The 48844-nt window shown below is 59.8% G+C and carries 46 protein-coding genes (1 of these 46 running past the window's edge); 25 read left to right on the forward strand and 21 right to left on the reverse strand.

Translation table 11 applies throughout. The annotated features are described in order from the left end of the window. From FGD77_RS02945 to FGD77_RS02980, 8 genes are all read left to right on the forward strand, one after another. On the forward strand, window positions 1–220 hold the 3' portion of the coding sequence (locus FGD77_RS02945; RefSeq protein ID WP_255006221.1) for a type II toxin-antitoxin system YhaV family toxin. Its footprint begins 299 nt before the window's first position; 220 of the gene's 519 nt are visible here — the last part of the coding sequence; its start codon lies beyond the left edge, outside the window; the stop codon is at window positions 218–220. Between the two features lie 94 nt (window positions 221–314). Continuing rightward, window positions 315–479 (forward strand): hypothetical protein, encoded by a 165-nt coding sequence (locus FGD77_RS02950; RefSeq protein WP_255006224.1) that lies wholly within the window; start codon window positions 315–317, stop codon window positions 477–479. Continuing rightward, the gene (locus FGD77_RS02955) at window positions 469–621 is read left to right on the forward strand and encodes a StaA (RefSeq protein WP_255006226.1); all 153 of its coding nucleotides are present in this window, start codon (window positions 469–471) and stop codon (window positions 619–621) included. Before FGD77_RS02950 ends, FGD77_RS02955 begins: the two co-directional genes overlap by 11 nt. A gap of 102 nt (window positions 622–723) precedes the next feature. Next, complete coding sequence (locus FGD77_RS02960) at window positions 724–4977, forward strand: strawberry notch-like NTP hydrolase domain-containing protein (protein ID WP_255006228.1); 4254 nt, start codon at window positions 724–726, stop codon at window positions 4975–4977. 121 nt (window positions 4978–5098) lie between these two features. Then, on the forward strand, window positions 5099–5485 hold the full coding sequence (locus FGD77_RS02965; protein ID WP_255006230.1) for a DUF6878 family protein: 387 nt from the start codon (window positions 5099–5101) through the stop codon (window positions 5483–5485). A gap of 1 nt (window position 5486) precedes the next feature. Beyond that, window positions 5487–5948 carry a hypothetical protein gene (locus FGD77_RS02970; RefSeq protein WP_255006232.1) on the forward strand — a complete coding sequence of 154 codons (462 nt, stop codon included), beginning with the start codon at window positions 5487–5489 and terminating at the stop codon, window positions 5946–5948. 100 nt (window positions 5949–6048) lie between these two features. Continuing rightward, window positions 6049–6351, forward strand: a complete 303-nt coding sequence (locus tag FGD77_RS02975) for a hypothetical protein (RefSeq protein ID WP_255006235.1) — start codon at window positions 6049–6051, stop codon at window positions 6349–6351. Window positions 6352–6475: 124 nt separating this feature from the next. After that, window positions 6476–7204, forward strand: coding sequence for a DUF736 family protein (locus tag FGD77_RS02980; protein WP_255006237.1), 729 nt, complete (start codon window positions 6476–6478; stop codon window positions 7202–7204). Between the two features lie 332 nt (window positions 7205–7536). Here FGD77_RS02980 and FGD77_RS02985 read toward each other — a convergent pair whose 3' ends face one another. Together FGD77_RS02985 and FGD77_RS02990 are read right to left on the reverse strand one after the other, a co-directional pair. Beyond that, a complete protein-coding gene (locus FGD77_RS02985) occupies window positions 7537–8100 on the reverse strand; it encodes an ImmA/IrrE family metallo-endopeptidase (protein WP_255006238.1) in 564 nt (187 codons plus the stop codon). A gap of 2 nt (window positions 8101–8102) precedes the next feature. Continuing rightward, window positions 8103–8408, reverse strand: coding sequence for a helix-turn-helix domain-containing protein (locus tag FGD77_RS02990; RefSeq protein ID WP_255006239.1), 306 nt, complete (start codon window positions 8406–8408; stop codon window positions 8103–8105). 217 nt (window positions 8409–8625) lie between these two features. On the opposite strand from FGD77_RS02990, the gene FGD77_RS02995 reads away from it, so the two are divergent. The 9 genes from FGD77_RS02995 (at window position 8626) to tnpA (ending at window position 19520) form a co-directional block, all read left to right on the forward strand. After that, window positions 8626–9303 carry a multiubiquitin domain-containing protein gene (locus FGD77_RS02995; RefSeq protein WP_255006240.1) on the forward strand — a complete coding sequence of 226 codons (678 nt, stop codon included), beginning with the start codon at window positions 8626–8628 and terminating at the stop codon, window positions 9301–9303. Continuing rightward, window positions 9278–10465 (forward strand): ThiF family adenylyltransferase, encoded by a 1188-nt coding sequence (locus FGD77_RS03000; RefSeq protein WP_255006241.1) that lies wholly within the window; start codon window positions 9278–9280, stop codon window positions 10463–10465. Before FGD77_RS02995 ends, FGD77_RS03000 begins: the two co-directional genes overlap by 26 nt. After that, window positions 10462–10908 (forward strand): DUF6527 family protein, encoded by a 447-nt coding sequence (locus tag FGD77_RS03005; RefSeq protein ID WP_255006242.1) that lies wholly within the window; start codon window positions 10462–10464, stop codon window positions 10906–10908. The genes FGD77_RS03000 and FGD77_RS03005 overlap by 4 nt, the downstream gene beginning before the upstream one ends. A gap of 1100 nt (window positions 10909–12008) precedes the next feature. Beyond that, window positions 12009–12938 carry a DUF2493 domain-containing protein gene (locus FGD77_RS03010; protein ID WP_255006244.1) on the forward strand — a complete coding sequence of 310 codons (930 nt, stop codon included), beginning with the start codon at window positions 12009–12011 and terminating at the stop codon, window positions 12936–12938. A gap of 539 nt (window positions 12939–13477) precedes the next feature. Next, complete coding sequence (locus tag FGD77_RS03015) at window positions 13478–13684, forward strand: hypothetical protein (protein ID WP_007120662.1); 207 nt, start codon at window positions 13478–13480, stop codon at window positions 13682–13684. 553 nt (window positions 13685–14237) lie between these two features. Beyond that, complete coding sequence (locus tag FGD77_RS03020; RefSeq protein ID WP_369682680.1) at window positions 14238–14819, forward strand: helix-turn-helix domain-containing protein; 582 nt, start codon at window positions 14238–14240, stop codon at window positions 14817–14819. Beyond that, a complete protein-coding gene (locus tag FGD77_RS03025; protein WP_255006250.1) occupies window positions 14806–17139 on the forward strand; it encodes a relaxase/mobilization nuclease domain-containing protein in 2334 nt (777 codons plus the stop codon). The genes FGD77_RS03020 and FGD77_RS03025 overlap by 14 nt, the downstream gene beginning before the upstream one ends. Before the next feature lie 8 nt (window positions 17140–17147). Further along, on the forward strand, window positions 17148–19148 hold the full coding sequence (locus FGD77_RS03030; protein ID WP_255006301.1) for a type IV secretory system conjugative DNA transfer family protein: 2001 nt from the start codon (window positions 17148–17150) through the stop codon (window positions 19146–19148). A 30-nt stretch (window positions 19149–19178) separates the two neighbouring features. Further along, window positions 19179–19520 (forward strand): IS200/IS605 family transposase, encoded by a 342-nt coding sequence (tnpA, locus tag FGD77_RS03035; RefSeq protein ID WP_255006252.1) that lies wholly within the window; start codon window positions 19179–19181, stop codon window positions 19518–19520. Between the two features lie 49 nt (window positions 19521–19569). Here tnpA and FGD77_RS03040 read toward each other — a convergent pair whose 3' ends face one another. Together FGD77_RS03040 and FGD77_RS03045 are read right to left on the reverse strand one after the other, a co-directional pair. Further along, window positions 19570–20478, reverse strand: a complete 909-nt coding sequence (locus FGD77_RS03040) for a hypothetical protein (protein ID WP_255006254.1) — start codon at window positions 20476–20478, stop codon at window positions 19570–19572. Between the two features lie 12 nt (window positions 20479–20490). Beyond that, a complete protein-coding gene (locus FGD77_RS03045; protein ID WP_255006256.1) occupies window positions 20491–21573 on the reverse strand; it encodes a hypothetical protein in 1083 nt (360 codons plus the stop codon). Between the two features lie 273 nt (window positions 21574–21846). Between FGD77_RS03045 and FGD77_RS03050 the strand changes: the two genes are divergently transcribed. Next, entirely contained in the window at window positions 21847–22776 is a 930-nt protein-coding gene (locus tag FGD77_RS03050) for a NotI family restriction endonuclease (protein WP_255006258.1), read from the forward strand. Window positions 22777–22795: 19 nt separating this feature from the next. On the opposite strand, the gene FGD77_RS03055 is transcribed toward FGD77_RS03050, so the two are convergent. The 16 genes from FGD77_RS03055 to FGD77_RS03130 all read right to left on the reverse strand — a co-directional run bounded on the left by FGD77_RS03055 (window position 22796) and on the right by FGD77_RS03130 (window position 35793). Beyond that, window positions 22796–23935 (reverse strand): DNA cytosine methyltransferase, encoded by a 1140-nt coding sequence (locus FGD77_RS03055; protein WP_255006260.1) that lies wholly within the window; start codon window positions 23933–23935, stop codon window positions 22796–22798. Between the two features lie 362 nt (window positions 23936–24297). Then, window positions 24298–25371, reverse strand: a complete 1074-nt coding sequence (locus tag FGD77_RS03060; protein ID WP_255006262.1) for a type IV secretion system protein — start codon at window positions 25369–25371, stop codon at window positions 24298–24300. A gap of 12 nt (window positions 25372–25383) precedes the next feature. Beyond that, window positions 25384–25794: a hypothetical protein gene (locus FGD77_RS03065; RefSeq protein WP_255006264.1), complete on the reverse strand. Its 411-nt coding sequence runs from the start codon at window positions 25792–25794 to the stop codon at window positions 25384–25386. After that, window positions 25791–25985 (reverse strand): DUF4177 domain-containing protein, encoded by a 195-nt coding sequence (locus tag FGD77_RS03070; RefSeq protein ID WP_255006265.1) that lies wholly within the window; start codon window positions 25983–25985, stop codon window positions 25791–25793. The genes FGD77_RS03065 and FGD77_RS03070 overlap by 4 nt, the downstream gene beginning before the upstream one ends. Beyond that, a complete protein-coding gene (locus FGD77_RS03075; RefSeq protein WP_255006268.1) occupies window positions 25982–26968 on the reverse strand; it encodes an ATPase, T2SS/T4P/T4SS family in 987 nt (328 codons plus the stop codon). The genes FGD77_RS03070 and FGD77_RS03075 overlap by 4 nt, the downstream gene beginning before the upstream one ends. A 4-nt stretch (window positions 26969–26972) precedes the next feature. Further along, window positions 26973–28352: a TrbI/VirB10 family protein gene (locus FGD77_RS03080; protein ID WP_255006270.1), complete on the reverse strand. Its 1380-nt coding sequence runs from the start codon at window positions 28350–28352 to the stop codon at window positions 26973–26975. Beyond that, window positions 28349–29044 (reverse strand): TrbG/VirB9 family P-type conjugative transfer protein, encoded by a 696-nt coding sequence (locus FGD77_RS03085; RefSeq protein WP_255006271.1) that lies wholly within the window; start codon window positions 29042–29044, stop codon window positions 28349–28351. Before FGD77_RS03085 ends, FGD77_RS03080 begins: the two co-directional genes overlap by 4 nt. Before the next feature lie 2 nt (window positions 29045–29046). Continuing rightward, complete coding sequence (locus FGD77_RS03090; RefSeq protein ID WP_255006272.1) at window positions 29047–29703, reverse strand: virB8 family protein; 657 nt, start codon at window positions 29701–29703, stop codon at window positions 29047–29049. A 14-nt stretch (window positions 29704–29717) separates the two neighbouring features. Then, entirely contained in the window at window positions 29718–30527 is an 810-nt protein-coding gene (locus tag FGD77_RS03095; protein WP_113913444.1) for a type IV secretion system protein, read from the reverse strand. After that, window positions 30527–31681 carry a lytic transglycosylase domain-containing protein gene (locus tag FGD77_RS03100; protein ID WP_255006273.1) on the reverse strand — a complete coding sequence of 385 codons (1155 nt, stop codon included), beginning with the start codon at window positions 31679–31681 and terminating at the stop codon, window positions 30527–30529. Before FGD77_RS03100 ends, FGD77_RS03095 begins: the two co-directional genes overlap by 1 nt. Then, a complete protein-coding gene (locus FGD77_RS03105; RefSeq protein ID WP_255006275.1) occupies window positions 31671–31838 on the reverse strand; it encodes a hypothetical protein in 168 nt (55 codons plus the stop codon). Before FGD77_RS03105 ends, FGD77_RS03100 begins: the two co-directional genes overlap by 11 nt. Beyond that, window positions 31835–34210, reverse strand: a complete 2376-nt coding sequence (locus FGD77_RS03110) for a type IV secretion system DNA-binding domain-containing protein (protein WP_255006276.1) — start codon at window positions 34208–34210, stop codon at window positions 31835–31837. The genes FGD77_RS03105 and FGD77_RS03110 overlap by 4 nt, the downstream gene beginning before the upstream one ends. Further along, window positions 34200–34478, reverse strand: a complete 279-nt coding sequence (locus FGD77_RS03115; RefSeq protein WP_255006277.1) for a VirB3 family type IV secretion system protein — start codon at window positions 34476–34478, stop codon at window positions 34200–34202. Before FGD77_RS03115 ends, FGD77_RS03110 begins: the two co-directional genes overlap by 11 nt. After that, a complete protein-coding gene (locus tag FGD77_RS03120) occupies window positions 34471–34764 on the reverse strand; it encodes a TrbC/VirB2 family protein (protein ID WP_105236508.1) in 294 nt (97 codons plus the stop codon). The genes FGD77_RS03115 and FGD77_RS03120 overlap by 8 nt, the downstream gene beginning before the upstream one ends. Then, entirely contained in the window at window positions 34761–35381 is a 621-nt protein-coding gene (locus FGD77_RS03125; protein ID WP_113913437.1) for a lytic transglycosylase domain-containing protein, read from the reverse strand. Before FGD77_RS03125 ends, FGD77_RS03120 begins: the two co-directional genes overlap by 4 nt. Window positions 35382–35424: 43 nt before the next feature. Further along, window positions 35425–35793: a hypothetical protein gene (locus FGD77_RS03130; protein WP_108693745.1), complete on the reverse strand. Its 369-nt coding sequence runs from the start codon at window positions 35791–35793 to the stop codon at window positions 35425–35427. A gap of 211 nt (window positions 35794–36004) precedes the next feature. On the opposite strand from FGD77_RS03130, the gene FGD77_RS03135 reads away from it, so the two are divergent. From FGD77_RS03135 to FGD77_RS22265, 3 genes are all read left to right on the forward strand, one after another. Further along, window positions 36005–36256, forward strand: a complete 252-nt coding sequence (locus tag FGD77_RS03135) for a hypothetical protein (RefSeq protein WP_036562850.1) — start codon at window positions 36005–36007, stop codon at window positions 36254–36256. A gap of 124 nt (window positions 36257–36380) precedes the next feature. Then, entirely contained in the window at window positions 36381–36638 is a 258-nt protein-coding gene (locus FGD77_RS03140) for a helix-turn-helix transcriptional regulator (protein WP_017470289.1), read from the forward strand. A gap of 169 nt (window positions 36639–36807) precedes the next feature. Then, window positions 36808–37035 carry a hypothetical protein gene (locus tag FGD77_RS22265; protein WP_369682681.1) on the forward strand — a complete coding sequence of 76 codons (228 nt, stop codon included), beginning with the start codon at window positions 36808–36810 and terminating at the stop codon, window positions 37033–37035. Window positions 37036–37155: 120 nt separating this feature from the next. On the opposite strand, the gene FGD77_RS03145 is transcribed toward FGD77_RS22265, so the two are convergent. Beyond that, complete coding sequence (locus FGD77_RS03145; protein ID WP_255006285.1) at window positions 37156–37851, reverse strand: hypothetical protein; 696 nt, start codon at window positions 37849–37851, stop codon at window positions 37156–37158. 392 nt (window positions 37852–38243) lie between these two features. Between FGD77_RS03145 and FGD77_RS03150 the strand changes: the two genes are divergently transcribed. The 4 genes from FGD77_RS03150 to FGD77_RS03165 all read left to right on the forward strand — a co-directional run. Continuing rightward, on the forward strand, window positions 38244–39290 hold the full coding sequence (locus tag FGD77_RS03150) for a TauD/TfdA family dioxygenase (RefSeq protein WP_255006288.1): 1047 nt from the start codon (window positions 38244–38246) through the stop codon (window positions 39288–39290). 8 nt (window positions 39291–39298) lie between these two features. Continuing rightward, a complete protein-coding gene (locus FGD77_RS03155; protein WP_255006290.1) occupies window positions 39299–42304 on the forward strand; it encodes a non-ribosomal peptide synthetase in 3006 nt (1001 codons plus the stop codon). Further along, complete coding sequence (locus tag FGD77_RS03160) at window positions 42304–46389, forward strand: condensation domain-containing protein (RefSeq protein WP_255006297.1); 4086 nt, start codon at window positions 42304–42306, stop codon at window positions 46387–46389. The genes FGD77_RS03155 and FGD77_RS03160 overlap by 1 nt, the downstream gene beginning before the upstream one ends. Then, the coding region (locus FGD77_RS03165; RefSeq protein WP_255006299.1) for an AMP-binding protein at window positions 46379–48844 on the forward strand (2466 nt) is incomplete at its 3' end. The genes FGD77_RS03160 and FGD77_RS03165, both read left to right, overlap by 11 nt.

Genomic DNA, 48844 nt, shown 5'->3' on the forward strand with positions numbered 1-48844 from the left:
GTTCTATCGGTTCAACAGCGATGCGAAGATCATCGTGGTGGCCTGGGTGAACGACGACAAGACCCTGCGCGCCTATGGCAGCAAGACGGATGCTTATGCGACGTTCAAAGGGATGCTGGAAGATGGCAACCCACCTGACAATTTTGACGCGCTCTTGAAAGAAGCAGCGGCGGCGGACAAGCGGTTCGAGAAGTCCCTTGAAGCGGCGTCCGATCGGTAAGTGGGCCAGCTTGCTGTGACCCTATGGCATTATCGTTTACGACGCCACGCTGGAAGATGTAGCATAGGCTGATAATACGGTCGGAGAAAGCACAATGGACGAAACGGAAAAGGATGGGCAGCACCTCGGTCTAGAGGAGCAATGCGCGCCTGACCTGACGGGGCACCGTTTCCCAATTGCTGTGCGCGTTGCAGACATGCCCGATGACCTCGGCAAGCTGCTGGATATGGGTCTCGAGGAGCATTTCCGTGGCCGCTGATACGAATTCGTATGACGCGTGGTTTCGCATGAAGGTAAAGGCCGCGCTGGAGGATGCACGCTCGGGAACATCTCAGGTTCAGGTGATGCAGGCCGCACAGGCATTGATTGATGCGAAGCGGCAGGTCGAACCCAAGTCCTGACCAAGCCTTGGAGGTCAGCGCGGTCTGACCCCGTCACCCTGAAAAGCGAAAGCGGGCTTTTTGTCCTTTGGAAATCAGACCCTGATCCAAAGGAAAATTCCCATGACCAAGCCCAATCCGGCTCTCTCAGTCTCTCACGCTAACCTCACGTCTGCCCTCGCGCAAATCGGCGCGGAGATCGACCACCAACCCCTGCGCAGATCAGCGCTCGCGCGCATCATGCGCGAGACGTTTCATGGCAGCGATGCCGGCGGTGCCTGGGATTGGCGCATCGCATATGACCTGATGCAGGCCGCGGCTGTTCAGGTGCTGCTGCGCGGGGACGGCGCGGTAGGTGACATCGCCACCGCAAAGCAGATTGCCTCACGGCTGCTGACGGAAACGCGCCGGTCAGAGCAGCAGATCCGGCTGCAGCAGTTTTCCACGCCGCCGCCATTTGCGGCGCTGGTCTTGCGGGCGGCGGCGATCCGCAAGGGCGAGACCGTGCTGGAGCCCTCGGCTGGAACCGGTGCCCTAGCTGCTTTCGCCGCCCGGGCCGGTGCCACGCTTTTGCTCAATGAAATCGACCCCTTTCGCCAGCGCCTCCTGCGGGCCCTCTTCGGCGACGAGGTGACGGGCCACGACGGTGAGCATATCGATGATCTGCTGCAGACGCCGGTTCTGCCCGACGTGGTGGTGATGAACCCGCCTTTCGCCTCCTCGGTCGATCGCTCCCGAGACAAGCACATCGCCGCCAAACATCTTATCGCGGCTGCCAAGCGTCTCGCGCCCGGTGGGCGGCTGGTGGCGATCATGCCGCCGGGATTCACGCCCGAACGCGATGCCGCGCATTGGTCCCGCGCCTGCGGTCTCCTCAGGCCGCGCTTGGCGCTGACGATGCCGGGGCAAGTCTACCGCAAGCTCGGCACCTCGGTGGAAACCCAGCTGATGGTCTTCGACAAGGTGCAGGAGGGCGGCGAGATGATCCGAGCCAATGTCCGGGATCTGGATGAAGCCTTGGCATATGTCGACGCCGTGGCCGCAACCCGGCCCGAGATGCGCCCCGCCCAACGGGCTGAGGCGATCCCTCATGCTCGGCCGACCGTTCCATCATCTGCCCCGCGCAAGACCGCCGCTTCGCCTGTCGCCGCCTCCAAACCCCGGGCCAATGCCGTTGTCCCGCTAACTTTCACGAGCCTCTCCAACCCGCGCGAAAACACGCCCGTCTCCGACATCTATGCCCGCTATCGTCCGCAGCGGATCGAGATCGCGGGTGCCCAGGAACATCCCACGCCTCTGGTCGAGAGCATTGCCATGGCCTCGGTCGCGCCGCCTTTGCCACAGGCAGAGGCCGCCGACGGCCTGCGTCTGCCCGGCCGCCTGATCGAGGAGGGTCACCTCTCTGAGGCGCAGCTCGAGACCATCATCATGGCGCATGATGCCCATGAGCGGGACCTGCCGGGCCGGTTCACCATCGATGACGACAAGACCAAGCTTACGCGCGCCGATGGTGACCCGGATGCGCACGCCTATCGGCTCGGCTATTTCCTCGGCGACGGCACCGGTTGTGGCAAGGGGCGGGAATGCGCAGGGCTCATCCTGGTGAACTGGCTTGCGGGACGCCGCAAGGCGATCTGGGTCTCCAAATCCGCCACCCTCATCGAGGACGCGATCCGCGACTGGAGCGATCTCGGCGGCTCGCCCGCCGATATCCAGTCGCTCTCCAAATGGAAACCCGACCAGCAGATCCCCATGGGCGATGGCATCCTTTTTGTCACCTACGCCACGCTGCGTTCCGCGGGCAAATGCGGCACCACGCGTCTCAACCAGATCCTCGACTGGATGGGCGCGGGGTTCGACGGCGTGCTGGCTTTTGATGAGGCCCATGCCATGCAGAACGCCGCCGGATCGTCAGAGGGCAGGGGGGTCAAACCGTCCCAACAGGGTCTCGCCGGGCTGCGGCTGCAGCTCGCAGCACCGCGTGCCCGGGTCTTCTATGTCTCCGCCACCGGTGCCACCAGCGTTCACAATCTCGCCTATGCCTCCCGCCTCGGCCTCTGGGGCCAGGGGCCCGAATATCCGTTCCCGAGCCGCGAGAGCTTCGTTGCTGCGATGGAGGCCGGCGGGGTGGCGGCGATGGAGGTGGTGGCGCGCGATCTGAAGACGCTTGGGCATTACACGGCGCGGGCACTCAGCTTCGACGGTGTCGAATATGACGTGCTGGAACATGCGCTGACACCGGCGCAGATCGAGATTTACGACGCCTATGCGGGTGCGTTCCGCACGATCCACCACAATCTCGAGGCGGCGCTGACCGCGACGGGCGTCAATGATGCCTCCGGTCAGACCAACGCCTCCGCCGCCAAGGCCTCGGCCAAGTCCCGTTTCGAGAGCACCAAGCAGCGCTTCTTTAACCATCTCCTGATGGGCATGAAGGCTCCAAGCATCATCCACGCCATCAAGGACGATCTGGCGGCGGGCAAGGCTTGCGTCATCCAGGTTGTCTCGACAGGTGAGAGCCTTCTCAAACGCCGACTTGAGGCGATGGACCCGGAGGATGAACTCGTCGAGGGCGCGCTAACGCCGCGCGATTACGTACTGGGCTACCTCGAACAGGCTTTCCCGATCCATGCCCAAAAGCTCGTGGAGATCGACGGCAACATGGTGGCGGAAGCTTTGCGGGATGAGACCGGCGCGCTCGTCGTTTCGCGCGAGGCGCTGGCCTTGCGCGACGCGGCAATGATGGAGCTGATGACGCTGGCGCCAATCCCCGCGGCGCTCGACCAGATCCTCTGGGTCTTTGGCGACGAGGCGGTGGCCGAAGTGACGGGCCGATCGATCCGTCCGCTGAAATCGCGGGATGGCGCGCTCTTCACTGAGAAACGCAGCGCCAGCAGCAATTTCTCGGAAACCCGGGCCTTCATGGACGGGGAGAAGGACATCCTGATCTTCTCCGATGCCGGCGGGACGGGCCGATCCTATCATGCCGCCCGCACGGCGAAGAACCAGAAGCGGCGGCGGCATTACCTGTTGGAGCCAGGCTGGCGGGCGGATGCCGCGATCCAGGGGCTTGGCCGCACGCATCGCTCGGCGCAGGTTTGCGCGCCGTTTTTCCGTGTCTGTACCTCGGATGTGCACGGCGAGAAGCGCTTCACCTCGACGATCGCCAAGCGCCTCGACCAGCTGGGGGCCCTGACCAAGGGCCAGCGCGAGACCGGCTCGCAGGGCATGTTCCGCGAGGAGGACAATCTCGAAAGCCCGATCGCGCGGGCGGCGCTGCGTGGGTATTTCGCCGATCTTGCCACCGGGCGCGCTGAGGCGATGAGCTACGAGAGCTTCACCGACTGGACAGCCCTGCGGCTGATCGACAAGGACGGGGTGCTCCTTGAGGAACTTCCCCCGATCCAGCGGTTTCTGAACCGGGTACTGGCCCTTCCCATCCACATGCAGAACGCGCTCTTTGCCGAGTTCATGCGCCGGATTGCCGATCAGACTGAACGGGCGCGCGCGGCGGGCACGCTCGATCTCGGCGTGGAAACCCTGCGTGGCGAAAAGACCGAGCAGGTCTCCACAGAGGATCTCTGGACCTGCCCGAAATCTGGCGCCGTGACGCGGATCATTGGGCTGGAGGTGACCGACCCGGTCCACGTGCTGTCGGCGGATGACGCCCTGTCGCGCAACCCCGACAAGCTGCCGATGGTCAATCGCGCCTCCGGTCGCGCGGCGCTCATCTCGGCGCGGCCCATGCAGATGTATGACGAGGACATTGTCACGCTGATGCGCAAGGCGGTGCGGCCAAACGGGTCGAGCTATCTCGAAGAGGCACGGTTCGAGTCCTCGGCCTGGGAAGAGATCGGCAAGCCTGAGTTCGTACGGCTTTGGGATGAAGAGGCTGCGTCCCTGCCGAAAACCACCACGACCAAGCTCTACCTGCTGACGGGGCTGCTGTTGCCGATCTGGAAGGACATCCCGACCACCAATGAGCGTATCTACCGCGTCACGCCGGACGGGGCGACCGCCATGATCGGGCGCACGCTGAGTGAGGAAGGGGCGGCCGCGCTGCGCGCCCGCTTCCTCGTCTCCAATCCGCAAACACCGCAGGAGATGCTGAGCGCCGCCCTCGGCACCACCGCACCTGTCGATCTGGGCCGGGGTCTCACCCTGACCCGCCGCCGCGTCGCAGGCGAGATGCGTCTCGAGCTGGGCGGTGCGGATCGGGGCATGATCGACGGCCTCAAGGCCCTCGGCTGCTTCACGGAGATCATCGCCTTCCAGTTGCGGGTGTTCCTGCCGCATGGGAATGGGATCGACACGAGGGGAATTCTGGCCCGGATCGTTGGGCAGGGAACCACCAAAGCGGCAGAACAAGCCGCCTGAAAAGTCAAAGAGGGCTTTGGGCCGGGCGTCGCGGATCTGGGTTTCACCGGTCTGCGCTTTCCGGCCGCGCGCTGACCAATGCCACGCCCGGCCCCCCAATTACAGACAAGAGGACAGACCCATGACCAATCCCCAGATCGATTATGCCGCAATGGCGGCTCAGTGGCGGGCGGAGCGCGAAACCACCCTGAAGGCGACCCGAGCGGAGCTGCTCGCGCAACTACGTGCGCTTGGCATCAGCGAGGTCACTGCCGAATACGAAGGCTATGGCGACTCCGGCAATGTCGAGGATGTGACGGTGCAGCCTGCAGAGGTCCAGCTGCCGGAGGCGCTTGCCGCAGAGGTTGGCGACTTCGCCTGGTCGCTGGCCTATCACCATCACCCGGGGTTCGAAAACAATGAGGGCGGCTATGGCACGCTGACTTGGGACATTGCAGCAGACAGCATCACGCTCGATCACGCGGACCGCTATGTCGAATGCTCGCACAGCTATGACGAGGGTCTTTGAGATGGCCCAACCGCTTCATCATGCCGAAAGCTCCGCCCGGAAATTCGGCGGGGTGCCGTCTGACTATCAGTCCATACATGACTGGTTCGACGCCTCGAAAGAGCACCTCGCGCTCTTTACGCACCGAGCCATGCGTCACCATGCCCAAGGCCTATTTGAGGCCGAACGTGTCTTCGGCGTGTCCCTGACCAATAGCGCAGGTCGGGACATTCCCGTGCGCTGGATCGGCGAGCAGCATATCCGTGAAGACTGCCAGGGCCGCATTCCGAGCATGGCGGACTGGCTGCGACGGATCCAGCCCGAGCCATGGATGGCCAATGGTCATATCGACCGCCATGTCGGCGATGAGCCCTGCGGCGACCCAGGGGTCGCTTGGGCCTCCGAGGTCGCCGCCGGACGAACCGTTCTTGGCCTGAAAGATTGGATGGCGGCGCGCGCGATGCAAGCCACGCAAAGCGCCTGACAGGTCTCGGTCGTTTGCCAAACGAATGCCGCACGGAAGCCCGGTTGGAAGATCGGGCTTCTTGCGTCGTTTCCCCACCAATCTTCTTAAGGAGGTTCGCATGACACTCGAAGACATCAAGGCGGCCGTCGATGCCGGGCAGACCGTGCATTGGGCCAATACCGGCTACATTGTCCACAAGGACGGGCTCGGTCAGTACCTGATCACCTATGTGCCGAATGGTAGCTGCATCGGCCTGACAGACCGGAGCGGGCACCGGTTGAACGGAAAAGAGGCGGAGTTCTTCATAGCGCGATCCGAGGACGGCGCGGAAAATCCGGGCAGCCAATCAAGACCAGACGGGCAGGGGAGGGGCGTAACACCAGGAGGCGCGGGGGCATTCCCACTCGGACGGCAGCTCTGACCTGTGGGCGGGGCTGAAAGGAAAGCGAGCTTTCTGATTTGTGATCCCTCAAGGGGTCGAGAAAGCAATCCCGGATGCGTTGGCAAAAACGTCAGGCACCGGCCAATCCAAAAGGAACCATCCCATGTTCGCAGGAACCCTCACCCGCAATGTCGAAACGGCAGCCGCCGAGTACGCCGGCATGATCCACTCGTCACGCTTTGACATCGCCATCCAGCTCGAGGCACGGGCCAAGATGTCCGCGCGCAGTCCGGATTACGACGTGACGGCGATCAACAAGTCGGGTCGCAAGGTACGCATCGGCACGGCCTGGAACGAGACCGGCAATACCAGCGGCAACCCCTACATCTCGATGCAGCTCGATGTCGGCCTTGGCCCCTTCCGGGTCAACGCGGTGCAGACGAAAGAGGCGCGCGCCGCCCAAAGCGGCGAATTCGAGATCATCCCGCTGGTCGCGAACGGCCTGATGAAATCCGGCTCGATCTCAGGCGAGCTCACCGCCATGGACGCTGACAACGCCTTCACCGGCTACATCGCCAACATGATGTTCGATCTGGAGTTCATGCTGATCGAGAACAGCTACAAATCCGAGGAGACCCACCCCGATTACCGCATCGAGGTCAGCTCGCCCCGTGGCACACCGATCCGCGTCGGCTCGGCCTGGATGGCCAAAAGCAGCCGCACGGGCAATGACTACTTGTCACTGCTGATCAACACGCCTGATGGCGACCTGCGCGTCAACGCCGTGCAGAACGAAGAACAGCGCGGCGGGCAGACCTTCTCGATCATCCCGTTCATCGACAGCGGTGACCAGCCGCAGGACGCAGGCGCGGGGCTCTCGCTGGTCGCCTAATCGGCGCGCGAGGGGGAGACGATCTGAACCCAAAGGGGAACCGTGGGATCACGGTTCCCCTTTTTCCATGTCCGTTTGGACTAAAACGTGGTCCGCAGATGAGTCTCTCGGCGCAGTCAGGTTGCTACCGGCCCTTTGCTGCCATTGGCCGAAGGTTTACTACCCTGCGGCGCTGCCCGCCAACATCGCCATTCGCTGCTTATGCATGACCTAACGAAGTGCGTAAGTCGGGCTCCGAAATGAAAAAGGTCTCCTTGGGTATAGCTGTCAGTTGGACGGCATGACCACGTCGACTACCGCGTCAAGGACGCAAAACCTCGGCTCGCTGGATCCTAGTACTGGCGGGCTGCGAGTTGTCTCTTTACTCCCGTCTTACCGATCCTCCATGTGGCCAGCTGTCGGCTCACGCCGTAATGATCAGCTACACCTTGTGCATCCAAGCCAGCGCCACAGTGATATAACAAGCCGTCGCGGGGTAGGAGCATACATCCCGCGAGCCAGTCGGCCTCTTCTTCAAATTCCTTCGGGTAGTCACTCAAGAGAAGCAGTCCACCGTCAGAGCGATCTGCGCGGTTGGGCTTATGCCTTAACTCGATGTGTGACCATTCGTGCATCAAGGTGTTTGCCTGCCTCCCAACCGGGTGGCTAGAGTTGACGATAATCAGCGTCTTCTCTTCGACTTTAATAGTGACGCCAGACCAGCTGTCAGGATCCACGAAGGTAAGCTGGTGAAGATGTCCCAAGTCGATGTCCGGGACATCGGCAGGTTCCCAGACCAGGATCCCAATCCTCTGCAAAAAAGTTCTTGGGTCCAGGCGGTCACGCGGCTCGAGGCCAGCCGCTTCCCTATGTTTCAGCGCGAGTTTTTCGGCCTGAGACTTGAACCCGCGCCGCATCCTTAGAGGTTCTCTCTGTCGCGAAGGGCTTCCTGCGCTTTGAGGATCATTCCGCCAAGCGCGGTCGCCGTATCGATGGTTGTGGCATCTTTCTTGCGGAGATGCACCGATGCCTTCTCTGCCGGCTTTCGTGTGGGTTGCATCCCAAGGAACCGATTGGGTTCCTCACCTAGCCATTCACAGATCTTCGCGAAGGTGGCTAGGTCGGGAACGTTCCCGTTCTCGACACGGGAGAGGGTCGCGGGGCTTATCCCGATCTCTTTGGCCGCTGCTCGTACTCCAAGTGTTCCGCGGCGTTCGATGATCATTTTCCCAAGATTCTCGATGCTTAGAGTCATAGTGCTTGTATCGCACAAGATTCCTCTTGACGGGTCATGTTTGCGCTCCTAAGTGTTTCGTTAGTAAGACGGTAAACGTCTCTTATGTGCAACGCGTCTCTTTCATGAGACACTTGAATCACTGAATATGCTTGCCGTCAAGCTTTTTGAAACGCGGCGTAAGGGCAGTAAAATAAGGAGCTACGGCATGTCAGAAGCCGCTCAAAAAGTCGAATACGAGCTGACAATCGATGATCAGAGTTTTCGTACGTACGACCCTGTGATCACCGGTCGCGACATTCTCTCGATCGCGTCTCGCAGTCCGGCATCGGGATGCACTGTAGTCTCGATCATTAACCGAGGAACACGGTCGATCGGCCTCGATGAACAGGTCGATTTGCGCGAAGCCGCTTCGCAGCGATTCCGATTGTTTGAAGGCGACAGGCTATTCCGCGCCATGCTGAACGAACGGGAAATCGTTTGGGGAGAAGGGCAGATTTCCGCGCTGGAACTCCGCTTGATCGGTGAAATCCCAGATGATGAGGATCTGTATTTTGACTCCAAAGGTGACCGCGTCGTTGAGGATGACGAGCTCCTGTCGTTGAAGCCGAAGGATGTTGAGAGGTTCCGGTCGGGCGACCCGAAGGATCAGACCGTCGATGTGGTCCTGAATGGCGAAGTCTTCACTGTTGAAAAGGGGCGCCTTTCCTTTTCGGATCTGGCAAGCCTCGCATTTCCGAAACTCTTCGGAGGGGCTCTGATCTGCTTCACGGTCTCTTTTTCGAGGGGGCCGAAGCGACGTCGCGAAGGCGTCCTCCTCGAAGGAGGCAAAATTCGCGTCGTCGAAGGGATGGTATTCAATGTCTCAGCAACTGATAAATCGTAGCCCCGATCTTCAGCGCCTCGTCTCGGAGGGATATGCGGTCAGCGTTTCCGACGGCCACCTGTTGGTCGAGGAAATCCCCTATCTCGATCGACATGGGGCCGTTCGCCGTGGCGTATTCGGTTGCGCGCTTGATGCTACCTCGGAGCGTACGGTAGCTCCCAGGGATCACGTGATGTCGTTCTCGGGCGGCGAACCGCACGATAGAAACGGAAACCTGCTTTCCGGGCTCGGGAGGACGAGTCCGAGATGCAACACGGTCGGATCGATCACGTTCCAGCACGGCTTTTCGAACAAGCTTCGTGATACCAGCGGAGGACACAGGAACTACGCCGACTTCTACGAAAAAGTGCGGACTTACGAGGACATAATCCTCAGCGAGGTCCACGCACTGGATCCGACGGCGACAGCAAGGGTTGGGGCGATGCCGCCAACTGCCTCGGAAGATGACCCCTTTGTCTTCCCAGACAGCGCATCAGCCCGAGCGGGGACTACGAAGTTGGCGAGCGTTTTCAGGAGAGAGGTCATTGCCCACATCGGCTTGGGCGGAACTGGTGCATACATCCTGGACCACGCGACAAAGACACCTGTGCTCAGGAACCATCTGATCGATGGAGACCGCCAGTATCCGCACAACGCATATCGTTCCCCCGGCACCCCCTCACTTGAAGAGATGCAGCCGCCGCCGTTCAAAGTGGAATATCACGCCGCACGTTACGGACGGATGAAGCGAAATATTGTGCCACATCCCACCAAGCTTTCCGCTCTAAATATGGAACTTCTCGATGGGGTCACGTTCGCTTTCCTAGCAATCGACGCCTGTCCGGAGAAAGCCGTCATCGTTTCTGAACTTGAGCGCAGAGACCTGCCTTTCGTCGATGTGGGAATGGGTCTGCACATGAGCAGTAATGGTATTGGAGGAACCCTCCGGGCCGTCTTGAGCACGAGGGAAAACAGGGCTTCGGTGAGGCCCCATATTCCTCTCGATCCCGGTGGCCCGGAAAACATCTACGCGAACAACATCCAGATCTCGGATTTGAACTCTCTGAATGCTGATATGGCGGTTCAGCTTTGGAAGGGTTTTCGAGGCTTCTACGCCAACTTCGCCGAACCGATTTGGCACTATCAGATCGAAACGCGTCAAATGATAAGAAGTGCGGCATGACTTCAGTCGAGATGGATATCAAGCCGAGGTTTGTCGAGTTCATCCCAAAGGACTTGGAGGACGGCGTACTCTACATCTCAGGCGAATACGCGACGACCGCGCATCGCTGCGCCTGCGGATGCGGCGAGAAGGTCGTGCTTCCGCTCCATCCGACAGATTGGAGGCTGCGGTTCGATGGAAAAACCATCACAATACGGCCGTCCGTGGGGAACTGGGGTTTCCCATGTCGATCTCATTATTTGATCACCGACAACCGCATCGAATGGGCGGGTAACTGGACTGACGATCAGATCACAGCAGGTCGACGGCGCGATGCGCGCCGGAAGTCCTCGTGGCATGAGGAGGCGCTTCCATCGCGGCCGGAACTCACGACGCGGTCCGTCCCTCAAAGTAATTGGCTGCTGCGCCTATATAACCGGATGAAGAATTGGTCCCGAAAATAGATGATTCAACATCGGAATGGACCAACAAAGGATCTCCCGCTCACCAGCAATCACGAGGAACTCGAGCAATGCCCAAAAGAACGCAATCAGAATCCACCGGCAAACGCGCCGCATCTGCGGCAAGTAAGACGCTGAGGAGCCGTACCGCTAGCAAAGCCGCGAAATCGGCGGCGGGATCTGCTCTAACACAGGTGCGAAGCAAGGAGGTGACCAGTAAGAAGGCTGCCAGCGCGGCCTCAAAAACACTCCGGAACCCAAGGGCATTTAAAGCAGCCAAGTCAGCGGCAGGGTCTGCCTTGACGCAGCGTCCGGGGCGAAAAAGGTAGAGTGCCCATTGAACGAAAGTGCTTCGGCCATCCAAAGCCGCCCTAGAAAACAGCGAAGCCTCTGAGATCTGGGTGACGAAGGTCCGCTTTCGCGGCCTGTTCAGATTCCTGCCGCATTGCAGCGAATTCACACTTTCCGCAAATCCTGCGGAGGATTGTAGGTGCGATTGCAGCCCTCGACGAACGGCCACGTTACAATTGCACGTGCACCTCGCCATTGACCTGAGCCTCCACATTCCAGCCTCCCCAGCTCGGCTGCGCGTGTCGCAGGGGAGAACGGCCCTTCGGTCCGTCGCGCATTCGGCCATGCGGCCTCACCGCGGTGTCGCACCCAGCATCCCGGTTTGCCCGCCTCGCGAGCACGTCCCTCCCCGCCCGCTCCGCCGGATTGCGCTCTGGTCTGTTTTGGCCCGAGGCCAAAACGATCCCGCCGCTCCATCCGTCTCACGCGTCCGGTCGGGCCGTTTGCCTGCTCGGGTCGGGCAAACCTACCGTCAAAACACACACACATGAGCGCGGAAGCATATCCTCCGGATGGCCCCCAAATCAGCCCGCGTCAAGGATCGCAAAACTTTTCGGCGAGGGCGGAGCCTTTGGCGCGGGATGGTCCCGAGCGTGAAGGCGCGCATGTGTCGGGTGTTGCGCGCGGAAAACTTTTGCGCCCGGCAAGCCGGCGGCTGCGCCGTCCCTGACCCGGGCAGATTCGGAAACCAGGCATTCGGCCATGCCCCACACTCACGTGGTGGCCTTGGAACCGAACACTGGAGACCAGACATGGCTTACGACACCGCGAACACCTACGAGACCATCGAGCTTTTCGGGCTGACCGAGAAGGACGCGCAGCTGCCGATCCCCGAGGATCACATCCTGACCGACCACATCATCCGCGAAAGCTTCGAGGCTCTGCTCGGTCAATTGCGCAATACCGGGCTTGAAGCAGAGATCGAACCGCTGGCCCATGGGCTCGCGACGATCCTGCAGCGCCGGAAGGTGGCACTCGGCAAGGAGGTCGACCGCACCGCCGACAAGATCGGCGCGCTGGCAAAATCCCACGATGGATCGGAGATCGCCGAGACCGCGCTCGAAGAGGCGCAGGCGCGCTTCCTGCAGCTGCGCGAGATTGTCAGCGCCATCGAGGTGATGAGCGAGGCAGCGGCGGAATGCTACGAGATCGAGACGGGCCACGCCTTCATCCCGGCAGCCGGCTCGCGCGCAAGCGTCCGGGCGCAAGAGACCGGGGCGGTCTTCGAGGCGCGGCAGCTCCTCGAGCAGCACGACCGCGAAACCGCCGAGAAGTCGAAAGTCGAGGGGGTGCCCCTGATCGTCTCGGGCGCCACCGACTGGACCGATGTCGATGTGATCTTCAACACGCTCGACAAGGTTCGCGAACGGATCAAACAGAACCGCAATCAGGAGATCTTCCTCTGCCACAAGGGTGGCAAGCACGGGGCGGAGATGATCGCGGCGCGGTGGGCCCGGGCACGCGGGATAGCACAGGCGCGCTTTGATCCTCGATGGTCCGCGCACGGGCGGGCGGCACCGTTCAAGTGCAACGACGAAATGCTGGACGACAAGTTCGCGGCGACGGGGGTTGTACTCTTCGGCGGCAACGGGGTCGCGCTGAACCTCGGGCAGAAGGCGGAAGCGAAAGGTCTGACGGTCATGCGGGTTGCTGACCCGGCGAAGAAGACTGCGCAGGATTGAAGAGAGGGGGTCGCGCTTGGCGCGGCCCTTTCGTCATGTCTCATGGCGCGTGCGATCGGTCATGCGCGATCGGCAGTCTGCGGCGGCCAGCACCGTTATCCCTCTACCCAGTCCGTCAGAGTGCGGCCCATCCGCATCGGTACGGGATGGGGATGGTGCGCACCTCACGCACATCGTCAGCAGCGCAAGACGCGAGGGGTCGAGACGTCGCACTTGAGGCTGAAGACCTGCATGTCCCTCGGGGCGTGTTTCGGAACATCGCATCCACGCAGGCGGGCTCCGTCAGCACCCCTGCCAAGCTCAGCGGGACGCGGACGCGGATGGTGGCGGCTGCGTGATGGCAAGAGTCATCCGGGTCTCTCCTTTTTGCTGATAGATGTGGATCGCACGGGGTCGGCCCAATCGTGCCCTGCGCTTGCGCTTCTGCAAGCACAAATACGGCTTCCACGGCGGGGCCGCGGACCCTCCGCATTTGCGCTTGCGACCGGGCCTCTTGCCCCCGTGCTGGGTGATCCCCATCGCAACAAGGAGTAACCCAAATGACCAACCACTACGTCGCCACCGTCCCCGTCAAGTTCACCGATACCGATGGCCAGGAGCGCACCCGTTTTCAGCGCGTGGGCGCGATGTTCCGCAACACCCGCAACGGGGATGGATCGGAGTTCTTCAGCCTCAAGCTCGACTTCCCCGTCGCGGTCTCGGAGCTGGTGATGTTCCCACCGAGCGCGAAAGATCCCCAGGACTAAATCCTCTCACGAGGATGGACCGCCCCCCGGGGCGGCCCGATCCCTGTTCCAGGGATGCCGGGTCCGGCGGTCAGATCGCCCGAGGCGACTTCACGAAGCCGCCGGTCGCTGCGCATTCATCGGACGCACTCCGCCCGGACTGATCAGGCCGCGACAGACCGGCCAGTCAGCCTCAAGGGGGCCATCCACAAAAACCTATCGGCCAGGGCCTCCCGGTTTTTGCGGCAGAGATTTGGCAAGCCAAATCTGGCCCTCCTTGACCCTGCCTGTCCGCCCTGTCGGTGGGGTTTGCGCCCGCCCGCGGGTCCGTCCGAACACATGCGTGTTCGGCCAGACCCTCGGGCGGGGCTGGTGGACGGGACCCCTAGGACAGGTGGGTCGCCCAGTGGTGAAGGCGGCAGAGCCGCGTCCCTGCGGGCCGCGGCGTGAAGCGGACACCAAGGCTGCATGAGCCTGAATGCGACGTCAATATATTATTGACAGATTAGTATAGTTTCGTATGGTAAGGGCAGCCTTGGTGGAAGGTGGCAGGAAATAGGGGGTCTTTCTTCGCATGTCTCGATCAAAACGTCTCACAGATGCGGACCGCATGGAGATCGTTCGCGAGGCTGCGGAAGGTGTGACCACATCGGCCCTGGCGGAGCGGTTCGGCGTGTCAGTGCGGGCGATTCAGTACACGCTCAAAGCCGATGCCGAGCGCCAGACGGATGCCGCAATTCCGGTCTCAGCGGTCAGTGTGAAGGTCACGGCTGCGGAGTTGGCGGCGCTCGACGAGGTGCTGGCGAAGGCGGGGATCGAGAGCCGGGCCGAGGGGCTGCGGCGGCTCATTCAGGCGGCAGGCGGGGTGTTCGTTCCGGACGCGCAGTTGGCAGCAGAGATGGCGCGTTACCGCGCCTCTCTGCACGAGGTCGGCAATGGGGTCGCGCAGATCACCAAGCAGATGACGCAGGCCAACCGGCAGGGGCAGGGGGCTGGTTCGGAGTTCACCGAATTGCGCCTTGCCCAGATGCGCGGGTTGGCGCGGTTCATTCTGGATTCCGCTGACGAGATCGATCTGCTCCTGCGCCGCCGTCGCGATGGGATGCAGCTGCAGGCCACAGCCGCGCTGAGGGAGTTTGCCCATGCGGCTGAATGATGCCGTCCATGCCGTCACGGGCGAGGTCTTCCGGGATGGCTGGAGCCGCGTTCGGGGCTCGATGCAAGGGCTGCACGTGGCCAAGCAGACCCAGCTGACGCGCGCGGCAGCAGGGCATCGGCCAGCGGTCTTCAAGGCGATCCGGGGCGGGGGCACGCATACCAAATCGCAGCTCGCAAACCAGCTCGATTACCTCACCACCAAGTCCACGCATATCGTGGACAGTAGCGGGTTCCTGGATGGCAAGACGAAGCTCGAGGCGGGCGACATCAAGGACCTCACCGAGCGCTTTGCCAAGCGATGGGATGCGGGGTTCAAGCCGAAGCTTGGCCAGACCACCCATATGCTCATGTCCTTCCCCATCGGCACGCGTGGGGAGGATGTGCGCGACATCGCGACGGCTGTGGCCGAGCGGTTCTTCCAGACCGACGCGGGGCATTTCGACTACATCATCGCGGTGCATGAGGACCGCGATCACCCGCATGCGCATCTGGTGCTGAACCGCCGCTCCCAGGAAGGGGAGTTCTTCTTCCTCGGGCGCAACCACCGCTTCAACTATGACGACTTCCGCCTCGCCATGGTCGAGGAGGCGGAAAAGTATGGCGTGCGCCTGGAGGCCACGCGCCGGGTGGATCGCGGGGTTGTGCATTACCCAGCCCGCACCAGCGAGGTCTATGCCGCGAAGGAAGAGGGTCGCGCGCCCCGCGAGCGCGAACGCGTGGGGACCGACCTGACTCGGACGCTGGCGGAGATCGCCAACACCAGAACCGTCTACCATTCGCTTGCCGCGGAGGCTTCGAGGGAGGCCCGCGAGGATATTGCCGCAGCACTCTTCCGCGCGGGCGAGGTGCTGGCGCATGGCGGGCAGGTGGACCGAACAGGAGATGTGTATATGGCCGAGGATCAAAGTTTCGAGGATCTGAGAAGCCTCTATGCGGAGAAGCTCGCGCGGGTGCAGGGCATGATTGCCGAGAAGTCTGACGCGGAACGTCCCGTGCTGGAAAAACGCCTCATCGAGATCCAGACGCAGGTCCAGCACATGCAGCCCTTGGGGCTGCGCTCGGGTTCGCTCTCAGACGCGCCCTCGGAGGGCGGGATCTATTCCGAGGCCAATATTGACGCCAGCCAGCGCGAGCGACTGGCCGAGCCCGATCTGAGATCGCGCATTGACGCGGCACTACGGGGCACCGGGATCAGCACATCGGAAGTGGTGGCCCGGATCGAGACGGGCGCCTCAAATGCAGCGCTCGAGCATCAATGGATCGCCAATGATCTCTCCAAAGTAGCTGAGGCGCGCGATCTGAACCTTGAACGCCGCGCCGATCTGGAACAGGCGCGCGACATTCTCAACGATATGCATGTGGAACTTGGCACGCTGTTGGAGCGCGAGAACGTGCTGCGCCGGGATGGCGTCATGGAAGCGGAACCGATCAGCGAGCGGTTCCATTATCACCGGGACGCAGTCCGGGCGATGGAAGGGACAATCCGTCAGGAGATGCGCGCAGACGGCCTGACCGCGCAGCAGATCGAAAACCGGGACTGGGAGGTAGTCTCACGGGCGGAGCGCCGGATCGAGACGGAGCAGCGTGCATATCTCGAGGCACACCCGGATCTGCTCGCACGCCCTGGCGATGTGATTGACCGGTCTGAACCCTACAGGGAAACCATCACCGATACGGCCCGCGCCAGCGAGATCACCCGCGACGTCGACCGGATCATGGAGGGACGCGACCTCCGCACGCCTGTTGCAGATGCTGTCACGGATGACGTCTCGGAGCGCTATCCGGACATGCCGTCCCATCTCGCCCGTGGGCTCGGTGCGACCTATGCAGCCGTCGTCGAGATACGCGACACGGAGGTCATCAATCAGGTCCGCCGCGAAAACGAGATGCGCGACGGGCTTGGGTCTGGCACGCGTGACGAACGTCTAGCCACCCGCGATGAAACTACGCCGCAGTCTGCCCGTGCCGACCGCCTCGCAGACGAGATTGCGCGTGTCCTGGACCATGAGCGGGCGGGGGAGTTGTCCGCGCCCTTCGAGACCGAGGCGGAGCGGGACGCTTTCCGAACCGAGATTGCGCGGGTGCTGGATGACCGCCAACTTGACCGGCTTACATCCGGCGATGCCGATGCGCTGGAGAAGGTTCTCGAGGACCGCCTCGACCGGCTCTATGTCGCCAAGGTCTACCTGCAATCGGATGCAGCGACGGCCAACACGGAGGCCTTGCGCCAGGTGGTCGATGATCTTGCCGACACCGAATACGAAAAACACCGCGCAGCGGACGTGGATGGCGAGACCGAGCGGGGACAGGTCCATTGAGCGCCGCCATGGGAAAAGCGCGGATCGCCACAGGGGTCTTGTTGGTAACGCTGGTGACCGGGGCCATGGGCTACACCATCGCCTCGGCGGTGCTGACCTACCAGGATCTCGGCTTCGGGGCCGAGATCGACTTTGCCTATATCGCGCAGAACTATCTGGCGATCCTGGACCGCCGCCCGGAGGATGCCCAACTTATTCACCTGATCATCGGCAGCTTTGCCGCCGCCGGTCTGATGCTGAGCCTCGCCCTCTCAGGGTCCGCCCTGACACGCTTTGGCCAGACCCATTGGCAGAGTGCGCGAGAGATGAAGGCCAATGGGTTCTTCGGGGCGCCGGGCACCGGGTTCATCCTCGGCAAGCTGGGGCCGCCGGGCTCCCGCGCCAATTACATATGCTCGAAGGTTTTTCCGCATGCGCTGATCGTGGCGCCCACCGGGCGCGGCAAGACCACGGGCTTTGTCATTCCGAACCTGCTGACCTGGCAAGGCTCCGCCGTGACGCTCGATGTGAAGGGCGAATGTTTCGAGGCCACGGCCCGCCACCGCGCAGCCCAAGGCGACAAGGTCTATCGCTTTGCCCCCACCGATTGGGAGGGCAAGCGCACGCATCGCTACAACCCGCTCCTGCGCATTTATCAACTGAAAGATCCCGCGCGCCAGCAGATGGAATTGCAGCTTCTTGCGACGCTCTTCCTGCAAAGCGACAATGACCGGGTGCAGGGGCTGCTCAAGGGCGGGATCGATCTCTTCGTGGCGGCAGGCCTGCTGGCCTTCCAGCGCAAGCGCCCCACCTTGGGCGAGATCTACCGCATCGCCGCCTCGGGCGGGAACAAGCAGAAGGAGTATTTCGCGCGGGGCCACGAGGTGGATAACCGGGCCGCCAAGCTGATTTTTACTCGGCTGGCCTCGACCAACAACGACACGCTGACCTCTTACGTCTCGCTTCTGATGACCTCGGGGCTCGATCAATGGCAGAACCCGGCTATCGATGAGGCGACGGCGGTGTCGGACTTTGACTTCCGCACGATCCGCAAGAAGCCCTTCTCGGTCTATCTCGTGGTCCAGCCGCTGATGGTGAAGCCGCTCGCGCCGCTGATCCGGCTGTTCTTTTCCGATCTCCTCTCCGCCATGCAGGAAAAGGACCCCGGGCCGGATGAGCCGTGGCCCGTAATGATCATGCTCGACGAGTTCAACCGCCTCGGCAAGATGCCCATCGTGGTCGAGAGCATCGAGACGCTGCGGACCTATCGTGGTCACCTCGCTGTGGTCACCCAAACCATCCCCGCCCTCGATGAAATCTACGGCGAGAACACCCGCCGCGCCCTGCAAGGCAATGCCGGTGTGAAGCTCTACCTGACGCCTTCGGATGAAAAAACCGTCGAAGAGCTGAGCAAGGCGGTTGGCAAGACCACGAAGACCGTCATCACGCGCTCTCAGTCCATCGGCAAGAACCCCTTCGAGGGCCGCAGCCAATCCACACGGACCGAAGAAAGCTCGTTATTGCCTGAAGATGAAGCGCGCCGCCTGCCGCTCGATGAAATTGTCATGGTGATCGATGCCCAGATGCCGGTCCGGGCAAAGCGGATCCAGTATTTTGACGACCGGCTCTTCAAGGCGATCCACGCGGCGCAATCAGGCGAGTTGCCGTTTCCGAAGCCGGGGGGAGGGGGATCGCAGGGCAATCTCCCGTTGAGCGTGCGCGCCATGCCGATGACTCCGCCTTCGAACGGACCAGGTGGGTCTGACGCCGTTGTGGAGACTGCACACCAAGATGCTGGCAGCCAAACGTCAAAGCAAACCGACGCCGCTCCAAAAAAGACCGCGCCTGTCGTTCAAGCTGTGGTCGCGGAGGAGCAACGGCAAATGGAGATGGATTTTGTGGGGGAGTTGCCAACAATCAATCCGACCAAAGAGGCAGATGTTGACCAAGTGCGGGCCGCAGTGGATGGTCTGGATGAGTTAGAGACAGCATTGAAATCGGAGCCCAGATACGGGATGGCAGTTCGCTAGTGTGCGCGGTACAAGGTGCTGACTGGGGCATTGCCACTGCGGGTGCGCGACATTTGTCGACAGGTGTGCCGCGAGAACGAGGTCGACATCTTGCGCGGGGTGCTGTCGAGCGACCACGTCCACATGTTCGTTTCGGTGCCGCCGAAGCTCGCGATCTCGGATCTGGTGCGCAAGATGAAGGGCCGTTCGTCCCATAAGGTGCAACGGGAATTTCCCGCCATCCGCAAGCGCTACTGGGGCTGCCGGTTTTGGGGAGGGGATATTTTTCAACCACAAACGGTGCCATCACCGAAGACATCGTACTTCAGTACCTGGAAAATCACATCACTGATCCTACCGGCGCCAGCCGGTAGTGGTTCAGTCGTCGGTTAGGATCCAACGCAGGAAATTTACCTTAACTGAGGCATGTTCGCGCTTTGGGCTAAACGACGTCAAGTCTAAAGCCTAACAATGTATCGACTAAATCCGGCAAAGCTGGAGCATTCTCTGTTCCCCCTCGAACTAGCGAGAGGACCAAACGAAGGCGGTCCACCAACGTTACGCCGGGAACAAGTCCGGGGACTGCCCAGCCACCAGAATTTGCCCTAAAAGATACCGGTGTGAATAGCATTTCAATCCAGAGCGCTGTTGGTGGGAGTAGCGTTCGCAATCTAGTATGGGTAATCTCACTATGTTTTGGAGCCCAATCGGTGCGTGAGCACGCACATTGGGCTAGCGCGGACAAAGCGTTTTGGTGTTCAAATCGGTCCAAAGTGACATATGCCGCTAGGTCGATCCCTCCGTCGCCGCGATCACCTTCACGGAAGTCTGTGTCTTTGATATGAGGGTTTGCTCCAATTATTTTTCCAAGTGCATTCAGCCGGTTAGCCTTGGAACCTGTAAGTGCCGTTGTATTCTTTCCTACAGTCATTGTTACACCAGAACTCGGCCAAAGCTCACGCAACACGAACTCAGACATACGTTCAAAAAAATCTGTTAAAACTTGGCGCCCTGTTTGTGCAAAGAAGGATAGATTGCCACAAATTAACAAACTCACATACCGCTTTTGATTATCTGTCAAATCGTCAGGCGCTTCGACGACTCTACCATGATTGGTCAACTGAAAGGGGTACCAGTCGTGAAAGGCTTCAATTCGCCATCTAATTTGCCCCAAGACATCCTCAAGCTGATCGTCAGAGAGCTGAAATCCATGATCCCCTCGATTGTCTTCTATATGGTCTCTGAGCGAGTCCGTACTAACTTGACGATCAAGGTTAACCAAGCAAAGCAGCTCCAGAAAATCAGCAACTGTATGGTCGTCGTGGTCACGGGGGCGATCCAGAGAAATCATTTGTTCAAGCGCTCAGTCATTTTCTATTTCAAGGTTGGACCTGATCGAGCCTTCCAGAGCTGCCGCCAATTTTCTCAGCCGAGTGGAAGCCGCTAAATCGTCGCCGGTTAGGCCATCAGCCAGCGCGATAGAAGTCTGTGAATGCTCTATCGCAGAAATTGCCTTCCCTATATTGATCCGAATTGCCTGTAGCGGACCTTCGGCAAGAATATCCGCTTCTTCAAGTGAGGCACCTTTTCTGAGAGCTTCGATAGCGGCAGGGAACTCAACTACTCGGGCAAAGACCTTAAAGTTCCTAGAGTCACCGATCCTAGTTTTATATCCATCAACCTTGTGGAAGGCCCATAGGAAAAAATCGCGTGTCTCGGCTTTCTTAACTGTCGAAAGATCAACGTCGCCAGTTCCGTCTAGGCCGATAAATTCTGCAATACTCGACCAGCCGATAGCAGTGGTTAGAAGTGAGAACGGGACGTCTTCAGCCTCCAGTTTGAGCTCTCGAAGAATACCTTCATCTTTTGCATAATTTAGAAGATTATAACCCGTCAGAATCTTGGCTACAGCATTCGATTTGCTACCAATCTCCTTCGCTAGAATGCGGTGTGCTTCAGCATGATCAGCTGCGACAACTTTTGTTCGCAATTGTGCCAGATAGCGCGCTTTTGCGAGAGCGTCCCATTCTTTAATGCCGGTAATATGCCGATACCCTAAGTATTTCAGCACTTCTTCCCGGGCGTTGAAGATCAGACAAGGTACGTCTGTGGGTTTTTCTTTGGCTTCTACCAAAATCTTGGCTACGGCCTTCTCCATTGAGTGTGGGGAAATTTCTTCCGTAAGAAGTTTTAATGACGCGAGTCTGCGATTTCCTTCGACAACGGTATGGGTGCCACCGTTGGCGTCTGGCACGACCAGGAGAGGCTCCCCGTGAAAATACCCCTGCTCCGCAATGGACATCATGAGTTCGATCAGGTTGCACTCAAGTAAGAAGAAATCTGTAACAGCAGCGGCGTCCTCTCCATCAACCCGTTCAGGTAAACGAGGGTTCTCGGGGTCGAAGTTCAAATGGGACACCGGTAGTGTCTTCAGTGCTGGTGCCATTCTCTGTCCTAATCCATTGGTATCTGTTCGATTATGCCGCAGTTTGGCAAATTTGCCTAGGGCCTGCATCCCTGTCGAATGTGTTTAGAAACCTGTTTGCTGACAGCCTTGATGCGTCATTGTGGCACTCTCTGGTAGGGTCACAAATCCAAGCAGGAAAACGTTGAGTTTTAGCCACGGTGTCTTGTTTTGCTATCGGCGGTAGTGGATAGCCGCGAATCGGTTGAAAAAACTTGAGAAAGGAGGTTTGGTGCAGCAAAGAGGAAGCTACCTGTGCCAACAAAAGTTATTGAATTTCATGGGTTTCAGCCTCTCTCTGGTGAAAGTAGAGCATTTGCTTCCCGGAGATGGTGCCCATTCGTTGACGACAAGTGTAAGAAGTCGCAGAGCGGGGGAGCTTGCGCACTGCAAGCTCCCAATGCAAAGCCAGTAATAATTTGTCCAAACCGGTTGTACGGAAATCAGTTCGAGGTGATTTGGCGCATTGCCAGACAAACGTTTGGTGATGACTGTGATTTGCTCACCGATCTGGAAGCTGAAACTAGGCGGCGAAATGGCGCCTTGAACGGGCGTGAAGTGGTTGTTTTTGGGCAAGGTTACAGCGGTGAAGTCGGCATCAAAGCACCATCGGCAGAAGGGGAATCTGGGTCGTTCAAAGTCGATTTCCTACTGACTTCAATCGGCCCAGATCTGGAACCTTTGGCGATAGTAGCTGTCGAAGTTCAGACGATCGACACGACAAATAGCTATAAAAAGGCATCAGTAGATTACTATGCCGAAAAGCCCCATCCGAGCAAATGGGGTGAGGGTGGGACAAACGCTGGTTTTAATTGGGAAAATGTTACTAAACGCATCCTGCCTCAAATCATATACAAAGGACATGCCCTTCGCCGAGAAAAACTGGCTCTTCATGGTCTGTTTTTTGTTTTGCCTGACCCTGTCTTGCAAAAAATCCGCACGCGCATTGGCAGTTCGTTATTGGAATACCCAAAAGGCCCCGGCACTGTTACTTTTCATTCTTATCAACTAGCTGAAACCTGGCCGAGCGGAGAACGCCCGATAGAGCTTGTTACGGAGTTCACTACGACTGTTGAGCAAATCGCGTTCGCATTTGTTTCGCCTCAAAACTTGCCGCCTTTAGGTATCTATGAAGATACCATCGCAGCGAAGCTGGCGGCTTTAAGTCGAAAAACCGCGCTGTAGCGTCAATAATGCATTCTGGTTAGGCCATTGCGACCTGAAGTGCGGGTTGGACTTCCGAACTTGCCTCAGCCGCCAAGATAGCTTTCCCGATGCATTTGCCCAACAACGGAGGCACCGCATTGCCTACTTGGACAAACTGTTCTGTTCTAGGTCCTGTAAAGTGAAACCAATCTGGGAACGATTGTAAACGTGCCGCCTCCCGAACGGTGATGCTTCGATCCTGTTCTGGATGAATGTACGCCCCCCAATGTATGTCACATTTGGTTAGAACGGTGCAGGATTGACCCTCCCACTTCATTCGCCCATATCGCTTCGTGTGATCGCTCCGCTTCGCTCTTTTCATACCTGCGGGTAGAAGGTCATATGGTACGTCGCGCCAGCTGCCACCTTGAGGTATGTGTTTCATTCGCTCAAGGTTGATCGCACCCAATTTGGAAGCTGAGTGATTATGGACCGCGTTAGAACCTTGTCTTAATTCAATTTGATACTCAGATATTGCCGGCGTCCGATAGTCGACGATGCCTTTGTCCTCCCCGTTCGCCAAAACTGGCAAGTCGGAGAGAGCGTCCTTAATAGTCGTGAGAGCCTTTAGGTTCTCTCCATGGGTTTTATCGGGCCATACGATTGGCGCGCCGACTCGATTGCCGATGAAAACCACCCGCCGACGTTCTTGCGGAATGCCGTATTCTTCCGCACGCAAAATTTCGGCTTCGACATTGTACCCTAAGCTACGAATCCCGGCTAAGACAGCTTGGAAAGCTTCTCCCTCACCAGCTGACATGATGCCTGTAACGTTTTCCATAACCAACCATTTGGGCATTAGGCCTTCAACAATCCGAAGGTACTCCTTGAACAAGTGGCTCCGCTCATCATGCATACCGCGTTGATGATTGTAGACAGAGTAACCTTGGCAAGGCGGGCCGCCGGCAAGGACATCTAGTTCGAATTTCCGAAGACCAGTCACTTCCAGAAAATCATGAGCTGAAAGGTCAAAGATCGAGCCGGGCAGGAACTTTGCTTCCGGATGTGTTGAGGCGAAAGTTGCACCTGCGTGCACATCAATATCGTTCCCAGCCAAAACTCTGAAACCAGCTTGACGCATCCCTTCAGACAAGCCGCCTGCACCACAAAAGAGATCGATCACCGTCGGTCTGGTCATTGCACACCCGCCGTCTGGCCGCCCTGAACAGATTTCTGGGGTAGTGTCTGCATCTTGTCCGCCCTTTTTTTCTTCATACAATCAGTTGTATCGCCACAAATCAATATCAACAGTAGCATTGTCTCCCTGTTCCTAATTTGTTCTTACCCTCTCTGCATTTCTTCGGCAATGCCGTAAGGAGTCCTCTACGGCCATTTTTCACCTGGTTATCAATGTGTCAGCCCTTGGCTCATTTCGACCTCCCGTGCTTCTAGTCTGTCCCAGAATCTCTTCGCTGTCCCTCGCGCAGCTGATCCACAACGAGCTTGCGCTTTGTCCACAACGCAGCAAACTAGTGCGCAGCCAAGGCCCTCAAGGGGCCGTTACCGCCGCCCCAACCTCCCCAACCTCGCCAACTGCGCAAGCATCTGCGACCCTGTCCCCGGCGAAGCTGCTCCTGCGGAACCCGTCTGCCCCATGCCTTGCCTTGCAGGCATTTGCTGCACGCCAAAGAACTGCCGCGCCCTGAGGGCTGCGTATTCTGCGCCACTGGCCCCGCCGATGAGGTAGCGATTGTAGGCCTGCTGGCTTCCCATGGCGGCGCGGGCAAAGCTGTAGCCGCCGCCGAGACCTCCGGAGAGGGCGGGCATCATGATGTTGCCGGAGATCGCGCGGACGATGAAGGGCGTGGCGACAATGAAGCCCTTGGCCATGAGCACCATCATAAAGAAGGGTATGAGCGCGCCGATGTTTGAGGCCCCTTCGGGATCGCCTAGTTCACCGATGAGCGCGGAGGAAACGCCTGTGATCGTTGCGAACACGCCTGCGACGACGATGGGGTATAGTGCAAAGGAAATCAGCGCGGATAACCAACGCGCGAAGTAATCCTTGGTCACCTCGAAGAGGGTCAGGAAAATCATCACCGGGGCGATCCCGATCAGGAGCGCGATCATTAGTCGGGAGGCCACGAGGATGAAGGCGGCCAGCCCGCCGAGGATCGAGAGTAGAAGAACACCGACTATGTCGAGCATGGCGCCAGCCATCCAGTTCAGCTCGGACCCGGCAGCGTTCAGATAGTCGCCCAGCTCTGCGATCAAACGGTCGAATTCTTCGGCGAAAGTTCCAGAGGGTCCCGGACTGCCGCCGCCGACCGAGGCCACCAGCGCGCCCGCGATACTGTCGATCCCATAGAGAATGGCAGACGAGAACGCGTTGAACTGCATCCAATTGGTCGCGAATATCCCGATGAGCCCGATCTTGACTGCGAGCCAGAAGGCTGTGTGCCCATCCATGGCCCGATATTGATAGATCATGTTGATGCTAACGAGGATCACCACCAGCGTTGTCCCCAAAACCAGGAGCGTGCCGACCGTTGCCGCAACCGCACCAAACTGGGTTTCGGCAGCGGTGTCGAGATAGGCTTGGGAGGTTTCAACGAAGTAGGTGACGACACTCATCGCGGCGCTGCCTTACCAATTGCCCGCGGCGTCGCAGATTGCCTTCGCTGCAGGGCGGGCGGCATTGGCGCGGCGGTTGTAGGCGTCCGAGGCTTGCAGCATTTCCCACCGTTCGTCGCTCGCGTATCTTTCCCGAAACGTGGCCTCTGCTGCGTCCCAGGACGGGAACCGGGTCGCGCAGTCGCAGTTGCCGATCTCAACGACCCGCTCGAGATTCTGGGCGCGATAGATGTCCTGAACCAGAACCCGCTGATAGGCTTGGCGCAGGGGGATCTCTTGCATCCAGACGGGCTCGGCGGGCCGGTCCGGACAGACGTCAAAGCTGCGATCGAGGGTTGGCACCAGGTTGCGCTCGGCAACGGCGAGGGTCGGCGTCAAGCTTAGGGCCAGCGCGGCCAAGGCGAGGCAACGCGCCCGCCTCATGTCGTGACTCCAGCGGGTGTGGTCTCACGTTTCAGGAAAACGGTGTGCCCGATATTGGCGAATTCCGAAGTGCTGATCGACACCACCTCCCACCCGTCTGCGCCCTTCTCGTTCAGGCTGGCCTGCATGTCGGCAAGGCTGGTTTTGCGGGTCATGGGAAAGGACAGGATATTGTATTCAAAGGTCTTCATGGGGAATTTCCAATCTCAGTTGCGCCGGGGAGGTAGAATTCGGTGATGCCGCGTTTGCCGTCATGGCGACCGGCCTGGATGATAACGTCGATGGAATTCTCGATGTATTGGATCATGTCGGCATAGGTCATCGGGATCTCGGTCTTGAGCGCCGCGATCGCGAGGCGCTGCACGGCAAGCTGCGGAGTTTCGGCATGCAGTGTCGTCATGGACCCGCCATGGCCGGTGTTGATGGCTTCCAGAAAGGTCATGGCCTCCTTGCCGCGCACCTCGCCCAGGATGATCCGGTCGGGGCGCATGCGCAGCGTGGCGGTGAGAAGCACATCGGCGGTCTGGAATTCTGCGTCGCGATTGGCGATGAGGGTCACGGCATTTGGCTGGGTCGGCAGAAGCTCGGCGGCTTCTTCGATGGTGACGATGCGTTCCTCGGCCGGTACGTGAGAGAGGATCTTGCGCGCGGCCACGGTCTTGCCGGTGGAGGTGCCGCCCGAGACGATCATGTTGAGTTTGTTCTCGACGCAGAAGGCGAGCGCATCATCGATCAAACCCGCGGCCACCACTGCGCGCAAGGCGCGCTTTTTTTCCACGCGCAGGTCTTCGAGCTTGCGCTCTTTTCCGTAGAGGAAATCGAGCGCAATGCCCTCGAGTGGCAGGCTTGAGAAGAACCGCAGGCTGATCGACATGGCCGAGAGCACCGCGGGCGGGGTGATGACCTGTGCGCGGATCGGGCGCCCCTTGTAGGTGATCGAAACCGAGACGATGGGGCGGTCCTTGCTCAGGGTGGTATTGGCGGAGGAGGCGATCTGGTTGCCGAGGTCCTTCACGTCCGTCGCTGTTAGCTTCTGATCCAGCGCGCGCATGAAGTGATCACCCTGGAATTCGCCCCAGCAGGTCCCGTCTGGATTGATGCAAATCTCGATGACATCGTCGCGGGCGGCGGCGTCGATCTGGTCGAGGGAGGTTTCGAGATAGCTCAGCGACATGGGCTCAGAATATCTCCAGATCGCGGTCGACCATGACCGTGACGCGGGCGCCCTGGTCGACATAGATGACGGGGCCGATGGAGAGGTAATTGCCTATGACGCTGTCCGTGGCATCTGCCAGATCATCGCCCACGTCTTCGAGAACGTCGGCCGCAGTCTCATCCCGGACCTCGGAGGCGGCGGCACTGGGTGCGGCAGAAATCAGCGAGATCAGGGCGGCCGACCCGAAACGCTCGGCGAAGCGTGTGTCCACGAAACCGGTGACGCCGGAGCGGCCCAGTTCATCACCTCCGAAGGAGCTGATCTGGACGGTCTGGCCCGCGGGCAGGATGATCCGGTCCCATGCGATGGTGACGCGGCGCTGCGCGATATCCACGCCGGCGCGGTAGCGCCCGATGAGGCGGGATCCGCGCGGGATTAGGAGGCGCGCGCCATCGACGCTGTAGACATCTTCGGACACCACGGCACGGGTCTGGCCGGGCAGCGAGCTGTCGAGGGCGGTTTCCATAACGGCCTGGATCATGGTGCCCTGTAGAATCGTGTTGGAGGGATTGGCGATCACCTCGGCCTGCGTCACGGTGGAGGGCAACCCACCGTTCAGCACGAAATCCGTCACCTCGCCAAAAGTGCGTTCGGTCAGAGCCGTTTCATTCGCTCCGGAGGTCCCACCAAAGGCGATGGTGGGTGATGCGATTCGCCGCTCCTGGAAGGCGCGTTCCTCCGCGGCGCGGCGCTCCAGTTCGGCCATGCGCCGGGCTTCTTCCTCGCGGCGCAGTCGCTCTTGCTCGCGTGCGCGCAGCTCATCTTCCGTGGGGCCCACTGGCGCGGGTTGGGGTCGGCTGGCCTCGAGTTGGGCCAGTTCCAGATCCATGCGGAGTTGTTCAAGACTTCGATCCCGCGCCGTCAGTTCGTCCTGGAACCGTTGCTGTGCGGCTTCCGAGGCGGCTTGTAGCGCCGCGATCTGAGCGGTCAGCGCGTCGATCGCCTCTGCGGCGGCGGTGTTGTCCTCGACGACCGGTTCAGGGGCGTTGCGCAACTCCTCAATCTGGGCCTGCAGGGCGGTGATCTGCGCCAGAAGCTCCGCGTTCGGCTCGACTGGATCGGGTCCGACGAACACAACCTCGGGCTCGGGCGGGGGCAAGGTCTCGATAGCGCCAAAGCCATCCCCTTCGTTTTGGAAGACGTCAGGGGTGGCCGTTGGCAAGGCTTCCTCTTCGTCGGGCTGTGAGAGGAGATAGAGCAGGGCACCACCTGCGCCGATGACGAGGACCACGACCAGCGCGAGAAGGGGCGACCGGCGCTGCGCCGCTATGGGCGCGCGGGCACTGCCTTTCTCAAGGGCGGCGAGGCGCCTTTCCAGCTCGGTGTTCTCGGTATCGCTCATGAGGTGGCCTCCGCGGGCGGGATCGCCTCGATGCAGACCACCTCTTCGCCCAGTCGCAGGACCCATTGGCGGTTCACGCCGTTGACGCGGATCACGCCGTCTTCAGGAGTTTGCGTGTTGACCGTGCGCTCGCGGCCGCCCGCGTAGCGGAAGATCGCGGGCACAGGTGCGTTTCTCGGAAAGGCGAAATACGTGAACGTCCCGTCATCCCAGATGCGGGTTGGCGTAAACTCGGTCCGCGCGCTGGCACCGTAATTGTAGTTTGGTGCTTGGGCGGCGATGGACCGGGTCGGGCGCGCATCGTCCTCCGGATAGCGGAACTGCACCACATAGAAGGTTGGGCTGCGGACCTCCTCGACGTTGAAATAGTAGCTGCGCCTGTTCGTGTAGACCGTCACATTGGTATGGACGCCGCGCGCGACGGGCTTGATTGCAAATGCCTGACCACCAGGGACGCCATCGATCTCGAAGCCTTCCGTGTCGCCCGCGATAATCGAGCGGATGCTTTCACCGATCCCAAACTCGATGGTGGTGACATGGGTGAGCGAGACGCTGAGGCGGTAGACCTGGCCTTCCTGGTAGGTGGCCAGCCGCACACGACTGTCATTTGGACCACCGCGCGGGATCGCTTCGGCAAAGGCAAGGCTGGGCAGCAGGGCAATCCCGAGTACAAGCAGTCTGAACACAAGCACGGTCAGTTCTCCAATCTGTCGGAGCGGATGGAATATTCGAGTACGGTGAAGCCGAAGGGGTTAGTCCAGACCTCATCGATGGAGCGGCGGGTCTCGGGGCGGAACTCGAAGAGAAGGGTCGCGGTGAAGAGCCCGGTTTGGGTGCCGTTGATGGAGGTCAGACGCTTGCGCAGGCGGACCGTCGCGCGGTTGGTTCCGATCCGGTTGATGCTGAGGATTTCCACGTCGAGCCGAGCATTGGGGCCATAGACCGTCGGCGGGTAATTCTCGTTGGCGCTGTTCCAGATCTGGCGCAGCCCGCTCTCGGCAGCTCCGTCCGAGCGGCGCAGGACGCTGCGGATGCGCAGATCGTTGTCGAGCTGGTTATAGACCTCCCGGTCGGTCACATAGCGGAAGACCTCCGCCTCGATGATCGCCTGGTTGGCGGTGACGGATGTGGCCCCAACGGACGCCTCGGGCAGGGCAAAACCAGTGGCGGGATCATAGGGGACAACGACGGGGGGCGGGTCGACATCGAGGATCGCGACTGCTGCTGCGCTCAGACAGCCGATGATGCCGAAGACAAGGCCCATCAGGCCAAGGCGTTGCCAGAGCCGTTCGCGGCGCAGCGCGCCATAGACCAGTTCTTCCTCGATGATTTCTTGTTCACTCGCCACCATTCATGCCCCCGCGATCACTCGGCCCGCAGGTCCGGCAAGGTGAAATCCATGAAGCGCTGCTCTTCGGCGATGGTCGCGGCATCGATCACGCCGCCCGTGCCATCGCCCACGGTTTGCACAGCTTCGAGCTGCCACATGGCGACCAACGCAATGGCGAGCTCCGCGGTCACGCGCGTGTTGAGATCGATGCTTTCCTTGAGTTCGTCCATATCGTCGATGAGCCCAACAAGGCGGTCTACCCGCTCGAGCGACTGGCCGGCATCCTCATAGCTGTTCTGGGCCGCCGCCGAGACAAGGGCACCGGTGGTGGCCTGCGTCGCCACGCGGTTGGCCCCGGGATTGCCGCTCGTGGCCATTTCCGAGAGGGTGTCCTCGTCAAAGCCGAGGTCGGCCAGCACCCGGTCCATCTGGGTTTCGATCTCGCCTGCGCCAGAACCGGACAGGCCGGAGAAATCCCCAGTCTTGATCGCCTCAATCGTGGCGAGGATGTCCCCGAACTCCTGGTCGAGCAGGCCATTGAGTTCGTCTTCCATCTCGGTGCGAATGATTTCTGGCAGCTCGGCGAGGCGGGTGAGGGCCTCGTAGGTTCTTTGCAGCTCCGCGAGTTGGTCCGTGAGCGTGGCAAGCTGTTCGCGGAGCTGCGTCAGCTGCTCGTTTTGCAGGATCTCGTCCTCGATCATCTGCCGGAGCTGCTGGATGTTTTGCGCGATGTTCTGGGTGTCGACGACGGGCACGCCTTGCGCGAGGGCAGGGGATAGGGCGCCAAGATGCAGACCGATCCCAAGTGTCGTGGCCAAAGCTGTCCTCAAGAGCAGATGTCCCATCATTCAATCTCCCTGATCGTAAAATCCATGAACGCGCCTTCGGCCATGCGAGCGCTGGCCTGGGCCAGCTCTTCGGCGGAGAGCACGCGGGTGCGGGCGGCCTGAAGCCGGATGCGGGCAGCGACGAGGCGCACGAGTTCGGCGCGGGCATAGGTGTTGAGTGCGATGCTTTCCTGCACGTCTTCAGTCTCGGAAATCCGTTCGACGATATCCGCAATACGCAGGGCGGCTTGCCTGATCGCGGCGGGCGAGTTGTTGCCATAGAAGGCCGCGCCGTGCCCGGTGATTGAGAGGTTGGCATTGGCCAGAAGCGCGGGGTCGATCGTGCCAAGCGCATCGATCCCGCCGATACGGGTCAAATAGAGGTTATAGCGTTCAGGGATGACCGACACGTAGTGCTGGGTCTCGCGGAAGGGTGGCACGCCGCCATACTCGAAGACCCGGCCGGGTCCGGCGTTATAGGCCGCGAGGGCGTTGATGATGTTGCCATCGAATGTGTTGAGCTGGGTCGCGAGATAGCGCGCGCCGCCATGCACCTGCAGATAGGGGCTGTCATAGTATTCCGGGTTGATGCCCAGATCGCTGGCCGTCCCAGGCATGATTTGGGTGAGACCATAGGCGCCGACGGGAGACCGTGCCCCAATGGTGAACCGGCTTTCCTGCCAGATGAGCGCTTGCAGCAACGCGCGCCACTGGACGGGTGAGAGCCCTGCGCGGCCAACTCCCGCAAAGCCGCTGGTCTCCTGAGCCACGCGGATGATGAGCTGCTCGATGGTCTCAGACGTATCCCCGAACATCTGCGCACCGCCGGGATTGGGATCGATCTCGCCCGTGCCATAGACCGCCTCGACTGACCGGGCCGGATCCCCGCTGCCGCTTTCCAGCCCCGTGACCATAGCTGGCAAGCCCTGACCGCCGAAGCTGGTCTGGGCATCAAGGATGCGTTGCAGGGTTTCCAGCTGCTCCCGTTCGATCTCGGCAATGAGTTCGCGCACGGCAAGCTTGTCCGCCTGAACGGCCAAGTCAGCCTCGCGATCGCCAGTCTCGACGATGTCACGCGCGGTCAGCCCACTGTCATTGGTCGGCACGCCTTGGGCGAAGCCGAGACCGGGCAGCAGGCAAAACGCGAGTATATGAGGCAGGCTAGACTTCAACGTCGCCCTCCGGGGTGCCAAGGGGCGTGAAGTCACAATCAGGCGTGACGGGTGCCGTGGACGCAAGGAATGTGAAGCAATTCGCCTGCGGCTCCCGGTACTGGGTGCAGGAGGCCAGTGCGCCGAGCGCAGCCAAAGCGACAAGAATACGGATCATGATAGCCTCCAAAAATCTGGGCGGTCGCGGTAATCGGAGCCGACAAGCGCTTCGCCCTTTTCCATGCCGCCAAGGATGGTGAGATTGGGTCCAAGCGCGCTCAGATCGGCATCGACGACGATTGAGCCCTGATCGTCGCGGATCAGTGCGAGGCGGCTGTTGCTGCCCGTGTTGAGAAGGACGTCGAGCTCCTTCTCCGTGAGGTTCAGCATGGCGTAGTCCGAGGCATTGGCGCGAATATTGGGCAGCAGGATCTGCGTCGGAACGGCTTCGACGATGGTCTTGCCGGTCCGGGTGCGCTCGAGCTGGCTTGCGTATTGCGTCATCATCACCGCGACCGTGTTCTGTTTGCGCGCTGTCACCAGCCAGTTCGACAGCCGCTCGGCGAAATACGCGTTGTCGAGCGCCTTCCAGGCCTCGTCGATCACGATGATGGTGGGGCGGCGGTCCTCGATCTCGCGCTCGACCCGGCGGAAAAGATAGGAGAGGACGGCCATCCGTTCCTTGTCGGCCTCGCTGTCGAGAATGCCGGTCAGATCGAAGCCCACGACATCGCCCTTGAGCGAGAACGTGTCCTCGAGGCTCTGCCCGAAGATCCAGCCGTAGCGGCCGTCTTCGGTCCACTCGAGCAGGCGCTGGTGCAGATCGCCGCCATCATCGGTGGACACAAAAAGCGATGCGAAATCCCGCCAGTTCCGCAGGGCCGGATTGGAGGCCTGCGCGTTCTGGCGCACCACTTCCTGGATGCGATTGGTCTGTGCTGGTGTGAGCGGCTTGTCAGCGCGGTAAAGAAGCGTGGCAAGCCAGTCTGAGAGCCAGGCGGTGCCGCGCGCATCGGTCTCTGTCCAGAGCGGGTTGAGACCCGTGGGCTGGCCGGCGTTCAGGGAGGCGTAGCGCCCGCCATTGGCGCGCACCGCCATCTCCATGCCAAGACGGTAATCGAAGACGAAGATCCGCGCCCCTGCTCGACGGGCTTGGGTCATCAGGAAGGCCGACAGCACCGATTTGCCCGACCCGGGCCGCCCCATGATCAGGGTATGCCCGCTGGTGGGTTCTTTGTCGGGCGCGCCCTGCTCGTGATAGGAAAACCGGTAGGCGCTTTGCTCCGGCGTGGGCAGATAGGTGACGACCCGGCCCCAGGGGGTAAGTGCTGCAGGTTTGCCGAGCTGTGTCCGGTGGAAGGCCGCGAAATCCGCGAAGTTGCGATTGGTGACGGCGCTGGCACGCACGCGCTTGGGCTGGTTGCCGGGATGCTGGCTGAGGTAATGGGCCTTTGCGGCGACCCGCTCGCCGATCATCTTCACGCCTTCGGTCGCGGCGGCGTTCACGATTTCAGCGCTGAGGGTTTGCAGTTCTTCGAGCGTCTCGCAGAAGAGCGTCACGACCATGTGATGCTCGCCGAAGCTTTGGCGCTTGGCCTCGAGATTATCGGCGGCGATGTCGAGGGCTTCCAGAAGCGAGAGGGCGGCGTCCTGGCTGGCCTGCATCTGGCGCTTTTGCCGCTTGATGCGGCCCGCCATGAGGTTCGAATTGATCGGCGTGAAGGAGTGCGTCACGATCATGTCGACCGGCAGGTTCAGCATGTCGAACATGGTGCAGGAGGTGCCTTCCGAGTATTCCCCAATGGTGAAACTCTTGCCGTAGCGATGCCCCACGACGCCTTCCGAGAGCTCGAAATGATCGCCATGAAACGTCACGCGGGTATTGGCGACGTTGACGGACAAAAAGCCGTAGGTGTTTGCAGGGTAGAGCGGCAGCTCGGTGCCCGTGTTCAGCGCGCCCAGAAACCCCACCAATTCCCCCGATGCAGCCGACAGCAGGCGCGGTTTGAGCTCTGCGAGGCCGGACAGGAAGACGTTCACGGCCTCGCCCAGGCGCTGCAGGCGTTTGCGGGTCTCCTCTCTCAGCCGGTCCGGCGCGCTGCGGCTGAGGAACGGCAGGAGGCTTTTCGGGGGTGGGCGGTGAATGACGGTGAGCGTCAGCGTCTTGTCGCGCAGTCCGCTGGTCTCGAGTTTCGCGCGCCAGCGCCGGTCAACCTCGCCTGCGAAGCTGTCCTCACGGATCGGGTCGAGATCAGGTTTGATGGCCTTGGAGACCTTGTGGACGTAATAGCTGAATTCCGGCCCGAGCTGCGCGACGATGCGGGCAAAAAGTGCCGTCAGTTTGTCGAGATAGGCATCGTCCGTCGTGTAGCTGTTGATCCCCTCGAGCCGGATGCAGCGGAAGAGTTCGTTCACCCGTGTCCGCACGGTCTGGTCGTCAACGAGGCTCACATAGGGCAGCATATGCGCGAGGCGGGTCTCGCGCGCATACCAGTCTGGCGTCATTGTGCGGGCATCGAGCGCAGCATCACGGGTGTCATCACGGGGCATAGCTGTCCCCGCCATGGATGGACCTGTTGCGCGTGGGTGGCGTCTCCTGCAGCGCCGTCACCATCACGTCGATGAAACGCGGGTCCCAATCGGCAGCCTTCCAAAGCACCGGGTAGAGCAGGGCAGCGACACCCAGCACCGCGATGTGCTGGACCCAGACGAACAAGAGCACCGAACCGAAGAGCCAGACCATCGCATACATGATGGGCAGGCCCAGAAGCTTCGGCGGGCGCACGAGGCCGAGAAAGAGAGGCGAGCGTTCAGCCACCGGCAAAGACCGCGGCAACGATCGTGGGGGCGGCGGCGACACCAGCGATGCCTACGAGGACCCAGAGTGCCTGGCGCAGATCGATGATGTTGAAGAACCAGCTCAAGAAAATGCCAAGGACCGCGAGCGTTGCGATGACCACACCAAGGGGTCCGGTGAGCGCATCGACAATGCCCTGCAACAAGCTTTGGATCGGGGAGAGATCGATGCTCTGTGCAAGGGCGGGCTCGGCAATCAGCAGGAATAGCGCCAGCGAGGCGACAAAGAGGTTTGAAATCTGTTTCATGAATTTGATCCTTCCAATCGGGCCACGACGGCCATGACGCGGGCCACGTGGTTCTGGGTTTCTCGGTAAGGGGGAATGCCACCGTGTTGGCGCACGGCGTCCGGCCCCGCGTTGTAGGCCGCCAGCGCCAGATGCGGATCGCCGAAGCGCTCCAGCATCATCGCGAGGTAGCGGGCAGAGCCCTCCAGGTTCTGTTGGGGGTCACGCGGGTCAACGCCGAGATCAAGGGCAGTGATGGGCATCAATTGGCCCAGACCAATGGCGCCCGCGCTCGAGATGGCATCCTGCCTGTAGGCGCTCTCCACTTCGATATTGGCCCGGTAGAGAGCTAGCCAATCCGTGACGGACAGTCCCGCGCGGCGCAAACCGGGATGGCCGGCATAACGCAGGGCTGTTGCCTCGATGTCCGAGAGAAGGTCTGCGCGGGGCAGGAGTGCTGGCTGGGCGAGTGCCGCAAACCTCAGCGCGTCAGGGTTGGGCGCTGCTTCCGTCTCACCAAGAATGGCCAAACCATCGGACGCCGATCCCTGACCAACGCCGTCATTGTAGTTCCGGGCAAAACCGCTCTGAGACCGCGACGGGGTCAGAGAACCGTCGCTCTCCATGACCAGGACCATTTGCGCTGAGGCTGGCGCGGCAACCAGCCAGAGACAGACGAGGTTAGTTGCCAGCGCCCTTGTCTGAGGGGGCTTTGTCTGGCCGGGTGAGTTTGTGCGTACGGCTTGTACCCGCCTCAAGCGGCAGGTCGACATGCGTAAAACCAAGGCCAATGAAGAAAGACACCACGCCGGAGATCGTCTTGAACTCGCGGATCTTGATATCGTTGTAGGTCGTCCGCGTGCGGGCGGTGACGAGGAGCTTTTCCACCCCGTCATCAGAGACAACGCGCATGATCCAGGCCCCGTAATAGCTGGGGCCTTTCTTATGTGCCGACTCCTGGCACAAAATTTCTGCGCTATGGCCGCTTTCCACGAGCTCGCGGAACCTGGCTTCCGTAACCACATTTGGTGCTTCGATGTCCCAGTTCATGGCCCGGCTCACGCTTTCTCCAATGGCGCAACCCTGGGCATTCCCACTTGAAGCCCAGAGTTACGATAGTATACTATCAACCGCAAGATGTAATATCGTGCTGTAGCTGTAGTTTTGGTTACGCAAACACTAGTCACGGTTAGTGTCCGCGATCAAGGAGATAACAGGTTTGAGAAACCCAAGGTTGACAGGCCTGCGCCCATTGCAAGCTATGGTCCTTCTGATCTGTGTTCCGGGGCCGGTTTTGGCGGAATCCTGCTTTGCCCCTGCCCGTCCTTTCCTGCCCAGCGATTCGCAGGCGGCGCGGGACTATGCGGACATCATCCGCGGGGACTTCGAAGATTACATTCAGGATATCCAGAGCTACTTCCGGTGCCTCGACGGCGAACGCGCCCGCGCGTTCGAGGAAGCGAGGGAGGTCAGTGAGGACTACGGCCGATTTCTACAATTGGTAGGGGATTGATGGGCAACCTCGGGAGCATCAGACTTGCAGCCCATGGAAACCAGACGCCGATAACACCCTCATATATCTACTTTTTAGATAACAGATTTCATCCGCTAGCGACGTCACAAAAGGTATGTGACGCGTGGCAAAGACAATCAGAAGCAAGGGACAAGTGGCACTCTGTCAGGCGTTGGTCGACGCCCGTGTCAAAGCGGGCCTTGGTCAGAAAGACCTGGCAGACAGGCTCAGATGCCACCAGTCCCTTATTGCCCGCCTTGAGAGCGGCCAGCGCCGGGTCGACGTTGTCGAGCTGGTCGTCTTGGCGCGCGCCATCGGCTTTGACCCGTTCGAGGTTCTGGCGATCGTTGAAGCCGCCACGGAGCCCGACCACAGGATTTGAAGCCAATGAATTGTTGAGAACACGGGAACCCACTTTCCCGGTCTGATGATCATTTCCTCATCGAGGACCAGGTAGCCAACATCAAAGAAGCCCGGCGCGCGGTCGTAGTGAACGCTCTGCAATCCCACGCCGCAATTCGCAGCGCCACAGTGCAGGAAGTCAGTAAACAGTGAACGATGATAGGGGTGAGGGCGTCGCGATCGCCAATCTGATCGGGACCGATGGGTGCAGTGTTGTTGGTTGGGTTTATCGCTGGAGTACAGGCTCACATGCGGTGATGTGGGACGTCCAAGGGCCCCAGCCGGTATCGGAAACCCGGCCGGATATAAGTGACGAACAGAAGCAAGAAATCGACTTCGATACGCTGACGAGGATCGCAAGAAGCGACGACGAGTGAACAGAGCGAACCCGCGGTGTTTGCCGAAACGCCAAACAGCATGTGGACCGCGACGCGTATGCGGTGCGGTCGTACACGCCAAAGAATCCGTCTTCCGAGACAAATCTACGTGGCGGCAGGTCAGTAGTTCACCTGCTCGAACCCGTAGTTGCCCTCATAATCACGCCAATCGACGAAGACGGATCGGTGATAAATGCCAGGGCAATGCTCGCCCCAACGTTCAAGTCCCACATGGGCCTCGGGCAGGGCAGTTATCGAAGATCGCTGCCATGAGAAATCGCCTTGGGTCCCGTAGGTGCCGAGGACCACGGTCGCGCTTCGGTTACAATCCCCATCGCGCCCGGACTCGTGCTGTCGTGCATACCGTACATCGAAGACGCGGATGGACCGCACGAAATTGAACTCTGGCCCGCTGATATCGATGTCCGCGCGGTCCTGAACGAGCCGCAGGGCGAGGTCGGTGGGAACGAGATTATCTACTGGCAAGGATTGAAGCGGTCGACGGCTGTCGGTTCGGTACAAGGCTTCAAAGATGCGGCCAGCGTTGTTTTGTAACCGATCGTTCTCGTAGGAGGCGCCCATGGGACAGCGCCAGATTTGCAGCGGTGGTTCGACCGGCCAAGGTGTAATCCGCCGAATAAATTCGGCGCGGGCTCGGGCGCAAGGGACGGAAGCAGGCCAGCCGCCAGACAGGCACAGGAGGATCGCGCAATCGATCGGGTATGTCTGCGCGCGGGCGGGTATTGGCAGCGAAGAACCTGTCGCGGTCAAAGCGACTGCAACCGAGGGGAGGAGCTTCATGAGTAAATGGCGCATGCTGTGGAGCCTCCGTGATAGGAGTTCAGCATACATACAATAATATACTATCGCAACGCTAAGTATAAAGTCGTATAATGAAGTTTATGTTATTTTGTGCGCCCTCAACAAACAAAATCCCGAGAATTACCATCATCGGCTTCACCAAGCGGGCGTTTGGACCGACTGCGGTAGACAACCGGAACGACCCCTTGTCGTCTTGATCTGCGGTGTGGGAAGGTGTTCTAACCTAAGCATGAATTTAGAATGTATGACGGTGAAGAACTAAAGAACCGCACTGTCCACCAAGGCCAATTATCGCGCGTTTCTTTAGCCATCTCTGCGTGAACAATAGACACCGACAGGAGGACGAATTGGATAAACGCGCCTGACGCTACATTCAACTTTCAATCGTGAAAGAAAAACGGTTTAAAAGGACTATTGACGATCATGCCGATGAAGAAAGGCCGGCTGAATTGAAAATTTCAGGCAAACGGCGCGCCCTAGACCTCAACGAGGGGCTCACTCAAACCCTGCCGGCTGGTGACGGGCGGCTCATTCCGCATGTCTTGGCCAAAACAGACGGCCTCAGCCTCGAGGATTGGATTACCAGTGCCCGTCGCGCCTTCGATCAGATGGTCCAAGCCCACGGCGGCGTCTTGTTTCGAGGTTTCGACATGACGCAAGCGCGATTTAAAACAGTTGTGCAAAGCATCTCAGACGAATTGTTGGATTATTCTTTTGGATCCACGCCAAGAAGCCTCGTTGAAGCGCAGGTGTACACCTCGACCGAATACCCGTGCGATCAGGAAATCCCTTTGCATAACGAGATGTCCTACGCAGCGCGATGGCCGACCCGGATCTGGTTTTATTGCGACATGCCCTCTAACATAGGTGGCGCAACACCGATCGCCGACAGCCGCCGGGTCTATCGAAGCCTTCCGGAGGAAATCCGAGCCTCATTTGAGGAGAAGGGCGTTCTGTATGTCCGTCGATATGATGGACTCCTAGATCTCAGCTGGCAGGACAGCTTTAGAACGACCGACCCGGCCGTGGTGGAGGCGGAATGCATACGTCAGGGCGCGTCTTTTGAATGGCTTGGTAAGGACACGCTCGTAACAACACTGGTCCGCCCCGCAACGCTCGTCTTAGAGCGGAGCGAGCAACGGGTTTGGTTTAATCAGGCGAACCTTTTTCACACCTCGGCGCTTCCCCTCTCAGTCCAGGCTGCGATCCAGAGCGGTTTCAAGGAATCGGAATTGCCCCGCGCCGCGTATTTCGGCGACGGAAGCGCAATCGCGCCTGACATGGTTGAATACATCAATAAAACCTATGAGACTTGCGCTTATGATGTGAAATGGCGCCGTGGAGACGTTCTGATGCTGGATAATCAGCGCCTCGCCCATGGGCGCCGGCCATTCGAGGGCGAACGCAGGGTGCTGGTGGCGATGGCGAGTTGAGGAGCGGTATGGCTATAAAAGAGCAAGGCTTCAGGCTATCTCCTCAGCAGCGGCATATGGTGCGTTCCGGCTCTGACCGGGAGCAAATCTGCTTCACCATGACACTGTCGGGTCCAATCGACCAGGCTGGTTTGCGCGAGAAATTCGGACTGCTTATTGATCGACACGAGGTCCTTCGCACGCAATTCAAGTGCCCGGAAACCTCCCGCTTCCCGGTTCAGGTCATCCAACCAGAAAGTGATAGCTTCTCCCAAATTAGCCTTCAGATCACGCAGAGCAAAGAAGGTTGGAGGCTGACCGCAACCCTGTCCGCACTCGCTCTTGATCTCGCCGCCGTCGATATCCTGTCACGCGATTTTCTCGCGTTATGCGCTGGATCCAGCGTTGCCGAGCCCATCCTTCAATATGCTGACGCCAGTGAGTGGTTCAATCAGCAACTAGAGGACCTTCAGGATAGAGCGGACGCCTTTTGGCAGGAAAGAACCCGAGCAGGCGCGGGCCCGCTTGACGCATTGACCTGTATAGACTGCGCAGAGCCCGCGAGTCTGGCAATCGGGAAACAGCGGACCAAGGCTGTTTATGATATTTGCGACCATCATGGGGTCGACCCTGCGGCGCTTATGCTGGTGTGTTGGGCCCGCACGCTGGCAAGCACGCCGATTAACCCCGCGATAGTTCAGTTTTGCTTTGACGGCCGTATTTATCCTGAGTTGGACGATTTGGCCGGTCCGGTTGAGATTTTCGCCCCAGTCAAAACCACTGCTTGGTCGGATACTTCGATCATTGAGGCCGCGCGACTTCAAATGGTTGAAAACAGTAGCGCTGAACAGCATCTCTTTGAATTTGATTCAAGTCGGGGTTCGCCGAGCGCTGGCTTTCGAATGCAGGCCTTGCCAGAAGAGCGGACGGACGGCGCCTATCGCGTAAAAGTCGAAAGCGTTCGAATGCCGCCAGCGCCATCCGACACAACGCTATGGGTTAGACCCGAGGGGGACGACCTGCACCTCGAAATTCAACAACCCGAAACTGGTGACAGCTATTACCTGGCCCAGCCGGAAAAGCTGATCGAACGGTTTCTGGCTGTTCTCGACGCGGCGCTTGCGGCACCGATGGCGCCGCTGTCCCGATTGCCAGCCTCAACTAGCGAAGACGACATGCAGCTCCTTTCTGGCCTGAACGGCAGGCGGCGGGAGACTACGCCGCCCGCGAGCATAGTCGAAAGAGTCAGGCTTCATGCCCAGGAGCTTGGCAATCAACCTGCCATCCTTTCTCAGGACAAGGAAGTGTCTTATCAAGAACTTCTAGACCGAGCATTGACCTTCGCAGGCTATTTAGCCGATGTTGGCCTCGCCGCCGAAGATGTCGTGGCAATTTACTCGGACCAGACCGTAGATTGGTATACGGCGGTACTGGGCATATGGATTGCGGGTGGTGTGTGCCTCGCCATTGATCCGACGGTCCCTCAGAAGCGTGCGGATGCCGAGATAGAGATTTCAAGGGTTCGGTTCGCCGTAAGGCTAACGCCAGGATATGCCGCTCCCGACAGCGTGAAAATGCTGTCGTTTCCGCCGCCGCCAGGGTCATCCGCTATGATCGACCCTCCACTCCGGTCCACTCTCTCAGGCCTCGCCTTCGTCACCTTCACATCCGGGACGACAGGACGACCTAAGGGCGTGGCGACGGAGCACGGCAATCTGGCGCATTATGCGCGGGCCATGGCGGAGCTACTGAAACCGCTAAATGCGGATCGGCACGCGTCGCCAGCCGCGCCCTCGGTCGATCTGGGCATGACGTCATGGCTGGTCGCGCTCTGGACCGGCGGTACAGTGGTGGTGTTACCGCCAGAAGCGCGATTGAGCGCGGAGAAATTCGCTGCGGCCAATACTAAGCTGGCTGTCGATTACCTGAAGATCACCCCCTCCCATCTGTCGATGATCCTCCAATCGGAACACGTCTCCGCTCTGCCGGCCAAAGGATTGATATTGGGGGGAGAAGAATTACCGGCAGGTCTGGTTCGCACGGTTTGGTCGCTCGCCCCCAGTCTTTCAGTCATCAACCATTATGGGCCTTCGGAAACCACCGTGGGAGCCCTCGCGCAAGTTCTCGATGCGGATAGCCTCTCCGGCGATGCTGCGGGTCTTGGTCAAGCCCTCTCCAGCGCGAGCGTATTACCAGACGACACGGTGCCCCTACCGCTTGGACAAATCAAAAGCGAACTCTGGATCGGTGGCGACACCGTGGCGCGAGGATACCTAAACGCCCCGGCGGAAACCGCAGAACGTTTTCGGCCAGATCCGCGCGCGCAGGAACCTGGGAGACGTGTATTCCTGTCAGGCGATCTCATTCGACTGCGCGAGGACGGGAAAGCGATCTTTGCTGGTCGGGTCGATGATCAGGTCAAGATCCTTGGGCATCGTGTCGAACTAAGCGAGGTGAACGCTGCTCTGATGTCTCAGTCCTCGGTTCATCGAGCCGCAACTTTGGTGGTTGGATCTGGCGTCAACCAGCGACTGGAAGCTTTCGTCGAGGGCGATGCAGCACTGGACTGCCCCGCGGTTCTGGCGGCGCTTGCGCAGATTCTCCCAAAGCACTCCGTACCCTCAAATCTTCATGACGTCGAGCAGTTACCCATGCTCGCAAGCGGCAAAGTCGATCGCAAAGCGCTGTTAGCTCTGTCGATTGAGAGGCGGCGTCCAAGACGTGCGCCGGCCGGTTTTGCCGAAACGGTCATCTCTGAAATCTTCGCGGATGTTCTCAGTTCCCCCGTCGACGATGCCCATGCGTCCTTCTTCGATATCGGCGGGCATTCTCTTCTTGCAACACTCGCCATCGCCAGGCTTCGAGAAGAGCTTGGCCTTGATCTGGAAATTGAGACCTTTTTCCGCAGCCCGACCGTGGCGGCGTTAGCGGAACTAGCTCAAGCCCGCATTCCGGAGCGACTGAAAATCGTGGAAGAAGTCTACGCCATGACCGATGACGAAATCGAACAAGCGCTCGTGAAACGGCAGGATTGATGGACGCACACGCTCGCCGGAACCTAATCGAATCTCTCCTGCGCGAGCGTGGGTACGGCTACGATGGCGGTGTCGTCGCCGTGGATCGCGGTGCTCCGTTGAGGGCCTCCCTAGCGCAGGAGAGGATGTGGTTCTGGGATCGAGCGACGTCGCCCAGATCTTTCCTTCACAATGTTCCGCTTACTGCCCGCCTGCGCGGTCCCATCGATGTCGAGTGCCTTGGCCAGGCCTTTCAAGCGATCATCGACCGACATGAGTTGCTTAGGTCTTCCTTCCGCTTCATTGGCGCTGAGCTTTACCAATATTCCAACGAGACGCTCGCGGCCCCAATGACCTTGATCGATTTCTCTAATGAGAATGATCCTTGGGCGAGTTATGAACTGTTCGGCCTCGCCGACGCTCGACACTGCTTTGAGCTTACACAGGTGCCCTTGATAAAGGCGAGCTTGGCGCGCATTGCCGCTGATGATCATGTATTGCTCGTCACCGCGCACCACATCCTGTGGGACGGCTGGTCGACAGGCATGTTGGTGTATGAGCTGGCGGCGCACTACAAGGACTTGCAAGCTGGCGCGAGCTTGTCGCTCACCACCCTCCCGGTTCAATATGCGGACTGGTCGGCCTGGCAGCACCGTGTTCTGCGCGGCGAACGGCTCGAAAAGCTTCAGGCCTACTGGCGCAACGAACTCGCAGACGCCGAAACCGTGCATGTGCGTCCAACCAAAGTGACGCCGCCGTCCGGACCCAGCGACAAGGGAAAGACTATATCTTTTAGCGTCTCGGACACATTGACGCTGTCCCTACAAGAGTTCGGCAAGCAAGAAGACGCGACCCTCTTCATGGTACTAATGGCTGCCCTCACAGCCTTGATTCACGGCCGATCCGGCGAATCTGACCTGACTGTCGGCGGATTGATTTCCAACCGGACCACGAAAGGTATCGAAGGCCTGATCGGCTATTTCGTTAATACAGTCGTAATCCGTAGTCGCGCAAGCGGCGCTGACACGTTTCGCGACCACCTCCGCCGGATCCGGAGGGTCACGCTGCGCAGTTACGAACACCAGGCCTTGCCGATTGGCCGCGTCTCGCGCCTTGCTGCTCCGGCTCGAAAGCGAGGGTTTGACGACCCGCTCTACAGCGTCGACTTCGTTTTTCAATCGGCCGAGCGGCCTGAAACCGACTTTGGCGACGTCGCGCTCAGCGTCCCAGACCGTAACACGCGCACCGCCGATTACGACATGGGTCTAGTAATGTGGCAGCGCCTGCCCGACCTCAAAAAGACAGCCGGACTTGAAGGCTGGTGGGAGTACAAGACCGATCTGTTCGGCGACGCGGCGGCGCAGGCCTTGATCGATCAATTTGTAGCGATTTTGTCGACCGTCGCTGACGAACCAGACACGCGTTTGTCTGACTTACCGCCTGTTTCATCCGAAGACCGGACGAAATTCAGTGTATTGGGAAGCGCAGAGTTCGACAGCGCACCGTTGTCACCGTCATGCCCCCGGCCGGCTAATGGGGATCCCGATGAGAGAGTTTGGCGCGACGCTGATGGCGAAATATGGTCGTTCCCGTTGATCAAGGCGGCGCTTGCGCCCACGGCGGCGTCACCAGATCAGCCATGGCTCCGCCTTTGGCGCGGGCTACTAGACGGTGATGCGGTCGCCGTTTCCGTGCCAGCCGAGCGGTTCGGCGCGCCCGAAACAACGGCCCGTTTCACCGCCGACGCGGTAACCGCCGGCTGCGCGGCGCTTATCGATCACTTTGGTCTTGGGCCAAAGGATCACGTTCTCCAACTCGGTCAGGGTCATGACATGGAATCGCTCTGCGTCGCCATGACGAGACTGTCCATTGGCGCCCGGGTAACCCAGTCGCCTCACGATGCAGTCAATGCCAGCACCATAAGAGATTGGGTTTTCAAGGACGGTGCAAACGTGATCCATTCAGGTCCGGAATTTCTACGTCTCTTGTTGAACGAATTCGAAGTCAACCCCGGCCTGACGCATCAGCTTCGTGCGGTTTTCGTCTCGGCAGGTCCGATCACAGAGCGTCTGGCGCGGACGTGGCGCGCCACCCTTCCCGGCGTCGCACTTTGGAGGGCCTTCTGGCCGCCCGTCGCAGCCGGTCCCTGCGCCTGGCACGAACTGGATACGGACGTTTTCTACGATTCGCGTTGGGACCGGATTGGGTCCCCAGCGCCGGGACACCAGCTTTTAATTCTCGACGGCGCGGGCGCACCTTCGTTGCCGGGAGCTGTCGGCGATCTTTTTGTCGCTGGCCCGTCGCTGGCCTGCGCCGTCGAGGCTTCGAAGTTGGGCTTGCCGAAGCCACCCTCTTATCAGTTGAGATCAAACCCGTTTGCTACGGGACCCGCTGGCTTTATGGCGACGAGCGGCTTGCGCGCGCGGGCCGACCTGGAGGGGCGAGCAGAGTGCCGCATGGACACGCCGGAACTTGTCCATCATGCGTCGGGTCCCGTGGCAGCGGAGCAGATAAATGAGGCGTTGCGCATTGAACCTTACGTCGAGTCTGCCCGCACCGAGTTCTCGCTGGGAGAGGACTGTATCTGGTCATCCATTTCATATGTCGAACTGACCGAGGCGTCCCCGGCTAAAGCGCAAATGGCGCTGCAGTCGCTATGGAGGAGCGCGATAGCATCAGATTGGACGGATTTTGCCGAAACCAATCCCGAAGTTCTAGACTGGGTCATCTCGCAGATTCACGAGGACGAGTGCATCTTGGTCGTTTGCGCAGCGACAGACGCCCCGCTCGCAATCAGAGTCACTAGCTTTGCAAAGCAGACGACTGTTTTCTCTTTAGACCAGATCGAAGCGATTGGCGCCCTGCCCGCCGAACACTTCGGCGCAGTTATTGTCGACACGGTGGTCGCCTGCCTCCCCGGGTGCGAACATCTTATGACCTTCATCGACCGGCTACTGGGCCTCGGACGAGCGGACGGAAGATTGATCCTGTGCGGTCTGCGCAATGATGATCTTATTTCTGCCTCAGCGGCGTCGTCTTTTCTAGCCTGCGCGGCGCCGGACACACCGGCTAGTCACGCGCATCATTTTGTAGAGAACGCGCGCCGGCTCGGTGTTGAATTGTCGGTCAGCCCACAAGGGTTTGAGGATTTTTGCTTGTCCCTGCCGGGCGTTGACGCTGTCTTGGTTCAGCCCCGCGTCTGTCTGGAAGACACCGCCGCAGCGACTTTGCTCTTCGATGGGGTCGTCTACAAACGGACCAGCGCGGACCGCCAGGCGGCTCAGAACCGGGTTTCGTGGCAGCTCCACCTGGGAGAGGAACAGCTCGATGAGCTCATTCCCTCCGGCAATCTTCAGGACATTGTGATCGAGGCGTTTGCGGATCGCCGCGTTCTGGACGCGCGCGCATGCGAGCGGGCGACAGATGAGATTCTGCCTGGCGCGACAATCGACATTCTGAAAAAGGCGGCTGCACAGCCGGACCATTTGCTCGACTTCGACCGTCTTCGTGATGTGATGCAAGCCCGCGGTTTCCATTTTGTGCAAGCGCGTTTCTCTCAGACTCCGGACACCTTCGACGTCGCCTTCTCAAAGTCTCCCGCCAAAACCGTCCCGTTTTCTAGGCGCTCTCAGCCTGTGGAGGTTCGCTCGACAGACTGGACATCGTCGCCAGCGTCTAAGGTGGAGCGGCTTCAGACCGTAATCGCCCTGCGAGTCGCACTGGCGGACGGCGATCCGCCAGGCGTCGAACCGGATTTGATCTGTGTAATCCATGACGCCTCGCCCCTTCCAAGCTATGGCCTCAACCTCGCCACTTTTCCAGCGCGTCCGCGCCCCAGCGGACAACTGACTTCGCCTGTTTCACGGGCATCGAGATTGGCGCAAAAAATCTGCGCCGACCTGAGCGGCGTCCTTTATGGAGGCCACGATCGAGAAATCATCCTAGGGCTGTTGGCGCAGCCTGCTCTTCGCACCCTACTCATAGATGCCCTGGAAGCCACCGGCCATGGCCCGCTTACTAAGACCGACGTGGATTCGACGGCTATTTTGCTCGATCTCTTAGATCAGTGGCCTGGCAATTTGAGTGAGAAAATTGATGCCAAATGAAACATCCGGAAACAACGAGAGATCCAAGGAAGCCAAGCTGAATACAAGGCTTCGACAACTCTCGCCAAAACAGCGCGCTCTTCTTGAAAAGCGCCGGAAAGGGAACACCGCTGCCATCGAAGCCACACAGTCGCCATTGATTCCCGCCGCCGATGCGCCTAACGAGGTTCCGCTCACCCCCGTTCAACAGGCCTACTGGATCGGACGTTCATCCGAATTCAGCATGGGGTCTGTCGCAGCCTTCGGCTATGCCGAGTTCGATGTCGAAGACTTGGAGATGGATCAGGTCGAGGCGACCTGGAATAGGTTGATCGAACGGCACCAAGCGTTGCGGACCGTCATCACGGCCGAAGGCCGGCAAAAGTTCCTCAATCCTGCTCCACACTATGCGATCAAGGTCTACGATGCGAGCTGTGATTCCACTGAGGATCGTGAGCGCCATCTAGATGAGACCCGCCAGTCTATGTCTCATCAGGTCATGGATTGCATGCAGTGGCCGCTCTTCGATGTTCGGGCGACCAGGCTTTCGGATTCGCGTCACAGGCTCCACGTAGGTTTCGATACAATAATCGTGGACGCCCGCAGCTTCGACATACTTTCGAACGAACTCGATCAGCTCCTTGAAGACCCGGCGTCAGAACTCGCACCGCTTAGAATCACGTTCGCAGACTATGTGAATCGGTCCACGCAGGATCTAAATGCTTTGAAGACGCGGGCGAGAACCTATTGGATTTCCCGCCTCGACGCACTCCCGCCCGCACCGCCGCTTACCCAGCAACACGGAGCTGAGGGCGACTCACGGCGGTTCGCCCGACTGCAACTCGACGTGCCTCGCTGTCGCTGGGATCGGTTTTGCTGCATTGTTGGCGAGCGGCAGCTGACGCCGTCCAGCGTTCTGCTAATGACGTTTGCTGAAGTCATCTCTCATTGGAGCGGCGTCGACGACTTCACACTGAACCTAACCCGGTTCAATCGGCGTCCTTTGCACCCGGATGTCGAGAACATTGTTGGCTGCTTTACGGACCTGTCGCTGCTAGAAGTGAATCGGCGCGACGCTCACACTTTCGAGGAACGTGCGAAGGCGCTCCAAGCCCGGCTCTGGGAGGATCTCGACCATAGCGAATTCGGCGCTACCGAAATCATGCGCGAGTTAAGCAAACGCGATGGCGCGATGCGCCTTATGCCTGTGGTTTTCACAAGTGCATTGGGCGGCTCCCGAGAGGCAGGGCGCGGGCGTCTGGGGAAACCCGTGTATGCGATATCACAAACGCCGCAGGTGACGATCGACTGTCAGGTTACAGAATCTGGCGCCGGCGTTGAGATCTTCTGGGACTACGCCAAAGACGCCTTTCCCAACGGCTATGTGGAGGCGATGTTCTCGCAGTTCCGCTCCATAATGGAGCAAACTCTGACCGACGACTCAGTTTGGGGCCAGTACGAACTCGTTAAAACTCCAGCTGAACACCTTTCAAAACGGTCGAATCTTGAGACCGTAGATTCCTTTCCCGGCCCCGATTTGCTCCATGCACTGATCGATTTCTCAAAGTCCGACGCGACTGCCGTCGCCGGTCTTGATCATGCGCTTAGCTATCGGGCCTTGGACGCCCGCGCCAACGCTATAGCGGCCAAAATCCAACGGGCGGGTGTTCAGTATCAAGATTTGGTCGGCGTCAGTATCGAGCGCGGCCCTGACCAAATCGCCGCGGTCTTAGGTGTTTTGCGTGCCGGAGCCGCTTTCGTACCATTACCGCCCGACCTTCCGCCCGCTCGCCTTGAAACACTGGTGCAAGAAGCTGGGATAAGAGTGTTGGTGACAGGCGCCGAGCGCGTTGCGATTAAGACGCTGGTCGGGATCACCACTGTGTGCATCAACGGCGCGCTGCCCGAAAGCGAACCAGTCACGGCCCCGTGCTCTCCGAACGATCTCGCCTATGTAATCTTCACGTCTGGAACGACGGGTTCGCCCAAAGGCGTCATGATCTCCCACCAAAGCGCAGTTAACACGGTCCGTGACATGATTGATCGTTTCGGCCTGGACAGACATGATGTTTTCCTCGGCATTTCGGATTTGGCCTTTGATCTGTCGATTTTCGACATCTTCGGCGCACTTGCAGTTGGAGGGACCCTGGTCACGACCGCATCCGACATACGCAAGAAAGATCCAGCACATTTCCACGATTTAGTTGAACGGCGTCAAGTGACGGTATGGAACTCCGTACCCGCGATCATAGGAGTATATTGCGACTATCTGGACGCGCATAAACACAAAGCCCCGTCGCTGAAGACCGTCTTCATGAGCGGCGACTGGATTCCAACCGATTTGCCGGAACGGATCTTCAAGTTCGCTCCCAACGCCGAAGTCTATTCCGGCGGCGGTGCCACAGAAGCCTCGATATGGTCGGTGATCCATCCAATCATATCTGTAGATCCAACTTGGACCAGCATCCCCTATGGC

The sequence above is a fragment of the Roseovarius sp. M141 genome (assembly GCF_024355225.1).
GTDB lineage: Bacteria > Pseudomonadota > Alphaproteobacteria > Rhodobacterales > Rhodobacteraceae > Roseovarius.

Bases quoted from the DNA above. Each gene is read 5' to 3' on its own strand.
- FGD77_RS03110 (WP_255006276.1), bottom strand. From the start codon at position 34,210: ATGCCCCGTGATGACACCCGTGATGCTGCGCTCGATGCCCGCACAATG.
- FGD77_RS03070 (WP_255006265.1), bottom strand. From the start codon at position 25,985: ATGAAGACCTTTGAATACAATATCCTGTCCTTTCCCATGACCCGCAAA.
- FGD77_RS02980 (WP_255006237.1), top strand. From the start codon at position 6,476: ATGTTCGCAGGAACCCTCACCCGCAATGTCGAAACGGCAGCCGCCGAG.
- FGD77_RS03095 (WP_113913444.1), bottom strand. From the start codon at position 30,527: ATGGGACATCTGCTCTTGAGGACAGCTTTGGCCACGACACTTGGGATC.
- FGD77_RS03055 (WP_255006260.1), bottom strand. From the start codon at position 23,935: ATGACCAGACCGACGGTGATCGATCTCTTTTGTGGTGCAGGCGGCTTG.
- FGD77_RS03000 (WP_255006241.1), top strand. From the start codon at position 9,278: ATGTCTCAGCAACTGATAAATCGTAGCCCCGATCTTCAGCGCCTCGTC.
- FGD77_RS03125 (WP_113913437.1), bottom strand. From the start codon at position 35,381: ATGGTCCTGGTCATGGAGAGCGACGGTTCTCTGACCCCGTCGCGGTCT.
- FGD77_RS03005 (WP_255006242.1), top strand. From the start codon at position 10,462: ATGACTTCAGTCGAGATGGATATCAAGCCGAGGTTTGTCGAGTTCATC.
- FGD77_RS03045 (WP_255006256.1), bottom strand. From the start codon at position 21,573: ATGGCACCAGCACTGAAGACACTACCGGTGTCCCATTTGAACTTCGAC.
- FGD77_RS03025 (WP_255006250.1), top strand. From the start codon at position 14,806: ATGCGGCTGAATGATGCCGTCCATGCCGTCACGGGCGAGGTCTTCCGG.
- FGD77_RS02995 (WP_255006240.1), top strand. From the start codon at position 8,626: ATGTCAGAAGCCGCTCAAAAAGTCGAATACGAGCTGACAATCGATGAT.
- FGD77_RS02970 (WP_255006232.1), top strand. From the start codon at position 5,487: ATGGCCCAACCGCTTCATCATGCCGAAAGCTCCGCCCGGAAATTCGGC.
- FGD77_RS02985 (WP_255006238.1), bottom strand. From the start codon at position 8,100: ATGCGGCGCGGGTTCAAGTCTCAGGCCGAAAAACTCGCGCTGAAACAT.
- FGD77_RS03155 (WP_255006290.1), top strand. From the start codon at position 39,299: ATGGCTATAAAAGAGCAAGGCTTCAGGCTATCTCCTCAGCAGCGGCAT.
- FGD77_RS03120 (WP_105236508.1), bottom strand. From the start codon at position 34,764: ATGAAACAGATTTCAAACCTCTTTGTCGCCTCGCTGGCGCTATTCCTG.
- FGD77_RS03015 (WP_007120662.1), top strand. From the start codon at position 13,478: ATGACCAACCACTACGTCGCCACCGTCCCCGTCAAGTTCACCGATACC.
- FGD77_RS03080 (WP_255006270.1), bottom strand. From the start codon at position 28,352: ATGAGCGATACCGAGAACACCGAGCTGGAAAGGCGCCTCGCCGCCCTT.
- FGD77_RS03075 (WP_255006268.1), bottom strand. From the start codon at position 26,968: ATGTCGCTGAGCTATCTCGAAACCTCCCTCGACCAGATCGACGCCGCC.
- FGD77_RS03090 (WP_255006272.1), bottom strand. From the start codon at position 29,703: ATGGTGGCGAGTGAACAAGAAATCATCGAGGAAGAACTGGTCTATGGC.
- FGD77_RS02960 (WP_255006228.1), top strand. From the start codon at position 724: ATGACCAAGCCCAATCCGGCTCTCTCAGTCTCTCACGCTAACCTCACG.
- FGD77_RS02990 (WP_255006239.1), bottom strand. From the start codon at position 8,408: ATGATCATCGAACGCCGCGGAACACTTGGAGTACGAGCAGCGGCCAAA.
- FGD77_RS03160 (WP_255006297.1), top strand. From the start codon at position 42,304: ATGGACGCACACGCTCGCCGGAACCTAATCGAATCTCTCCTGCGCGAG.
- FGD77_RS03020 (WP_369682680.1), top strand. From the start codon at position 14,238: ATGTCTCGATCAAAACGTCTCACAGATGCGGACCGCATGGAGATCGTT.
- FGD77_RS03130 (WP_108693745.1), bottom strand. From the start codon at position 35,793: ATGAACTGGGACATCGAAGCACCAAATGTGGTTACGGAAGCCAGGTTC.
- FGD77_RS03105 (WP_255006275.1), bottom strand. From the start codon at position 31,838: ATGATCCGTATTCTTGTCGCTTTGGCTGCGCTCGGCGCACTGGCCTCC.
- FGD77_RS03010 (WP_255006244.1), top strand. From the start codon at position 12,009: ATGGCTTACGACACCGCGAACACCTACGAGACCATCGAGCTTTTCGGG.
- FGD77_RS03060 (WP_255006262.1), bottom strand. From the start codon at position 25,371: ATGAGTGTCGTCACCTACTTCGTTGAAACCTCCCAAGCCTATCTCGAC.
- FGD77_RS03145 (WP_255006285.1), bottom strand. From the start codon at position 37,851: ATGCGCCATTTACTCATGAAGCTCCTCCCCTCGGTTGCAGTCGCTTTG.
- FGD77_RS03040 (WP_255006254.1), bottom strand. From the start codon at position 20,478: ATGATTTCTCTGGATCGCCCCCGTGACCACGACGACCATACAGTTGCT.
- FGD77_RS03135 (WP_036562850.1), top strand. From the start codon at position 36,005: ATGGTCCTTCTGATCTGTGTTCCGGGGCCGGTTTTGGCGGAATCCTGC.
- FGD77_RS02950 (WP_255006224.1), top strand. From the start codon at position 315: ATGGACGAAACGGAAAAGGATGGGCAGCACCTCGGTCTAGAGGAGCAA.
- FGD77_RS02975 (WP_255006235.1), top strand. From the start codon at position 6,049: ATGACACTCGAAGACATCAAGGCGGCCGTCGATGCCGGGCAGACCGTG.
- FGD77_RS02965 (WP_255006230.1), top strand. From the start codon at position 5,099: ATGACCAATCCCCAGATCGATTATGCCGCAATGGCGGCTCAGTGGCGG.
- FGD77_RS03065 (WP_255006264.1), bottom strand. From the start codon at position 25,794: ATGAGGCGGGCGCGTTGCCTCGCCTTGGCCGCGCTGGCCCTAAGCTTG.
- FGD77_RS03030 (WP_255006301.1), top strand. From the start codon at position 17,148: ATGGGAAAAGCGCGGATCGCCACAGGGGTCTTGTTGGTAACGCTGGTG.